Origin of the sequence: Clostridium sp. 1001271B_151109_B4 (assembly GCF_015670405.1) — a bacterium.
GTDB lineage: Bacteria > Bacillota > Clostridia > Clostridiales > Clostridiaceae > Clostridium.
The window spans coordinates 267,748-319,294 of the sequence record NZ_JADPBQ010000001.1 but is presented as its reverse complement, the minus strand read 5'-3'; the positions used below and the strand labels follow the sequence as shown (position 1 = coordinate 319,294).

At 27.3% G+C, this 51,547-nt stretch carries 53 protein-coding genes, 3 pseudogenes and 1 riboswitch; of the genes and pseudogenes, 50 read left to right on the top strand and 6 right to left on the bottom strand.

Features of this window, described 5'->3' with window-relative positions:
- On the top strand, positions 1-548 hold a 548-nt coding region (locus I4V63_RS01535; RefSeq protein WP_243280419.1), incomplete at its 5' end, for an FAD-dependent oxidoreductase.
- A 599-nt stretch (positions 549-1,147) separates the two neighbouring features.
- A pseudogene (locus I4V63_RS01530) lies at positions 1,148-1,348 on the top strand (formate/nitrite transporter family protein); the annotation flags it as partial.
- A 66-nt stretch (positions 1,349-1,414) separates the two neighbouring features.
- Here the strand turns inward: I4V63_RS01530 and I4V63_RS01525 are convergent.
- Positions 1,415-2,611, bottom strand: a complete 1,197-nt coding sequence (locus I4V63_RS01525) for an MFS transporter (protein WP_195999530.1) — start codon at positions 2,609-2,611, stop codon at positions 1,415-1,417.
- A 106-nt stretch (positions 2,612-2,717) separates the two neighbouring features.
- On the opposite strand from I4V63_RS01525, the gene I4V63_RS01520 reads away from it, so the two are divergent.
- The 15 genes from I4V63_RS01520 (at position 2,718) to I4V63_RS01450 (ending at position 13,315) form a co-directional block, all read left to right on the top strand.
- Positions 2,718-3,605: an AraC family transcriptional regulator gene (locus I4V63_RS01520; protein WP_195999529.1), complete on the top strand. Its 888-nt coding sequence runs from the start codon at positions 2,718-2,720 to the stop codon at positions 3,603-3,605.
- Positions 3,606-3,750: 145 nt separating this feature from the next.
- Complete coding sequence (locus I4V63_RS01515) at positions 3,751-4,185, top strand: nucleotidyltransferase domain-containing protein (protein WP_195999528.1); 435 nt, start codon at positions 3,751-3,753, stop codon at positions 4,183-4,185.
- Positions 4,178-4,603, top strand: coding sequence for a HepT-like ribonuclease domain-containing protein (locus I4V63_RS15895; RefSeq protein WP_195999527.1), 426 nt, complete (start codon positions 4,178-4,180; stop codon positions 4,601-4,603). The genes I4V63_RS01515 and I4V63_RS15895 overlap by 8 nt, the downstream gene beginning before the upstream one ends.
- 293 nt (positions 4,604-4,896) lie before the next feature.
- Positions 4,897-5,085 (top strand): hypothetical protein, encoded by a 189-nt coding sequence (locus I4V63_RS01505; protein ID WP_195999526.1) that lies wholly within the window; start codon positions 4,897-4,899, stop codon positions 5,083-5,085.
- A 242-nt stretch (positions 5,086-5,327) separates the two neighbouring features.
- Positions 5,328-5,543 (top strand): hypothetical protein, encoded by a 216-nt coding sequence (locus tag I4V63_RS01500; RefSeq protein ID WP_195999525.1) that lies wholly within the window; start codon positions 5,328-5,330, stop codon positions 5,541-5,543.
- A gap of 102 nt (positions 5,544-5,645) precedes the next feature.
- Entirely contained in the window at positions 5,646-6,407 is a 762-nt protein-coding gene (locus tag I4V63_RS01495; RefSeq protein ID WP_195999524.1) for a carboxymuconolactone decarboxylase family protein, read from the top strand.
- Between the two features lie 20 nt (positions 6,408-6,427).
- Positions 6,428-6,835 carry a cupin domain-containing protein gene (locus I4V63_RS01490; RefSeq protein ID WP_195999523.1) on the top strand — a complete coding sequence of 136 codons (408 nt, stop codon included), beginning with the start codon at positions 6,428-6,430 and terminating at the stop codon, positions 6,833-6,835.
- A 301-nt stretch (positions 6,836-7,136) separates the two neighbouring features.
- Positions 7,137-7,313 carry a hypothetical protein gene (locus tag I4V63_RS01485; RefSeq protein ID WP_195999522.1) on the top strand — a complete coding sequence of 59 codons (177 nt, stop codon included), beginning with the start codon at positions 7,137-7,139 and terminating at the stop codon, positions 7,311-7,313.
- 335 nt (positions 7,314-7,648) lie between these two features.
- Entirely contained in the window at positions 7,649-9,112 is a 1,464-nt protein-coding gene (locus tag I4V63_RS01480; RefSeq protein ID WP_195999521.1) for a protein adenylyltransferase SelO, read from the top strand.
- 174 nt (positions 9,113-9,286) lie between these two features.
- Entirely contained in the window at positions 9,287-9,793 is a 507-nt protein-coding gene (locus I4V63_RS01475; protein WP_195999520.1) for a CarD family transcriptional regulator, read from the top strand.
- 149 nt (positions 9,794-9,942) lie between these two features.
- Positions 9,943-10,098, top strand: coding sequence for a zinc-ribbon domain-containing protein (locus I4V63_RS01470; RefSeq protein WP_042398208.1), 156 nt, complete (start codon positions 9,943-9,945; stop codon positions 10,096-10,098).
- A gap of 246 nt (positions 10,099-10,344) precedes the next feature.
- Positions 10,345-10,512 (top strand): hypothetical protein, encoded by a 168-nt coding sequence (locus I4V63_RS01465; protein WP_195999519.1) that lies wholly within the window; start codon positions 10,345-10,347, stop codon positions 10,510-10,512.
- A gap of 167 nt (positions 10,513-10,679) precedes the next feature.
- The gene (gene queC / locus I4V63_RS01460; RefSeq protein ID WP_195999518.1) at positions 10,680-11,336 is read left to right on the top strand and encodes a 7-cyano-7-deazaguanine synthase QueC; all 657 of its coding nucleotides are present in this window, start codon (positions 10,680-10,682) and stop codon (positions 11,334-11,336) included.
- 91 nt (positions 11,337-11,427) lie between these two features.
- Positions 11,428-11,853, top strand: a complete 426-nt coding sequence (locus I4V63_RS01455; protein WP_195999517.1) for a MarR family transcriptional regulator — start codon at positions 11,428-11,430, stop codon at positions 11,851-11,853.
- Between the two features lie 76 nt (positions 11,854-11,929).
- Positions 11,930-13,315, top strand: a complete 1,386-nt coding sequence (locus I4V63_RS01450) for an MATE family efflux transporter (RefSeq protein WP_195999516.1) — start codon at positions 11,930-11,932, stop codon at positions 13,313-13,315.
- Positions 13,316-13,389: 74 nt separating this feature from the next.
- Here I4V63_RS01450 and I4V63_RS01445 read toward each other — a convergent pair whose 3' ends face one another.
- Positions 13,390-14,040 (bottom strand): hypothetical protein, encoded by a 651-nt coding sequence (locus I4V63_RS01445; RefSeq protein ID WP_207746478.1) that lies wholly within the window; start codon positions 14,038-14,040, stop codon positions 13,390-13,392.
- A 570-nt stretch (positions 14,041-14,610) separates the two neighbouring features.
- Here I4V63_RS01445 and I4V63_RS01440 point away from each other — a divergent pair.
- The 14 genes and pseudogenes from I4V63_RS01440 to I4V63_RS15525 all read left to right on the top strand — a co-directional run bounded on the left by I4V63_RS01440 (position 14,611) and on the right by I4V63_RS15525 (position 26,730).
- Entirely contained in the window at positions 14,611-15,507 is an 897-nt protein-coding gene (locus I4V63_RS01440) for a copper oxidase (RefSeq protein WP_195999515.1), read from the top strand.
- 512 nt (positions 15,508-16,019) lie between these two features.
- Positions 16,020-16,817, top strand: a complete 798-nt coding sequence (gene larE, locus I4V63_RS01435) for an ATP-dependent sacrificial sulfur transferase LarE (protein WP_195999514.1) — start codon at positions 16,020-16,022, stop codon at positions 16,815-16,817.
- 205 nt (positions 16,818-17,022) lie between these two features.
- On the top strand, positions 17,023-18,216 hold the full coding sequence (locus tag I4V63_RS01430) for an MFS transporter (protein WP_195999513.1): 1,194 nt from the start codon (positions 17,023-17,025) through the stop codon (positions 18,214-18,216).
- Between the two features lie 199 nt (positions 18,217-18,415).
- Positions 18,416-19,639, top strand: coding sequence for an MFS transporter (locus I4V63_RS01425; protein WP_195999512.1), 1,224 nt, complete (start codon positions 18,416-18,418; stop codon positions 19,637-19,639).
- Positions 19,640-19,807: 168 nt separating this feature from the next.
- Positions 19,808-20,386, top strand: coding sequence for an ABC transporter permease (locus I4V63_RS15540; RefSeq protein WP_243280418.1), 579 nt, complete (start codon positions 19,808-19,810; stop codon positions 20,384-20,386).
- A gap of 2 nt (positions 20,387-20,388) precedes the next feature.
- Positions 20,389-21,285, top strand: a complete 897-nt coding sequence (locus I4V63_RS15535; protein WP_347707706.1) for a glycine betaine ABC transporter substrate-binding protein — start codon at positions 20,389-20,391, stop codon at positions 21,283-21,285.
- 22 nt (positions 21,286-21,307) lie between these two features.
- Positions 21,308-22,051: an ABC transporter ATP-binding protein gene (locus tag I4V63_RS01415; protein ID WP_195999511.1), complete on the top strand. Its 744-nt coding sequence runs from the start codon at positions 21,308-21,310 to the stop codon at positions 22,049-22,051.
- A gap of 127 nt (positions 22,052-22,178) precedes the next feature.
- Positions 22,179-22,493 (top strand): hypothetical protein, encoded by a 315-nt coding sequence (locus I4V63_RS01410; protein ID WP_195999510.1) that lies wholly within the window; start codon positions 22,179-22,181, stop codon positions 22,491-22,493.
- A 102-nt stretch (positions 22,494-22,595) separates the two neighbouring features.
- A pseudogene (locus I4V63_RS01405) lies at positions 22,596-22,877 on the top strand (M15 family metallopeptidase); the annotation flags it as partial.
- A 168-nt stretch (positions 22,878-23,045) separates the two neighbouring features.
- Positions 23,046-23,156, top strand: coding sequence for a helix-turn-helix domain-containing protein (locus I4V63_RS15890; RefSeq protein WP_347707708.1), 111 nt, complete (start codon positions 23,046-23,048; stop codon positions 23,154-23,156).
- Positions 23,157-23,376: 220 nt separating this feature from the next.
- Positions 23,377-24,048, top strand: coding sequence for a response regulator transcription factor (locus I4V63_RS01395; RefSeq protein ID WP_195999509.1), 672 nt, complete (start codon positions 23,377-23,379; stop codon positions 24,046-24,048).
- Positions 24,045-24,335, top strand: a complete 291-nt coding sequence (locus I4V63_RS15885; protein WP_347707705.1) for a hypothetical protein — start codon at positions 24,045-24,047, stop codon at positions 24,333-24,335. The genes I4V63_RS01395 and I4V63_RS15885 overlap by 4 nt, the downstream gene beginning before the upstream one ends.
- Before the next feature lie 9 nt (positions 24,336-24,344).
- Positions 24,345-25,142: a HAMP domain-containing sensor histidine kinase gene (locus I4V63_RS01390; RefSeq protein ID WP_347707704.1), complete on the top strand. Its 798-nt coding sequence runs from the start codon at positions 24,345-24,347 to the stop codon at positions 25,140-25,142.
- Between the two features lies 1 nt (position 25,143).
- Complete coding sequence (locus I4V63_RS15525) at positions 25,144-26,730, top strand: zinc-binding dehydrogenase (RefSeq protein WP_243280417.1); 1,587 nt, start codon at positions 25,144-25,146, stop codon at positions 26,728-26,730.
- Between the two features lie 262 nt (positions 26,731-26,992).
- Here the strand turns inward: I4V63_RS15525 and I4V63_RS01380 are convergent, their stop codons facing one another.
- Positions 26,993-27,946 (bottom strand): calcium/sodium antiporter, encoded by a 954-nt coding sequence (locus I4V63_RS01380; RefSeq protein ID WP_195999508.1) that lies wholly within the window; start codon positions 27,944-27,946, stop codon positions 26,993-26,995.
- Positions 27,947-28,079: 133 nt separating this feature from the next.
- On the opposite strand from I4V63_RS01380, the gene I4V63_RS01375 reads away from it, so the two are divergent.
- The 10 genes from I4V63_RS01375 (at position 28,080) to I4V63_RS01330 (ending at position 39,951) form a co-directional block, all read left to right on the top strand.
- On the top strand, positions 28,080-28,235 hold the full coding sequence (locus I4V63_RS01375) for a hypothetical protein (protein WP_195999507.1): 156 nt from the start codon (positions 28,080-28,082) through the stop codon (positions 28,233-28,235).
- 199 nt (positions 28,236-28,434) lie between these two features.
- Positions 28,435-31,224, top strand: coding sequence for a sugar-binding domain-containing protein (locus I4V63_RS01370; protein WP_195999506.1), 2,790 nt, complete (start codon positions 28,435-28,437; stop codon positions 31,222-31,224).
- 333 nt (positions 31,225-31,557) lie between these two features.
- Positions 31,558-32,181: a hypothetical protein gene (locus I4V63_RS01365; RefSeq protein ID WP_195999505.1), complete on the top strand. Its 624-nt coding sequence runs from the start codon at positions 31,558-31,560 to the stop codon at positions 32,179-32,181.
- A 270-nt stretch (positions 32,182-32,451) separates the two neighbouring features.
- Positions 32,452-33,129: a response regulator transcription factor gene (locus tag I4V63_RS01360; RefSeq protein WP_195999504.1), complete on the top strand. Its 678-nt coding sequence runs from the start codon at positions 32,452-32,454 to the stop codon at positions 33,127-33,129.
- Positions 33,122-34,168, top strand: coding sequence for a HAMP domain-containing sensor histidine kinase (locus I4V63_RS01355; protein ID WP_195999503.1), 1,047 nt, complete (start codon positions 33,122-33,124; stop codon positions 34,166-34,168). The genes I4V63_RS01360 and I4V63_RS01355 overlap by 8 nt, the downstream gene beginning before the upstream one ends.
- Positions 34,169-34,338: 170 nt before the next feature.
- Positions 34,339-36,144, top strand: coding sequence for an ABC transporter ATP-binding protein (locus I4V63_RS01350; protein WP_195999502.1), 1,806 nt, complete (start codon positions 34,339-34,341; stop codon positions 36,142-36,144).
- Positions 36,144-37,904 (top strand): ABC transporter ATP-binding protein, encoded by a 1,761-nt coding sequence (locus I4V63_RS01345; protein ID WP_195999501.1) that lies wholly within the window; start codon positions 36,144-36,146, stop codon positions 37,902-37,904. The genes I4V63_RS01350 and I4V63_RS01345 overlap by 1 nt, the downstream gene beginning before the upstream one ends.
- A gap of 386 nt (positions 37,905-38,290) precedes the next feature.
- Entirely contained in the window at positions 38,291-38,800 is a 510-nt protein-coding gene (locus I4V63_RS01340) for a GNAT family N-acetyltransferase (protein ID WP_195999500.1), read from the top strand.
- A gap of 30 nt (positions 38,801-38,830) precedes the next feature.
- Positions 38,831-39,241, top strand: a complete 411-nt coding sequence (locus tag I4V63_RS01335; protein WP_195999499.1) for a peptide deformylase — start codon at positions 38,831-38,833, stop codon at positions 39,239-39,241.
- Between the two features lie 32 nt (positions 39,242-39,273).
- Positions 39,274-39,951: a hypothetical protein gene (locus tag I4V63_RS01330; RefSeq protein ID WP_195999498.1), complete on the top strand. Its 678-nt coding sequence runs from the start codon at positions 39,274-39,276 to the stop codon at positions 39,949-39,951.
- A 92-nt stretch (positions 39,952-40,043) separates the two neighbouring features.
- On the opposite strand, the gene I4V63_RS01325 is transcribed toward I4V63_RS01330, so the two are convergent.
- Positions 40,044-41,480 carry a carbon starvation protein A gene (locus tag I4V63_RS01325; protein ID WP_195999497.1) on the bottom strand — a complete coding sequence of 479 codons (1,437 nt, stop codon included), beginning with the start codon at positions 41,478-41,480 and terminating at the stop codon, positions 40,044-40,046.
- Between the two features lie 357 nt (positions 41,481-41,837).
- On the opposite strand from I4V63_RS01325, the pseudogene I4V63_RS01320 reads away from it, so the two are divergent.
- The 4 genes and pseudogenes from I4V63_RS01320 (at position 41,838) to I4V63_RS01305 (ending at position 44,547) form a co-directional block, all read left to right on the top strand.
- A pseudogene (locus tag I4V63_RS01320) lies at positions 41,838-42,041 on the top strand (heavy metal transporter).
- Between the two features lie 286 nt (positions 42,042-42,327).
- Positions 42,328-43,197, top strand: a complete 870-nt coding sequence (locus I4V63_RS01315; RefSeq protein ID WP_195999496.1) for an N-acetylmuramoyl-L-alanine amidase — start codon at positions 42,328-42,330, stop codon at positions 43,195-43,197.
- Between the two features lie 124 nt (positions 43,198-43,321).
- A complete protein-coding gene (locus I4V63_RS01310) occupies positions 43,322-43,885 on the top strand; it encodes a GNAT family N-acetyltransferase (RefSeq protein ID WP_195999495.1) in 564 nt (187 codons plus the stop codon).
- A 95-nt stretch (positions 43,886-43,980) separates the two neighbouring features.
- Entirely contained in the window at positions 43,981-44,547 is a 567-nt protein-coding gene (locus tag I4V63_RS01305) for a 50S ribosomal protein L25 (RefSeq protein ID WP_195999494.1), read from the top strand.
- A gap of 56 nt (positions 44,548-44,603) precedes the next feature.
- On the opposite strand, the gene I4V63_RS01300 is transcribed toward I4V63_RS01305, so the two are convergent.
- The gene (locus I4V63_RS01300; RefSeq protein WP_195999493.1) at positions 44,604-44,867 is read right to left on the bottom strand and encodes a DUF4190 domain-containing protein; all 264 of its coding nucleotides are present in this window, start codon (positions 44,865-44,867) and stop codon (positions 44,604-44,606) included.
- Between the two features lie 321 nt (positions 44,868-45,188).
- Here I4V63_RS01300 and I4V63_RS01295 point away from each other — a divergent pair, with 321 nt between their 5' ends.
- Positions 45,189-45,428 carry a hypothetical protein gene (locus I4V63_RS01295; protein WP_195999492.1) on the top strand — a complete coding sequence of 80 codons (240 nt, stop codon included), beginning with the start codon at positions 45,189-45,191 and terminating at the stop codon, positions 45,426-45,428.
- Positions 45,429-45,620: 192 nt separating this feature from the next.
- A complete protein-coding gene (locus I4V63_RS01290) occupies positions 45,621-46,091 on the top strand; it encodes a hypothetical protein (protein WP_195999491.1) in 471 nt (156 codons plus the stop codon).
- A gap of 66 nt (positions 46,092-46,157) precedes the next feature.
- Here the strand turns inward: I4V63_RS01290 and I4V63_RS01285 are convergent, their stop codons facing one another.
- On the bottom strand, positions 46,158-47,495 hold the full coding sequence (locus tag I4V63_RS01285; protein WP_195999490.1) for an MATE family efflux transporter: 1,338 nt from the start codon (positions 47,493-47,495) through the stop codon (positions 46,158-46,160).
- A 488-nt stretch (positions 47,496-47,983) separates the two neighbouring features.
- Between I4V63_RS01285 and I4V63_RS01280 the strand changes: the two genes are divergently transcribed.
- From I4V63_RS01280 to I4V63_RS01270, 3 genes are all read left to right on the top strand, one after another.
- On the top strand, positions 47,984-48,448 hold the full coding sequence (locus I4V63_RS01280) for a UPF0158 family protein (RefSeq protein ID WP_243280416.1): 465 nt from the start codon (positions 47,984-47,986) through the stop codon (positions 48,446-48,448).
- A gap of 282 nt (positions 48,449-48,730) precedes the next feature.
- A complete protein-coding gene (locus I4V63_RS01275) occupies positions 48,731-50,155 on the top strand; it encodes a PTS transporter subunit EIIC (protein ID WP_195999489.1) in 1,425 nt (474 codons plus the stop codon).
- Positions 50,156-50,507: 352 nt separating this feature from the next.
- Complete coding sequence (locus I4V63_RS01270; RefSeq protein WP_195999488.1) at positions 50,508-51,128, top strand: peptidoglycan-binding protein; 621 nt, start codon at positions 50,508-50,510, stop codon at positions 51,126-51,128.
- Between the two features lie 158 nt (positions 51,129-51,286).
- A riboswitch (FMN riboswitch) is annotated at positions 51,287-51,402 on the top strand.
- Positions 51,403-51,547 lie beyond the last annotated feature (145 nt).

The following is a 51,547-nucleotide window of genomic DNA, read 5'->3' as shown; positions in this document are numbered from 1 at the left end:
AATATGCTTTGAAGGAATTTGCTGAGAATGTTGTGTTACTTGATACTGGTCATGCTAAGCTTATGACTACTTATTACCCATTACAAAAGCTTAGAAAGATTCCAGGACTTGAACATGCTAAGTATGTTGATCCTTATGCAGGAAGTAAGGGTAATTCTATAAGGTATTTGTCTGTAGCTCCAAGGACTAATGACATGAAGGTTGTTGGTGTTGATAATCTTTTCTGTGCTGGAGAAAAGTCTGGACTTTTTGTTGGTCATACTGAAGCTATTTGTACAGGATCATTAGCAGGACACAATGCTGTTAGACTTATGATGGGAATGCCTCTTTTAATTTTACCTTCTTCTATTGCAATTGGTGATTTGATTGCTTATGAAAATGAAAAGTCTGCTACTAGGGAAGGAAGAAAGGATAGATATACTTTTGCTGGAGCTAGTTATTTTAAGAGAATGCAAGAATTAGGTTTGTATACTATTGATACTGCTGAAATTGAAGATAGGATTAAGAAATTGAATCTGGATAATATTTTTGAGCAAAAATTATTATAGATTTATAGTTAGAAAAGTTCTGTAGTTTTTTACAGGACTTTTTTTGAAGGTAAAAATTAAGGGGATGCTTTTAAATAATATACTCTTAAATGAGTATATAAAATTAATAGAAAATTAAATCATTAGGTTTTGCTGATAAAAAGATTGGTAATTAAATGGTCGTTTAAATAATCATTTAAGTAATGAAATAATAGGGGGAGGCTATTAGAGAGAAGAGATTTCTATGTGGTAAATATTTAGAAGTAGAAATATAGCCTATTTCTAAAAATAATAATATAAGGTTATTTAGCTGAAGTTTATCTTATTTTCATGATGAGTAAAAATATACGACAATGACTGTCTATTTAAAATAAGTGATGATATTATTTCGTCCGTCTTTTTTAATTCGTTTGAAGTTCGGTATATTAATCCATTCTCTAGATGCGACTAATAACTGATTATACTTAGTATCTGCAACTTTAGCTTTATAATAGAACTTTTCTCCGATACACATAGTGTTGTGCTACAACTGTTACAAACATACTGATTTTAATAAGCGATTAGACTTATTAACTGAAATATTAAATTTAGATGATTTTATGAATAAATCTATTAGAACTTTATCATTTAGATTTGAACATAGTGTTGCGAATATGACATTACTTACAATAGCACTATTAGCTCCAGGAACAGCAGCTGTAAGTGTATCAGGATATATTTGTAATATAGGAATAGTTACTTTAGGCAATATAGGTGGAGGAATTTTATTTGTAGAAATTCCTTACTACTTAATTTCAAAGAAAAGCAAAGTTTTTAATTAATTTTTAGAGGGAAAATTTAATATAAAAAGTGCTAGGTATATAAAATTATAAATACCTAGCACTTTTTTAATTTATCAAAATATTTTTTGATATACTTTTATTTAATTTAATATGCATTACTACCATAACTATTAAAATTAATAGTAAATATACTGGAAATAGCATTGCACTAATATGATTTGCAATAATACCAAATAGAGGTGGCATTAGTAAATTTCCAACATAGGCACTTGCCATTTGTACACCTATAACTGCTTGAGATTTATCTGCTCCAAAATTCGTTGGTGTAGAATGAATAATGCATGGGTATATTGGAGCACAACCAAGACCAATAGTAACTAATCCTATTAGGGCAACTTTATGACCAAATGGTAAACACATAAGTATAATACCAATTAAAATTAAAGCTTGTCCTAAATAAATCATTTGTTTATCATTGAGCTTCATTGTAATAAATCCACTAACAGCTCGTCCTACTGTAATTCCTATAAAGAATAGACTTGCATAACTTGCTGCTATTTCTAAATCAAGTCCATGTTGTAGTACTAAGTAACTACTAGCCCATAATCCAGTTGTTTGTTCTAATGCACAATAACAGAAAAACATAAGCATTACTTGTTTAGCTCCAGGAATATTAAAAATTTCTTTTAAAGTAAGTACTTTATTTTTATCTTTTTCAATTTCACTTTCTGAGGTTTGAATATTAGTAACATTAGTAGGTTTCTTCCAAAGAGGTAAACTTAACATAATTATAATAGTTAATCCAATTTGTATTAATGATATATAACGATATCCCATATTCCAAGTTTGTCCATTAAGTAATGCAAAACTCATAATATATGGGCCTATACTAGCTCCAACACCCCACATACAATGTAGCCAACTCATATGGTGACTTTTATAATGAAGAGCTACATAATTATTTAAAGAAGCATCAACACTCCCAGCACCAAGTCCATAAGGCATTGCCCATAATACCAACATCCAATAAGAGCTACTTATAGAAAATCCCCATAAAGCTACTGCTGTCATAAGAACACTAAATGCTGTAACTTTTCCTGTTCCTAACAATTTTGTAAGACGATCACTTTGTAAACTAGAAACAATTGTACCAGCTGAAATAATCATAAAAATTGCACCTGCATAAGATACAGGAACATTAAATTCTTGATAAATTGTAGGCCAAACAGAGCCTAATAATGAATCAGGCAGTCCTAAGCTAATAAAAGCTAAATATATAACTGCTAATAATAAACTAAACATATTGCTTTCCTCCTTTATATACTGGTATGATTATATCATCAAAAAAGTAAAATTTGTAAGATAATATCTTCGTTTTCATATGATAATATCTTCAAAAGGAGTAGTTATGGCATTAGCAGAATGTATATCAAAAATAGATAAAACTGGTCTTGAATTAATTGAACATGGAATTACTAGTTTTCCTATAGCGTGTTACCATGATGATTTAAAAAGAGAATGTATTGATTGGCATTGGCATGAAGAATTGGAGTTAATTGTTGTTTCGGAAGGGAGAGCTATTATTGCTGTAGATGGCGAAAAGTATATTGTAAATGAGGGGAATGGATTTTTTATTAATACAGGAATTCTGCATGGAGGGTGGATTTATGAAAGTCCTAGTTGTAGATTTCATTCCATTGTATTTCATCCTCGTTTAGTTGGTGGTAGTTATGATGGTATATTTTGGAGTAAGTACTTAAATCCAATTTTAAATAATATTTCTTTTAAAGGATTATTTTTAGATTATTCAATACACTGGCAGAAAGATATACTTTGTAGTATTGATGAAGCATGGTTTCTTTGTCTTAATGAAGAAGAAGGATACGAATTTGAAGTTCGTAATGTTTTATCAAGGATTATTTATCTTATGTCTAAACATTTAGAGTGCATAGAATCAAATACATCAACAAAGAAGCTAAGAGATAGTCAGCGTATGAAAAATATGATTCAATATATTGATGAACATTATTCAGATAATATTACAATTAATGAAATAGCTGAAAGTGTATCTTTAAGCGTAAGTGAATGTCTACGTTGTTTTCATAATACTATTGGGACTACACCTATACAATATTTAAAGTCTTTTCGTATAAAAAAGGCTGCTGAATTATTAACAAATACAGATAGGAAAATAGTTGATATTGGTATAATGTGTGGTTTTCAGGATATGAGTTATTTTGCAAAAACATTCCGTAATATCTATGGTTGTACACCGTCAAAATACAGGGGGAAATAGTATTAAGTATTTAAATAAAGGTGTATGTTCATTAAAGATTACGTTATTGTGACTTTTTATATAACAAATGTTATAATTATTTATATAAAAGTCAGTTTTAATGATAGAAGTTAATTAAAATTTGGTTAAATTAGAGGAGATTTACATGAGTTTTAATAGAAGTATATTAGGAGAGAATTCAAAAGAAGATATTTTAAGATTAGTAAAAAGTAATGAATTTAAGGAAATCTTTAAAAGAAATAATATAGAGAATGTAATTATATTTGGTAGTTTAACAAAAGATGACTTTAATGAAGAATCAGATGTTGATATAGCAATTATTGGAGAGAATAAAATATCAGACTCAGTGGATTTAAATCTAACTTTAGAGTTAGAGGATTTTCTAGGAAGAAGCATAGATCTTATAGATATAAATGATGAGGAGATAGAAAATATTATAAAAATAGAGGCTTTAAATAGTGATATGGTTATAATTAAGGATAAAAGATATGAAGAAACATATAATTATTATGATAAGTTATTTAGAGAAAATATTGAGTTTTGGAATAGATTAGATAGGGTGGTTTTAGATAGTGAATAAGGAAAAGTTAAAAAAATTAATTTATGATATAGAAAGTGAAAGTAAAGATATAGAAGATTCATTAAAACTATTAGAAAATTACTTAGAAAACGATATATTAAGAAAGGAAATTTCAAATAGTTTAAAATATAAGTACTTAAGTATGTTTATTTTATATGAGGATTTTATATCAATGCTTTTGAAAGAATATAACATATATAAAATAGGAATTACCGTTGATGTAGCGATAAAACTATTGAAAGAAAAAAATATATTTTCAGATGAAATAGCTAATTATTTAAATTCGGCAAGACTTATAAGAAATAGAATTGGTCATAGGTATAAACAACTTAAAATAGAGACTTTAGTAAACTTTTTAGAAGAAAATATTGAGGTAAGAAATAGTTTGTTTGAATTTGTAAAAAGCTTTTTAAAATAATAGAAATTTCAACGAAAATAAAGTTAGATGAATTTAAAATAATTCAAAAACCCAAGTAGAAAGATTATATTGCTCTACTTGGGTTTTATTCATATAAATTTAAGAAAATATTTCATATAAGATAAGTTTAGTGGTTTTGATGATTGTAATTTGTAGTGCCAGGATTAATTTAGTATTACAATCAAAAATTTAACTTTTTGTTTTATGAGAAAACTTTAGAAATGGTATTGACTTAGAGTTAACTTCAATACTTATACTTAAAATATAAAATGAAGTTGAAACTTTAATATATTATGACTGCAGCTGATACTAATAAAGATATGCTTAAACGTACAGTAGAAGCAATACGTGGATTTACAGAAGATTGCCTTGCAGGTGCAAAGGAAAAAGGAATAATTTACGGAACTGGAGCATGGGGAAAGGGAGAAATTAAAAATACTCCACAATTCTTAGAGGCTTATGAAATGGGGAAAAATATATAGATTAATATAGTATAAGGAAAACACTCAAGGTGATAATAATTAATTTACCTCGAGTGTTTTGTTTTAGGAAATAGTTGCTTAAATGATAGGTGTGGAAATTAGAGTTTTTTTATATAAAGCCGAAATCAATAATGCCTAATAAGCATTATTTTGCATTTATTATAGGTATTAGACATTATTAAAATTGTAAAATATTAGTATAATGATAATAATAAATACTTTAGGAGTTATTTTACTTATGAGTGGATTATCATCTTGATATAGGACTTTTAACTGAGCCAGTAGATATTTCAAAATATGATTTTGTACGTCTAAAGGAAAAAGAGGTTTGGGGAGTTTTAATGAGAAAAAATGACGTTTTAGCTAGTAAGGAATATGTTACAGCTGATTTAAAAGGAAAAATAATAAATTCAAGCCGCATTAATATACTCGCAGCAGGAGAAGTTTTTAAGTTATAAGGTAAAAATTATAAAAAATAAAATCTTATTAAATAGGTATTGACTTAGAGTTAACTCAAAGTTGTATTATAAAGTTATTCCAATAAGTGGAGGTATTTAATTATGAAAATTACAAATAAAACAAATGAATATGGTGAAAAAATGAGATTAGGTTGTATTTCTGAGTTTGTTGAAACTGATCCAGAATTTGTTGAGCTATTTGATAATTTTGCTTTTGATGAAGTAGTTAATCAAGATGATCTAGATGATAAAACAAGATTTATGGCAATTATAGCAACTCTTATAGGATGCCAAGGAATTGATATGTATAAAGATATTCTTCCAATTGCACTTGAATTTGAAGTAACACCAATTGAAGTTAAGGAGATTGTATATCAAGCAGTTGCTTATCTTGGTATGGCACGTGTATTTCCATTTTTAAAAGCTACAAATGAAATACTTAAATGTAGAGGAGTTAAATTGCCACTTGAAGGTCAATCAACTACTAATACAGAAAATAGACGTGAATCTGGAACAAAAGTACAGGTAGATATTTTTGGAGATAATATGAAGGATTTTTGGAAGTCTGGATCAGAGGAAAAACGTCATATTAATTACTGGTTAGCGGCTAACTGTTTTGGAGATTACTACACTCGTAGAGGGCTTAATTATAAGCAAAGAGAAATGATTACATTTTGTTTCTTATCAGCACAAGGTGGGTGTGAACCACAATTGACTTCGCATGCTGCTGCAAATATGAAAATTGGAAATGATAAAGAGTTTTTAATTAAAATTGTTTCACAATGTTTACCGTACATTGGTTATCCACGCTCATTAAATGCATTAAGATGTGTTGATGCAGCAGCAAGAGAATTTATTAAATAGATATGAAAGGGAGTTTTAAGATGAGTGATAATAAAAATTTAAGTGTATTTAAAATGGGAGAACCATTACCAGAGATGTTTTCTAAATATTTTATAGGAAATGCGCATTTAAATATGTTAACAACTGAAGGAGTTAGTATTGGTAATGTAACTTTTGAACCAGGTTGTCGTAATAATTGGCATATTCATCATAAGGGTGGACAGATTTTACTTGTTACTGGGGGAAGAGGATATTATCAAGCATGGGGAGAAGAAGCTAGAGAATTAAAAGCAGGGGATGTTGTTAATATTCCAGCTGAAGTTAAGCATTGGCATGGTGCAGCAGCAGACAGTTGGTTCTGTCATCTAGCTATTGAGATACCAGCAGAGGGTGCAAGTAATGAATGGCTTGAAGCTGTTAGCGATGAAGTTTATTGTAAATTAAAATAATTAAAAGTGTTAAAATAATAAATAATTTGTATTAGTGAAAAACATTCTAGTAGGTATGAAATGGCTACCTGTTAGAATGTTTTTTGTTTTAAGTTAATTATATACAGAGAAAGTTATATTTTACACTTATATAATATACTCTTAAATAAGTATAGTGAAAAATTGAAGAGAAATGGTATTAATATTGAGAATTATATAGATTAATAAACGTTAGGAAAAGTGTTTATATATTTTTGATAATTATATAAAATTTTATTTAGTTTGAGTCTAATTATTTACCACTGGTGTATCTATACTAACTATGAATTATATGGTTGATATAACAGATAAACTTGATAAAATTATAGAACTGTATTTAGTAGAGCTTAAGATTTGGAGAGGTGAGGAATATTACCAAAAAGGTCTTAAACAGTTAAGTGATTATTTAGATATTAATGAATTAGATTGTGGCTATCTTATTATTTATAACTTTAACTAAGAAGAAAGAATATAAAAGTGAAACAATAATGGTTGATAATAAAAAGATATTTTCAATTTGAGTGTAAATATAAGTAGATAATATATGGATAAAAATGAATTTCCAGTAGCTAAGTCGGTGGGATTTGGGGGACAGTAGATAGAGTTGTTTTCATAGCAATATATATACTGTCCCGTAATTTATATTAAATGTCCTTCTAATTTATTTTATATCACTTAGTAATTTTCAATTACTAAATATACATACTGTATCAACTAATGAATATTTATTAAAATAATACAAAATACTAATATTAAATAATGATAAAATAAAGAAAAATAAAAAAAGGAGATATAATGACACAGGATAACAAAAATTTAAAATTAGAAAATACATACTGTGAATTGCCAAATATATTTTATTCAAAAGAAATTCCTCAAGATATATTAAATCCTAAATTAGTAGAATTTAATGAAGAGTTAGCAGAAGATTTAGGGTTAGATTTAAAGTTTTTAAATAGTGATGAAGGAATACAATTCCTATTAGGAAATAAACTTTTAGATGGGAGTACACCTATAGCACAAGCCTATGCAGGGCATCAATTTGGACACTTTACAATGCTTGGAGATGGTAGAGCTATACTTTTAGGTGAATTTATATCAAGAAATGGACAAAGATTTGATATTCAACTTAAAGGAGCAGGAAAAACTAAATATTCAAGAGGTGGAGATGGAAAAGCAGCTTTAGGACCAATGCTTAGAGAGTATATAATAAGCGAAGGTATGTATGGTCTTAAAATTCCAACAACTCGTAGTTTAGCAGTTTTTTCTACGGGTGAAAATGTAATAAGAGAAGAAATTTTAGAAGGGGCATTATTAGTACGTATAGCAAAAAGTCATATACGAGTTGGAACATTTCAATTTGCAAGAAATTTTGGAGATGTTGAAGATCTTAAAAAACTAGCCGATTATACTTTAAATAGACACTTCAAAAAAGATAAGTATGAAGAGAATCCTTACTTACATCTTCTTAAAGAGGTTATAAATAATCAAGCAAAGCTTATTTCAAAATGGCAGCTAGTTGGATTTATTCATGGTGTTATGAATACTGATAATATGACAATAAGTGGAGAAACCATAGATTATGGTCCATGTGCATTTATGGATTCATATGATATAAATACAGTATTTAGTTCTATTGATACTAATGGAAGATATGCTTATGGAAATCAGCCTAAAATTGGTGCTTGGAATTTAACTAGATTTGCAGAAAGTTTACTACCATTACTAGATGCTGATATAGATAATGCAATTAAAATAGCTGAAGATGCATTATCAAATTATGGAAAGTTATATAATGAGTATTATTATAATGGAATGAGAGGAAAGCTTGGATTATTTAATAAAGAAGAGGAAGATGAAAATTTAATTTTATCACTTTTAACTATAATAAATACTTATAAAGCAGATTACACAAATACTTTTTTAAATCTAACATTAGGTAGTTTAGAAGAAATGAGTATTTTTAAAAGTGATGAGTTTAAAAAGTGGTATGAATCATGGCAAGCCAGATTAGCTAAACAAAATAAATCTAGAGATGAAATTAAAAAGCTTATGCAATCAAACAATCCAACAATAATACCAAGAAATTATATTGTAGAGAAAGGAATAAAGGCGGCAGTAAATAATAATGACTATAGTATTATTAATAACTTTTTAGAAGTTCTTAAGAATCCATATGATTATTCAAATATAAATAATGAGTATTCCAAAATACCTGAAGTATCATCTTGTTCTTATAAAACATATTGTGGTACGTAGCTCTTAAAGAATAAGTTAAGAAATTAATCCTGTAGATAAAAAATACAGGATTAATTTTTTATTCTATCGTAAAATGTGAATCCAATAATTGTTAGATATAAAGTTTCAAAAAAGTCACTTTAAGTCGATAAAGTATGGTATAATAAAAAGATAAACATATAAGGAGGTAATTATATGTTCAAAGTAGGGGACGAAATTGTTTACCCAGGTCAAGGTGTTGGTATTATATCATCTATCGAAGAAGGTGAATTTAAAGGTGAAAAACAAAACTTTTATGAAATCGAGATAGTAAATAGTACTATGAAGCTAAAATTACCAGCTAGCAGATTTGAAAATGCTAATATTAGATTAGTTAGTGATTCAGCAGAGATTGATAATAGTCTTAAGGATATAGCTAATTATACTGAAGAAGTTGATAATCTACAAAAGTCTGTCAAAAGAGAAAGAGAAGAAAATAATAATAAGAAAGTTAAAAGTGGAACTTTCGACGATTATTTAAGTGTAGTTTGTAATTTAACGCAAGTTAAAAACTGTGGAAATGCAAATTCAAGTGAAACTCAAACATTAAATTCAACGAGAGGCTTTGTAGTACAAGAAATATCTCAAGTTAAAGGGATGAGTATTGAAGAGGCAAATGAATTTTTAGATGGACATTTGGATGTATTTTCAAATAATAATTAAAAAACTCTTGCAATTTTAATTTAGTATGGTAAAATAATAAACATAGCCAAGAAAAATAAAGATGTTAATATATATATGTATGTAAATTTCTACTTACTTAGAAGCTTATATTATTAAATGTATTTGTCTTTGAAAAGGAGGAAATTTATATGACTGATAAGACTTTAGTATGCAGAGATTGTGGTTCTGAATTCGTATTCACTACTGGAGAACAAGAATTCTACAAAGAAAAAGGATTCACTAACGAACCAACAAGATGTGTTGCTTGTAGAAGAGCTAAGAAAGAACAACAAAATAGAAGATAATTCTATTAAGTTTAGGGAACTACTTTTTAAGTAGTTCCTTTTTGCATTACATTACTTTTAATTTGCAAACTATATTATATAAAAATAATGATCTTAAACTTAATTAATATTAATTTGAAGTAAAGAGTAAATATAAAAGAGGTAGCTAATGATTGTGGATTTACTTTAGAATATTCTGTAAGAAGTGCAATGATGGCTGTATATGGATTAATGAAATTTGATAAAGTAAGTAGAGCCTAATATGACATGCGTATTTTAAGTGATGATGATAAAACGTGCCTAGGTATGGATAAATTAGATTTAAGTAGTTTAACATTAAAAGATATATTTAAAAAGACTGAACTAATAAAATTACTGTATAAATATTTGAAAAATATTACAGGGTATATTATACTAAAAGATGAAAAAACTTAATATGGACAGTTCATTAAGACCATCCTGTCCTTAAAAAAAACTAGGCGAAGAAATATTAAATAGATTAAAAAGTTAAGGTTTATTTTATTATGCTAGTTTGTGTAATAAAATAAACCTTTTTTATTTAATAAAATAAGGCCTAAAAATATTAAATAGGAGTGATAAGTATGAATAAGAAAGCAGTAGTTGTATTTAGTGGAGGGCAAGATTCTACAACATGTTTATTTTGGGCACTTAAAGAGTGTGATGAAGTAATAGCAGTTACTTTTAATTATAATCAGAGGCATAGCTTAGAAATTGAATGTGCAAAAAATATTGCAAAGGAATTAGGGGTAGAACATCATATTTTAAATATGGATTTATTAAATCAATTAGCTCCAAATGCTCTTACTCGTAATGATATAGAAATAAAAGAAGGAGAAGGTAAAGAGTTGCCATCTACTTTTGTTGAAGGGCGTAATATGTTATTTTTAACTTTTGCTGCAGTTTTAGCAAAAGTAAAGGGTGCAAAACATATTGTAACAGGTGTATGTGAAACAGATTTTAGCGGATATCCCGATTGTAGAGATGTATTTATTAAATCACTTAATGTGACACTTAATTTAGCTATGGATTATGATTTTGTAGTTCATACTCCTTTAATGTGGATAGATAAGGCACAAACTTGGGAACTTGCAGATAGCTTTGGAAAATTAGATTATATTAGAGAAAAAACTCTTACTTGTTATAATGGAATAATAGGTGATGGATGTGGAGAGTGTCCAGCTTGTAAATTAAGAAAAAATGGTTTAGAAAGGTATTTAAAAATAAAAGGCAATAAATAATATTATAAACTTATTATTAAAATTCAATCGCATACTATTTACTTTCATAATTTTAAAGAGTATACTATGTATGTAGATTGGAGGGATATAATTGAATATAGATAATACTTGTGGGATGTTAATTAGGCAAATACACAATTCATTAGAAAAAATGTCAAATAAAGATTTAAAGGAAAAAGGATTAACTCTTGTACAAGTGTCAGCATTGCTTAGTATAAATAATACTGAAGAAAAGAAAGTAACATTTAAAGAACTAGAAAAAATACTGCATCTTGCACAATCTACTACAGTAGGGATTATTTCAAGATTAGAACAAAAAAATCTTGTAACAAGCTATATTGATGATACTGATAAAAGAATTAAATATGTTAGAATTACAGAACTAGGTGAACAATGCTGTAAAGAAGCTGAAGATTCTATGTTAAAAACTGAAACATTTCTTTTATCTAATTTAACAGAAATAGAACAAGTACTATTTAAGGATTTACTAGAAAAAGTTAATAATACTTTAAAATAAAATGCTCGTTTTTATAAAAACGAGCATATAATAAAATATAATCAATCGCATGCGATTGAAATTTGGAGGGATTATAATGGAAAACAATAACTCTTTAGAGGCATTTAATTCAATGCCGGTATCAAAAGCGGTAATTAAGAATGCTATTCCAGCTATGATAGCAATGTTAATGGTTCTTATTTATAATTTGGCAGATACTTTTTTTATTGGCCAAACGCATGATGCTTATCAAGTTGCAGCAGTTTCTCTTGCAACACCAGTATTTCTAATGTTTATGGCTGTAGGTACAGTTTTTGGCATTGGTGGTACATCGGTAATTTCTCGTGCTTTAGGAGAAGGCCGTAATGAATATGCTAAAAAAGTATGTTCTTTTTGTATGTGGTCATGTGTAATTGTTGGTATTGTAATGTCTTTAGTATTTTTAATTTTTATGGATCAAATTCTTTCTTTAATAGGTGCAAGTAGTGACACTTGGGATTTTGCAAGAAGTTATCTTATTATTGTATCTTTAAGTGGTCCTTTTGTACTTATTTCAAATTGTTATTCAAATATTTTACGTGCTGAAGGTCAAGCCAATAAGGCTATGGTGGGGCAATTAATAGGGAATTTTCTTAATATTATCCTTGATCCAATTATGATTTTAGGATTTGGATGGAATATAAAGGGTGCAGCAATAGCTACTGTTATTGGTAATTTAGCGGCAGCAGCATATTATATTATTTATTTCATTAAGGGAAAATCATCTCTTAGTATAAAAATTAGTGATTTTTCAATTAGAGATAAAATATGTAGTGGTGTTTTAATTATAGGTATTCCAGCTTCTCTTGCATCAGTCATGATGAGCATTTCACAAATTGTAATGAATGGACTTATGGCTGGATATGGTGATATGGCACTTGCTGGAATTGGAGTTGCAATGAAAGTAACTATGATTACAGGAATGATTTCAATGGGAATTGGGCAAGGAGTTCAGCCATTATTAGGTTATTGTGTTGGAGCTAATACATGGGATAGGTTTAAGAAAATAATGAAATTTTCTTTGATATTTTCTTTCATACTTGGATTAACACTTACAGGTTTATGCTATTTGTTTACAAACTCAATTGTTAGTGCATTTTTAACTGAACCTAGTGCATTTGATTATTCTGTACAATTTTCAAGAATATTGCTTACAACAAGTACATTATTTGGAGTATTCTATGTATTAACTAATGCGTTACAAGCTATGGGAGCAGCAGTTTCATCTTTAATCATTAATTTAAGTAGACAAGGACTTATATATATTCCTGCATTATTTATTTTAAGAGAAGCTTTAGGAATAACAGGTCTTGCATGGTCACAGCCTGTAGCAGATATCTTATCTATTTTGATAGCAATAGGTTTATATTTATGGGTATCTAAAAAGATGATGAAATTAGAAGCAGATAAAGAATATAAAGAGTATAAAATAAATTTAAACTAACATGTATATCATATAAATATTTTATGGGCTATAGATAAGTGTATATAATTATCTATAGCCTATACTTATATAAGTTATTCTTCTAAACTTATTAAGTTTAAATTGATTTTTCTGTTATCAAGAGGATTATTGTTTATATGTTCAATCTTATGATTTTCTTCTCTTGGCACAATAATGTCTTCAAGATGTATTCTTCCTTCAGGCGTATTAGCTACAACAGATATTTTATTATGTGATTTATGTAGCACCCAACTATATTTTTCATTGATAACAAGAGGTAAATCTTCTTCAGATATTAAAGCAATACCTTCTTTTTTACCAAACTTATCTTTTAAAATAATAGAAATAACACCATCTTTTTTCTCATATTCATTCATAGTATTTTGATTAAAAATCTCTAAGTTGCACTTTCTATTATCTAATGTATCACCATTAATATATCTAATAGGAGCTTTAGGATTTACATTTAATATAACACTTTGAAGACTTTGTTTTAATGGTTTAGATTTTTTATTCTTTTTTGTTGAACTAATATTTTGCACTATGTAATTATTATAATCTTTATTCCATTCTGCAAACCAAGTTCCCATATTTTTTATCTTTTCTAAATCTTCAAGATCAATTTGAGTTATAAGCTCAGTTCCATCTTTTTTTAATACTATAATGTAAGCAACACCTTCTTTTATTTCATAGTAGTTACCTATATTATTAATAATTTTATTCAATTTTAACACCTCACTAATTTAATTAAAGTCACATAAGTATAGCAAAGTATTGGAATAAAAGCAAAAAAATAATGAAGTTTCAAGTTTCTTACTCATTTGAAAATACTGAATGGGATAAAGATTGGTGTTATTTACGTATTCCTAATAAGGAAAACTATAAACTTGATAAAAATAAGTTAATATTAAAAGGTATTGATATTACATTCTTTAATTGCATGTATAAATAATACAAGTAATTATCTTCAATATAATATAAAGTATGATTTTTCAATCAGGTTACATTTAGCTATATTTTAAATAAAAAAGCAAAAGATAAAATACTAATGACATAAGAGCAATGCATTAGTATTTTATCTTTTTTATGAAAAAGAAGCTTTTGGAATCTTTTCCTCTATATTAGTATGTCAATATTATTAGAAAAAATACATAAAAATTAATAAGCAAATATATAAAACTTTTTAAGATTAAAAATAATAAATAGAGAATAACAATTTTTCAATTAAAGATACCTTGTGTCTTTTGAAGCTTATTTAAATATAATATAGTATTAATAATAAGTAGGAGAATATAATGGTTATTACACCTGGAATTGAAACTTTAGAATATGAATATAAGAATGGAGTAAAGGTTTTTACATTAATAGCTGAAGAAGTGGAGCTTGAACTTATAGAAGGGCTTTTTGTTAAAGCATGGGGATATAATGGATCTGTTCCTGGACCTACCATTATAGTAAATAAAGGTGATAATGTTTGTATAAGGGTAATAAATAAATTACCACAAGAAACTAGTGTGCATTGGCATGGGTTAGAAGTTCCAAATAATATGGACGGTGTTCCGGGAATTGAGCCAACGCCATTTATAGAGCCCAATGATTATTTTGACTACCATTTTAAAATACTAAATCCACCAGGAACATATATGTATCACTCACATGTTAATGTTATGGTTCAAGATAATGCAGGATTATTAGGTGGATTTATTGTAAATGACCCAAAGAACGATAAAAGAAAGAATTATAAAGATTATTTAATTTTATTGCAGGAATGGGCTGTAGATAAGTTACCGTGGGCAGATATTAATCCAGGAATATATAATTTAAATTTTAAAATGCCAGAGTTCAATTTTTTTACTATGAATGGTAAATGTTATCCTAAAACAAAACCACTAGATGTTTGTTATGGTGATATAGTGAGAGTCAGATTTGGAAATATTCAAATGCATCATCATCCGATTCATTTGCATGGACATGAATTTAAAGTAGTTGGTGCTGATGGATTTCCTATAAAAAAAGAAACTCAAATATATAAAAATACAATACTAGTATCATCAGGTGAAACATGGGATATTGAATTTATTGCAAAGAATCCAGGAATTTGGCCAATGCATTGTCATATGCCACATCATGTAACAAATAATGGAGCTCCAGGCGTTGGAGGAATGTTTACTACAGTAAATTATATTAATTAATTAAACATAAAAACAATTATAAGTAAAAAGGTATTTAATTTAATGAAATAGTTATAGTTAATATTAAAATAGTCTAGAGGTAGATATTAATATTCTATTTCTAGATTTTATTTTTATTTAATTTTTTAAGAGTTACTTTAGTATTAAGTATTTAATATCCATGATAACTATATTTTTATTTTTTAATATAAGATAAAAAACATTGACTTTAGAGTTAACTTAAATGTTAATATAAAGACATATTTAAAATATAATAAATAGTTATAATTTATATAGAATAATTACAGATAAAAAGGTAAAGAGAGATATTATAAAGATTGTTATTAAAAAGAGCTAAAATGTCACAAGCAGATACAGAAAGCCATTCAGCTGTTAAGGGTGGTATAACAGCATTAATAAAAATAAAAGTATAAAGCATTTAAAAGGTTATACTTTGAAAGGTGTATAGAGAGAAATATAGAATTAACTAAAGACTGATTTAATAATTATATATATTATGAAAGGGTGAGATTATGAGAGATAAATATAATAATTTAATTAATAACCTAAAAGAAAAGAGAAAAGTATGTATAGCATTTTCAGGTGGAGTAGACTCAACATTTTTATTGAAGGTTGCACAAAATATTTTAGGAGAAAATGTATTAGCTATTACTGTTAAATCTTCCATGTGCCCCGATAGAGAATTAAAAGAAACCGAGGAATTTTGCAAGTCACTTAAAATAAAACATATATTTTTGGATGCAAATGAATATAGTGTACCAGAATTTGTAGCAAATAGTAAGGATAGATGTTACTTTTGTAAAAAAGGTATATTTTCTAAGGTAAAGGAAATAGCAAAAGAAGAAGGTTTTGATATTGTTGCAGATGGAAGCAATTTAGATGATGATGGAGATTATAGACCAGGAATTAAAGCTTTAAAGGAATTGGAGATAACTAGTCCATTAAAAGAAGCTGGACTAACTAAAAATGAAATAAGAAAATTATCTAAGGAACTAGGCTTAGCGACATGGGACAAACCTTCTATGGCATGTCTTGCTTCAAGAATACCTTATGGTAATGCAATAACAAGAGAAAAACTAAAGAAGATTGAAATTGCTGAAGAATTTTTATTGAGTAATAATTTTAAGCAATTTAGGGTAAGGTATCATGATGATTTAGCTAAAATAGAAGTATTAAAAGAAGATATTCCAAGAATATTACAGTTATCAGAGGTAATTATAGCAAAACTCAAAGAAATAGGATTTAATTATATTACTCTTGACTTAGAAGGGTATAGAACTGGAAGTATGAATGAAGTATTAAGTAAGTAAATATTATATTAGTAGCTGTGACTTTAGCATTAAAATAAAGATTAGGTAAGGAGATTTAGATTAAATGTAAGTTTAGTGGATGTCTATTTGGACATCCATTATTATTTATATAATAAGACATATACATCGATTTAACTTAAGTAATAATAAATTATTTGCTTACATAAGTTTATTATGAAGTATTATCAATTTATTAGGAGAAACTATGAAAAATGAGTTTATATTAAATGATAAAAAATTTAGAGCATTTTGCATATATAGGCTGCTTTTTGGAATAAGTTACAGCATTATGATACCAATAATACCATTATTCTTTAAGTCAATAGGAATGGAAACTGTAACTATAGGAATAGTCATTTCATTATATGGAGTAAGTAAGACAATAATGCAAATTCCCTTTGGAATTGTCTGTGATAAAATAGGGGATAAATCAACTCTAAAGTTAGCTTTATTGTTAATGGGATTAGTTCCTATTGGCTATGTATTATCAAATACAAGCCTTCAAGCAGGAAGTTTATATGTTATTCAAGGTGCTATTCTTGGAATGGCAGCACCTGCAACTTATTCAGTACTTGCAAGAACATTGAATGTTAAAAGAAGAGGAGAGTGTACTGGCCTTGCTTCAGCAGTATTTACTTTAGGTGGGGGAATAGGTGCTGCAATTGCAAGTTTTATATTAACAAAGTTAAATAACTTTAGTATGGCATTTAATATATCATCTCTTGGAATATTTTTTACATTAATATATGTAATCATTAGAGTTAACAAAGTAAAACCTATGAAAGATAAAGATAATAAGAAAGAGAGTATAAAGGAAATTTTATATGAAATAAGAAGAAGAAAATTTGTTTATAAAATTATTATTTTATCAAGTAGTGCATTTTTAGGAGATTATATTTATTCTTGTGTTGTAGCATTAATTCATTTTTACGGACAAGATGTACTTCATGTATCAACAGCGTATACTTCTTCCATTATATCAGTTTACTTATTAGTTTTTGGATTAGGTGCACCAATAGCAGGATGGGTTAGTGATAAAATCGGAAATAAAAAGCAATTATTATATTCTTTTTTTACTATGAATTTTACATTGTTAGGTCTTATTATAACTAGAAATGTAACTATATTTACTATAATAATTATATTATACTTTTTAGGTGCAACATATTTAAATGCTTCTGTACAAAGCTGTCTTTCGGAATTTGGTTCATATCCTAAAATTAAAGGTTTTGTTTTTGGAGTTGTTGGAGCATCAGAGTCACTTGGATATGCAGTTGGACCACTGGTTTCATCTTATATTTATGAATATAATAAAAATTATTTATTTTTAGGTTTATTAATGGTATCTATTTTTATTACTGCAATTTATGTGGTTTTATTCAATAAATCAGGAATATAAAAATATGAACTAAAAGAAAATCAATATGAAATAATATTAGAGTATAAAAAAGCTACAGTGATAAATAATAAAATAAACTGACTTCTTAACTTTAGATAGGGATTTAATTTCATTTGAAGTTTAGAAATTGTTATCTATAGGTAGGTTATAATGACTAGTCAGCAGATAAAGTTTTCCTTATTAATCAAAGGGGTTTATTATGAATATAAAAAATAATATATTATTCACTAAAAAAGAGCTTTTATATTTTTGCATTCAAAGATTTGCTTTTGGATTTAGTTACAGCTTAATGATACCAATAATACCTTTGTATTTTAATTCATTAGGAATAAGCACATTAATTATAGGTGCAGTTATGTCATCTTATGGTTTTGCAAAGGCTTTAATACAAATACCATTTGGAGCTGTTACAAATAAAATTGGAGATAAATGGTTACTAATAATATCATTTATATTAATGGCTATAGTTCCTTTTTCTTATACTTTAAACAAGAGTAGTTTACTCGCAAGTATTATTTATATTGCACAAGGAGCTATACTTGGTATGTCTGCACCTGCAACGTTTGCATTACTATCTAGATCCTTAGATGAATCAAAAAGAGGCGAATGTACAGGTTATGCTTCAGCAGTATTTACATTAAGTGGTGCAATAGCTTCTATAATAGGTGGATTTATTGTTACAAAACTAAATAATTATAATTTAGTATTTTATATGTCTTCAATAGGGATTATATTAACAGTAGTTTTTATAATTATAAAAATTAAAAAATCGGATATAAATAAAACCAATAAGAAGCAAAAAGAGAGCTTTAAGGCAAGAATAAAAGAAATAATTAATACTATAAGAGAAAAAAAGCTTTTAGCTAAAATAATTCTTTTAGGGATAATTGCTTTATTAGGGGATTTTATTTATGGATGTATCGTTTCGATTTTTCCCTTTTATGGTCAAGAAGTTTTAGGCTCAAGTGCATTTTATACTTCTGTAATAATATCAATATATTTATTTGTATTTGGTATTTTTGCGCCTTTAGGTGGATGGACTAGTGATAAAATTGGTGTAAAAAAGCAATTATTAATATCATTCATATTTATGATACTTTCCTTGGCTACATTATCAATTGTAAGAAGAATAAGCATATTTACAATAGCTATTATTATATATTTTTTAGGTGCAACATTTTTAAATTCAGGATTACAAAATTCACTTTTAAAGTTTGGTGAAGATAAGAAAAGTGAAGGGATTGTATTTGGATTTGTAGGTGCGTGTGAAGCACTTGGATATGCAATTGGACCATTAATATCATCATATGTTTATAATTTAAGTAAGGTATGGCTTTTCCCAGGATTATTAATATTTACTATAGGAGTATTTGTAATTTTTATAGTATTAAAAAGGAAAGCCTTTAATATAAAAAGTTCCTAAATTTTAATTTAGGAATTTTTTTTCATATTAATAGTATTATATAATGAAGAATTTACTATGTTATTTATAAAGGAAGATTAATTTAAATAAAACTTATAGGAGGTGAAAAACATTAGTGAATTAATAAAACTCTATATAGAAAGATACGATTTCTTTTTAAAGTTAACATTGGAACATTTAAAAATTTCAGGAATTTCTATACTAATAGCAACTCTTATAGGTGGAGTTTTAGGAATATTAATAAGTGAATATAAGAAAACATCACCATTAGTCTTATCAATAACAAATTTTCTTTACACCATACCATCAATATCTTTACTTGGTTTATTAATTCCATTTTCAGGAATTGGGAATACTACAGCAATTATTGCACTTAGTATATATGCATTACTACCTATGATTGGAAATACTTATGCAGGAATAGATAATATAGACAAGTCTATTATAGAATCAGCTAGGGGAATGGGAAGTACTGAATTTCAAATATTATATAAAATAAAAATTCCATTAGCAACAACAGTAATTTTGGCTGGATTTAAAAATATGGTTGTAATGACTATAGCACTGGCTGGGATTGCATCATTTATAGGGGCAGGAGGACTTGGTGTTGCTGTATATAGGGGAATAACAACAAATAACCAAACCATGACTATAGCAGGGAGTCTGTTAATTGCATTATTAGCTTTATTATTTGATTTAATTATTGGAGGTATAGAGAAAATAATAAAAAGAAAGTGGAGGTTGTAAAGGTGAAAAAGAAGGGAAAAGTATTAATATGTATTTTGGCAATTTTATTAATTATTATTCCAGTAGGCTGTTCTAAGAAGAGTGATACTATAAAAATTGCTACAAAACCAATGACAGAGCAGTTTATATTAGGCGAAATGTTAAAGCTAATTATTGAAGAAAATACAAATTTAAATGTAGAAATTACAAAAGGAATAGGTGGAGGTACAAGTAATATTCATCCAGCTATATTAAAGGGCGATTTTGATATGTATCCTGAGTATACTGGTACTGGTTGGAGTTTTGTTTTGAAAGAAACAGAAATTCCAGATGATGAAACTTTATATAAAGAATTGAAAGAAAAATATAATAGTGAATATGATTTAACTTGGGTTAATTTGTTTGGATTTAATAATACATTTGGGTTAGTAATAAGAAAAGATTTAGCAGAAAAGTACAATATAAAAACTTATTCTGATTTAGCAAAATATTCAGAAGAGCTTACATTTGGAGCAGAATATGATTTTTATGAAAGAGATGATGGGTTTGATGCTTTATGTGAAGAATATAATATGAATTTTAAAAAATCTGTAGATTTGGATATTGGGCTTAAGTATAATGCAATAAACTCTAAAGAAATAGATGTAATGAATATATTTACTACAGATGGTCAACTTTCAAATTCAGATGTTGTTGTTTTAGAAGATGATAAGAATTTTTATGAAACTTATTATTGTGGAACTGTAGTGCGTAATGATACTTTAGAAAAATATCCTGAATTAAAAGAAGCTATTATGAAATTAGATAATATTATAAATGAAGAAGAAATGGCCAAGCTTAATTATTTAGTTGAGACAGAAGGACAAGATGAAAGTAATGTTGCAAAAGACTTCTTAATAGAAAAAGGTTTGGTAGAGTAATCTTTTATAAAAGGGAGATAATATGGGGGAAAAAATCATTATAGAAGTCAAAAATATAAGTAAAACATATGGTAATAAAGTAATACTTAAAAATATAAATTTAAAAATTAATAAAGGTGAATTTATAACTGTAATTGGTAGCTCGGGGTGTGGTAAGACTACATTTTTAAAGCTTATTAATGGTTTAATTGAACCAGATGATGGAAAAGTGTATGTAGAAGGCAATGATATCTCAAAAGTAGATAAAATATCTTTAAGGAGAAAAATAGGTTATGTTATTCAGGAAATTGGCTTATTTCCGCATATGACTGTAAGAAAAAATATATCATATGTGCCTAATTTAATAAAAAAAGAAAAAAAAGATAGCATCGAAAATAGAGTTAAAGAATTAATAAATAAAGTTGGATTAAAGGAAGAAATGTTAGATAATTATCCAAATGAACTTTCTGGTGGACAAAGGCAAAGGGTTGGTATTGCAAGGGCCTTGGCAACTAATCCTAATATTATTTTAATGGATGAGCCATTTGGAGCTATAGATGAAATAACAAGAAAATTATTGCAAGATGAAATATTAAAAATTTATAAGGAATATAATATGACAATTATATTTATTACGCATGATATTAAGGAAGCATTAAAACTTGGAACAAGGATCATGGTAATGGATAAGGGGGAGGTAATACAAATTGATACACCAGAACAATTGCTTAAAAATCCTAAGAGTATCTTTGTTAAAGAACTTTTGGGTGATAATAAAATAAGCTAATTTTAATTTGTTTATTATTGTAAGTTAATCGTTATATTTTAAAATACCTTTCATAAAATATACTATGAGAGAGTAAAGTATACTATAAGAAGGGGGAAAATATACTATGAGAGGGGGTAACATATATATGAAAAATGAAAAGAATAAAATTCCGGATTTCAGAGTAGTTTTTTTAATGTTTGTATTTTTGGGGTTACCTATAATTGTATTTCTAAATTGGCTAACAATAAATAATGAAGTTAGCATACTTATCAAAATGATAACAATTATTATATGTGTATTTTTAATAACAGTATCATATAGAGCTATTAGGTATTTTTTCTTTAAGCATTGTGGAAAAACAAAAATAAATTTGCTTGGTTATGTAGTAGTACAATGTGTATCTCTAGTTATTACATTGATTATGATGGGAATAATAGTAGCTTGTATACAGTTTTTATGAAGTGAATATATTAAATACAAATTTTATATAAAGCCAGTAAGTATAGTAAAAATTTTTATTGGCTTTATATTTTTAGATTTTAAAAATAAATATTTCATTTATTATGTAGCTAAACCAGGTACTAGTGAACATCAAAGTGGATTAGTAATGGATATTTTATCAACAGAATATACTAGTTTAGATGAGGGATTTGAAAATACTAATGCTTATAAATGGTTATCAGAAAATATGAGTAACTATGGGTTTATTCTTAGGTATCCTAAGGGAAAAGAAAGCATAACAGGATATCAATATGAGCCTTTGCATTTAAGATATGTGGGGATAGATGCTGCTAAAGATATAAGTGAAAAACGGTTAACATTAGAGGAGTATCTAGAAAAATAAGATAATTAGTAGGGGACACTATGAAATTTTGGGAGAAAAATTTTTTATATTGTACATTATTAACAATGGGGTTAATAAACTTAGTAGGGATAATTATATTTTTTACATAATAAAAATATTGCATTATCAAGAGATCAATTGTTAGAAAAGGTATAGGGATTTGATTACATAGGAGAAAGGACAATAATTGATATACATGTTCAAAGATTAAGAGAAAAACTAAAACTTAAAGAAAATATAAAAACCATGTTTAAGGTTGGATATAGGCTAGAGGATTAATGGGTTTTATTTGAGATAGTATAATAGTTTTTTTTATATTAAGTAAAGTAATTAAAATTTTAATATATATGAGTATTTTACTACTAATTATGTGTACAACATAGTTAGTAGTTTTCTATTTTGAGTGTATATGCTTGTAAATCATATTAAATTTTTACTTTAACAATTCTTAAACAAACCTATGCTATAATTACATAAGGATTTAACAAGGAGGTAACTTATGATCCATATTTTAGTTTTAGAAGATGATTTTGATTTAAATAAAATAGTATGTTCATATCTTAATAGTAACGGATTCATAGCTAAAGGATGCTTAAGTGTAGAAGAGGCTTATGATGAAATGTATACTAAAAGGTTTGAATTAATTATTTCAGATATTATGATGACAGGAATTGATGGATTCGAATTTGCTAAATCTGTAAGAGAAATAAATAAAACCATACCTATTCTTTTTATGTCAGCAAAGGATGATATTACATCAAAGAAGAGAGGATTTCATTTAGGTATTGATGATTATATGGTAAAGCCAATTGAGTTAGATGAACTTTTACTACGAGTAAAGGCACTTTTAAGAAGGGCTAATATAGAGATGGAAAGAAAAGTTACTGTTGGAGATTTACTTTTAGATGCTGATGCTATGTCGGCAATAAGTAATGGAAAAGAAATAACAACGACAACTAGAGAATTCAATATAATTTATAAATTACTTTCTTATCCTAATAAAACTTTTACAAGAACACAGCTTATGGATGAGTTTTGGGGAATTGAAACAGAAACAAGTTTGAGAGCTGTTGATGTTTATATTACTAAGCTTCGAGATAAGTTTTCTTTTTGTAATGGATTTGAAATAAAAACTGTTCGTGGAATAGGATATAAGGCGGTATTAAAATGATTCATCATGGAATAGAAAAGAAATATAAGGTTAGACAATCACATTTCCCAATGTCAATTTTCCTTATGACCTTTTTTGTATTATTAGCTATGGCTGGAATCCATTATAAAATTATTTCTTTACTTCATATTTTAAATTTAAGTAATCTTGTTAGAAAAATAATTGTTATTTTTTATTGGATGTTTGTAGCTGGAGTATATACTTTATTTACAAGATGGCAGATGAGAAAGACCTATGAAAAGCCAATGAAGCAAATGGCTGAAGCTGCTAGTGCAGTAGCTAATTGAGATTTCTCTGTGTATTTATCACCAATACATACACCAGAAAAGCTTGATTATTTAGACATAATGATAATGGATTTTAATAGGATGGTAGAGGAATTAGGGAGTATAGAAACATTAAAAACAGATTTCTTTTCTAATGTTTCACATGAGATTAAGACACCAATTGCGGTTATTCAAAATTCCGCAGAGTTACTACAAAGTACAAAATTAAATGAAATAGAAAGATTAGAATATATTTCAACGATTATGGAGGCTTCCAAGAAATTATCAACATTGATTACAAATATTTTAAAGCTTAATAAGCTAGAAAAACAAAATATTAAGCCATTAATCACAAATTTTAATCTTTGTAATCAGCTTTGTAAATGTGCATTACAGTTTGAGGCACAATGGGAAAAAAAGAATATTGATTTTGAAGCTGATATAGATGATTTTATAATAATTGAAAGTGATGAAAGTCTTTTGGAGTTAGTGTGGACAAATTTATTATCAAATGCCGTAAAGTTTACTAATCCCGGAGGAAAGATATTATTAAAACAAAGAAGAGAAGATGACGAGATAATAGTAAGTGTAAAAGATAATGGATGTGGTATGTCAAGGGAGACAATAAAACATATTTTTGATAAGTTTTATCAAGGGGATACATCACATGCTACAGAGGGAAATGGATTAGGATTAGCAATTACTCAGCGAATTATAGAATTGATGGACGGAATATTATCTGTGGAAAGTGAACTAGGCTATGGTTCAACATTTACTGTGAAGTTACCTATAAAGGGATTTAATACATATAAGGAAAGTGCTGAATAATATGAATGAAACAATTATTAATGATAATTCATACATAGGATATGAATATAAAGAGGTACTTATAAGGGATAAAGATAAAATATCGTTATATATAGATGGATATAGAAATTTTGGTTGGAATTTAGATGAAAATCGAAATAAGTTAAATGAGAAAGAAAAGAATATAATTTATCTTAAACGAGATAGAATGATTATAAATAAAGTAGAAATTACAAGATTACAAAGACATTTTGAAGATTGTTTAAAACAAATTGATGAACTTGAACGCTCAAAGAGATCTAAAGCAAGACTTATTTCAGTTGCTATTTGTATTTTAGGAACTATTTTCATAACTGCTTCTACATTTGCAATTGTAAATAATCCACCAATAATTTGGTTAAGTGTTATATTAGCAATACCAGGATTTGTGGGATGGATAACTCCATATTTTGTTTATAAGAATATACTAAAAAAGAGAAATGAAGTTATAGAGCCATTAATTAATGATAAGTATGAAGAAATATATACTATATGTGAAAAGGGGAACAGGTTACTTAGAAATGATGATAATTTAAAAAAAGTAGAAAGGAAAAAGAAAATGAAAGTAGCAATTTATAATGGAAAAAGAAATATTATAGTAAAGGATTTGCCAAAGCCGAAAGCTGGAATAAATGATATTGTTGTAAAGAATTTATACGCAAGTATTTGTGGTACTGATGTGGCTGTTTATCAACACGGACCAGGTACAGGTCATAAAATTACTGTTGGTGGAGAATTTGGTCATGAAGTTGTATCAGAAGTTATTGAAGTTGGAGAGAATGTGAAAGATATCAAAGTTGGTGATAGAGTATATCCATATCCAAGGCTTGCAAAAGGTGATCCCAAAAGAGCAGGCACAATAGGTGGATTTTCGGAATATATATTAATACCTAATGCAAAACTTAATGAACAGGTATATAAGGTTAATGAAAAAATATCAGATAAAGAAGCTAGTTTAATTGAGCCATTTACTGTTGGATGTAGAGCAGCAAGAAGGGCATTTCCTAAGAAAAAAGAAAAGGCGATAGTATTTGGAGCTGGAACAATAGGAATTGCAGCTGCAATAGCATTAAAGTATTTCGGTTGTGAGAAAGTAATGATTTGTGATCATTCAGAGTTTAGATTAAAAAAGGCAAAGAATTTAGGATTCGAAGTTTGTAATAATGGATTGGAAAATCTTCAAGAAAAAGCAATAAAGTATTTTGGGGAAGCTGCAAGTATTAAAGGAATAACTGCAGATGTGGATATATATATTGATGCTGCTGGAGCCGAAAGTATTCTTGAAACTTATCAAAGAATAGGTAAAATTGAAAGCCGTATGGTTATAGTTGCAGTGTTAGCTGGTATGAGGCCTGTAGATATTCTTGATATGACATTTTCACAGCATGCATTAATAGGAAGTGGTGGCTATATGCCAGAAGATGTAAAAGATGTAATGGATATAATGGAAAGTGGTATGTGGGATATTGAATCTATTATTACTAACGAATTTACATTAGATAATATTTCAGAAGCAATTGAAAAAGCTTCAGATGTAGATAATTCTCTTAATGTAGTTATTCGATATTAATAAAATTACTGGACTAATTTATTAATAGCAATATTAAAGAAATAAATAGTGCTGTAGAAAGTATTAAAAATATTATAGAAAACATAAATAGTCTCTAGGTCATGTAAAAATAAGTGTAGGAGATTATAAAGATTGTAAGGATGCTGATATTGTAGTAATGACAGCTTCTGCACCTGTGGCAATTACAGATAATGATCGTTTGATCTAAAAAAGAAATCTTAGCTGAAAAAAGTAGCTAAGATTTCTTTTTTATTTACAAATATTATCTAATTATTGTATAACTCATATAAACTATATAAATTCCTACTAAAATAATGCCATGTTTTTTTACTAGAGAATAATCTTTTTTCATAAATAGGTATAATACTATTGTTATACATAGCATAAAAATAATATCTATTAAGGCTAAAGTACTAATTGTTATTGGGGAAATGAAGGTAGCCAGTCCTAAAACTAGTAATATGTTAAATATATTTGATCCAATTACATTTCCAATTGCAATTTCAGTTTCACCTTTCTTTATTGCAACGATAGAAGTAACAAATTCAGGCAAGGATGTTCCAATAGCAACAATGGTTAAACCAACTAAATTTGCACTCATACCTAATAAAGTTGCAATGGAAGTAGCAGAATCAACAACCATATCTCCACCTATAACAATTCCTAAAATTCCTATTATACTTAAAATAACAGTTTTTAATATTGGAGTTTGTGTAGTAGTATCACTTTCGGCTAAGGCAATTTCATTATCAGATGAACTATCTAAATTTGTTACAGATTTGGCCATTTTAATAGTGGAATATAAAAAGTATACAAAAACAATTAATAATATTAATCCTTCAATTCTGCTTATATATTTATTAAATCCAAATAGTAAAAGCAAACCACTTACCATTAACAAAAAAGGTGTATCCTTTTTTATTGTATTTTTTTGTACAGGTAGCTTAGATATTATTGCAGAAACACCAAGAACTACAAGAATATTAAAGAAGTTTGAACCAACTACATTAGCTACGCTCATATCGTTTTGCCCAGATAATGAAGAGGTAATACTTACAGCAGCTTCAGGAGCACTTGTTCCCATTGCAACTATGGTAAGTCCTATTATCATTGATGGGATGTTAAATTTTCTTGCTATCGAAGCAGCTCCATCAACAAATAAATTAGCCCCTTTTATAAGAAAAAAGAAACCTATAATTAAAAGAATAAATGACATAGTATATCCTCCCAAAATTTGATAAAAATTATGTGCTAAATAGAAAGATATCACATGAAAGGTAAAGTTACAAACTTTTTTATGATTAAAATTAAAAAATAATATTTTTTTTTGAAATATAGATCCATATAGAATGATTGCAAATTCTGAATTTCAATATGATTTTATTCCAAATAAGAAGTTTTTAAGAATAGACCCTTATGATAATCAACGTGGTGAAGTTGATTATGAAGATACGGCATTAACAAGTGAGGATTTTGAAATAATTACAATAAATTTAAATCTTTAAATTACTTAAGGAGGGGTCAATCAAAGATTTGAATTGATCTCTTAGTTTTTTTATGCAATAAATACTATAATTTTAGTGATATTTTTCGGGTATTTATAGTAATAGGTTAATATTATAATTAATTACATATAAAATTTAATTGTATTTATTAAGTAATAATTAGACTATAAATTTTAACTATAAAAGGATGGGAACAGATATGACTAAAATAAATTTACATGGTGAATGGAATTTTCAATTAGATAAAGATAAACAAGGATTAAACATTGAATTATATAAAAAAGAATTAAATGATACAATTACTTTGCCGACAACAACTTCTGAAGCAAAGAAAGGTAAAATAAATGCTGATAGAGAAGTTGGATATCTTACTGATTTATACAAATTTGAAGGATTTGCTTGGTTTTCTAAAGTAGTAGAATTTCCAAATAAAAGTGAAAATGATTATATAGAATTAATAATGGAAAGAACAAGAATAACACATGTTTGGATAGATGATAAATATGTAGGAACATATAATAGCTTATGTACATCTCATCATTATGACATTACTTCTTATGTAAACAATAACAAACATAAGATAACTATAATGGTTGATAATATTTCATATCCAACAAAAGGTGGACATATGACTTCTCCAGATACTCAAACAAATTGGAATGGAATTACTGGGGAAATTTCTATTAAAATTACTAATAAAACTAGATTATCAGATGTTAAGTTTTATCCTAATATTGAAGAGAAAGCTGTTATAGTAAAAGGAAAAGTTTTAGGTAATAAAATAGAAAGGCTTTCATTGACAGCTTTTGATGATAATAATGTATTTGATAAAAACAGTTATAACATAAATAATAACTCATTTGAAGTAAAGTATCCAATGGGGCAAGATGTTCAGCTTTGGAGCGAATATAATCCATATACTTATAAAATGAAAATCCAAATTGAAAATGAGGAGAAAGTTATAAATGAAGATACTTATTCATTTGGTATGCTATCTTTTAAAACTAATGAAAAGAAGTTTTTAATAAATAATCAAGAAACTTTTCTTAGAGGAAAGCATGATGGATTAATTTTTCCATTAACAGGGTATGCACCAACAGATTTAGAAAGCTGGATAAAGGTTTTAAATATATCAAAGGAATATGGTATTAATCATTATAGATTCCATACATGTTGTCCACCTAAGGCAGCCTTTGAAGCAGCAGATATTGTTGGTATTTATATGGAACCAGAATTACCATTCTGGGGAACAATAACAACAAAAGAAGATGAAAATCATGATGAAGCTATGCAGCAATACTTAATTGAAGAAGGATATAGAATGTTAGATGAGTTTGGTAATCATCCATCATTTGTAATGATGTCTTTAGGTAATGAATTATGGGGAAGTAAGGAAACGCTAAATTCTATTCTTAAAGGATATAAAGAATATGATAATAGACATCTTTATGTGCAAGGATGTAATAACTTCCAATGGGCACCATGTATTTTAGAAGAGGATGATTTCTTTAGTGGAGTTCGTTTTGCTGGTGATAGATTATATAGGGGCTCTTATGCAATGTGTGATGCTCCACAAGGTCATATACAGACAGATGCACCAAACACAACTCATAATTATGATGAAATAATAAGGCCTACTTCAAAGGAAAAAGGTTCAGTAGGGGAAGTTGGAGTTAAGCAAATTCAATATGGAACAGGTGTAAAAGAAGTACTTGTATCTGAAACAGAAGAGTTTATTCCTAGCGTACCAGTCATTTCACATGAAATTGGACAATATGAAACTTTCCCTAATTTTAAGGAAATAGATAAATATACAGGAGTATTAAAGGCTAGGAACTTCGAAGTGTTTAAGGAACGTTTAGAGGAAAAAGGATTAATTGATAAAGCTGATATGTACTTTAAAGCATCAGGGAAATTAGCAGCGGAATGTTATAAGGGTGAGCTAGAAACAGCATTTAGAAGTAATGAGTTAGCAGGATTCCAATTGCTAGACTTGCAGGATTTTAGTGGACAAGGAACTGCTTTAGTAGGAATCTTAGATGCTTTCATGGATAACAAGGGAATAATATCATCAGAAGAATGGAGAGAATTCTGTTCAGATTGTGTATTGCTTGGAGAATTTTCAAAGTATGTATGGAATGCAGTAGAAAAATTTAACTGTAATATAAAACTTACTAATTATAAAAAAGAATTTAAGAGTAATACACTTTTAGCGGCAGAACTTATAAATGGAACTGATTATGTATGGAGCAAGGAAATAGAAGTAAATGAATTATCCATTGGAGTAAATAATTTATCAACTATAAGTTTTCAATTACCAAAATGTAAAGTACCACAAAAATATACATTTAAATTAACGATTGAAGAATTAAATATTTCAAATCATTATGATATATGGGTATATCCAATAGTCCCACAGATAGAGAGCCAAGATATTTTAATTACAAATAATTTATCAGAGTTAATGAATGGTATTTCAAATAATAAAAAGATTTTATATTATCCAAAAGCTGATGAGATTTTAAATTCTATAGAAGGAACTTATTGTACAGATTTTTGGTGTTATCCAATGTTTAGGTCTATTTCTGAGAGTATGGGTAAGCCTATACCAGTAGGAACAATGGGATTATTAATAAATGATAAGCATCCTGCACTAATGAATTTCCCATGTGAGTTTTATTCAACTCCACAATGGTGGGATATTGTTATTAGTTCTCGTTTATCTATTTTAGATGATGTTAAGATTGATCCAATTGTACAAATGATTGATAATTTTGAGAGAAATCATTTCTTGGGATTAGTTTATGAATTTAAAGTAAATGAAACTGAGATTTTAGTTTGTAATTCACCACTTAAGGAAATAGTGGATAGTAGTCCAGCAAAATGGCTTCAATATAGTTTAGTTAAATATATGGAAAGTAAAGATTTTAACCCACAAAAAACTATTACAATAGATACGTTTAATAGTATATTTAATAGTAAGAAATAGATATAAAAATATGATGTTGCCTCCGAGTCAGTTATTTAAATTGGATTTGGAGGCTTCTTGTTTTTATTATCTTTTTTTGTATTTTTATTACAAATGAATATTACTTCCACTAAAAAGTGTTTATTATTACTATTCTAATAAAGAAACTTCCTTTAGCTTAAAAAATAATATATTTAATGCAAAAATATTAAAAATAATAGAAAAATGTAATTGTTATCACATAAAATAGGTATATTTCATGATATAATAAAAATAAGAGATATAATCATAACTTTGTTGTTTTTATATTTAGTTTTACTAAATAATTAGATATTAAGTAGGGGAGTAAATATTATGAAGAAATTTATAAAAGAACAGGTGCTAAAAGCAGTAGATACACTTGAGACTATAATAGGGGTACTTTTAGCAATTTGCATTGGAATATCTGTTATATATCTAATTTTTGATATTACATCGGTATTCTCATTTAGAAATAATTTAGAGGCATTTAATGATTACCTTTCAATAGCATTTAACTTTGTTATTGGAATAGAATTTATAAAGATGTTATGTAAACATACTCCAGAAACTGTAATTGAAGTTTTACTTTTTGCTATTGCAAGGCAATTAATTGTTGAGCATATGACAATATTTCAAAATTTAATAGGGGTATTAGCTATAGCAGCATTGTTTGCTACAAGAAAGTACTTATTTTATAACTTTGATGAAGTAGATAAAACTATTTATAGAAGTAGTGAAAGGGTAAAAAGAATAAACTTTTTAGAACGTATAGATATACCACATGAAAATAAAGAGGATACATTAGAAGATATTGTACTAAAGGAAATAGAAGCAAGAAAACTAGAGTTAGGTACAGGAGTATGTATTTATTATCCAGGATTTGCATTAAGGGTAGCAAAAATAACAAATAATGTTGTAACAAGAGTTGAAGTTATACGTTCAATGAAAAAGAAATAAAGCTTTAATTATAAAAAAGAGAAGTTGTATAACTAAGTAAATAGAGTACAACTTCTCTTTTTATTACTTTTATCATTATACTATGAATTATGGATTGGTAAATAAATCTATTGTAGAATATTAAATATAATGATGTATTCTAATGTATTTAACAGTAATGGATATTTTGTTTATGTTAAGTTTATTATTTAGTATTATTATAAAGTAAAAAACTAGTTTAAATACATTTTGATTAGATAATGTTTTATAAATGTTAGTGGAGGTAATTTCATGATTAATATATTAGTTGTTGAAGATGATAAACACACAAGAAAACTATTAGAAACTATTTTAAAAAGAGAAGGATATTCAGTTCTAAAAGCCGAAGATGGAGTTATAGCAATGGAAGTACTTGAAAATCACCATGTTGATTTGATTATTTTAGATATAATGATGCCTAATATGGATGGTTATGAGTTTGCTAAAGAGCTTAGAGATGCAGAGTGTATGATACCAATACTTATGGCAACGGCAAAACAACTTCCAGAAGACAAGAAAAGAGGATTTATTGTTGGAACAGATGATTATATGACAAAGCCGATTGATACAGAGGAAATGCTTCTTAGAATTAAAGCTCTTCTTAGAAGATCACAAATAGCAAGTGCTAGAAAGCTTACAATTGGAAAGGTAACTTTAGATTATGATACTTTAACTGTATCACGTGAGGATGATAAACAAACCCTACCACAAAAGGAATTTTATCTATTATATAAGCTTTTATCTTATCCCGATAGAATATTTACTCGTATTCAATTAATGGATGAAATTTGGGGAATGGAAACTGAAAGTGGTGATACAACAGTAAATGTTCATATAAACAGATTAAGAAAGCGTTTCGATTCCTATCCTGAATTTGAAATAGTTTCAGTTAGAGGTCTTGGGTATAAGGCGGTAAAGAAAAGTGAATAGATTAAGCAAAAGAATAACTTTATCAATGCATTTTGGGATTATGATATTTTTAATTAATTTAATTACCACATTGATTACAGCGGCTTTAATGTATATAGCATTTTCTATAGGGCTTTTAAATGAACATAATATTGAAAGTAAAATGGTTTTACCAATAATTACATTAGCTTCATGTATGTTAATAGGTATTATAGTCTCTGTGTGTTCAAGTAAAGCTGTATTAAAAAGTATTAAAGAGTTTATTGAGGCCACAGAGAAACTATCACGTGGAGATTTTTCAGCACGTTTAAACGTAAAGCAGCCACCACAATTTAGAATATTATCTAAGAATTTTAATATAATGGCAGAAGAATTGGGTAGTATCGAAGTATTACGTACAGATTTTATAAATAATTTTTCTCATGAATTTAAAACACCAATTATATCTATTAAAGGATTTGCGGAAATTTTAAAGGATGATGATCTTTCTAAAGAAGAAAGAAATGAATATTTAGATATAATTATAGAAGAATCTAAAAGATTAACATCACTTGCTACTAACGTTTTAAATCTTTCTAAAATCGAAACTCAAGCTATATTAAAAGAAAAGCAAATGTTCAATATAGGTGAGCAAATTCGTCAAAGTATATTACTTTTAGATTCTAAGCTTCAGTCTAAAAATATTTCATTAGATATTAATATTGAAGATTGTAATATATATGCTAATAAGGAAATGCTAAATCAAGTATGGCTAAATTTGTTAGATAATGCAATTAAGTTTAATAATGAAAATGGATTAGTTAGCGTTAATATGAAGAAAAAAGAAAAGGAAATTTTAATTACTATTATAGATTCGGGAATAGGAATTTCTAAAGGGGTCGTATCTAAAGTATTTGATAAATTTTATCAAGAAGATACTTCTCATTCAACTAAAGGTAATGGACTTGGTCTTACTATAGTTAAGAAAATAATAGAATTGCATGGTGGAACAATAGAATGTGAGAGTATTGTTTCAAAGGGAACAAAATTTACAATAATATTGCCAATTGAACAAATATAAAATTAAATACAATATATTTATATAAGAACTGATAGCTACTATAAATTTAGTGGATATCAGTTTTTTTTATTTCTAATAATTAAATAAATAAAAAAGTAGCTTTAGTTTATTTTCAGTTAATATTTCTAATATATTATGTAATCAAGACAGCAAGGGAGGAGATTTAGCTTATGTTAAAAATATTTAAAAACTTTAAGGGGAAGGAATGGATACTTCTCATTATTAGTATAGCATTTGTAGCTTCACAAGTATGGCTTGATTTAAAATTACCAGATTATATGAGTGAAATTACACAGCTTGTACAAACACCAGGAAGTGAAATGAGTGAAATTTTAACTTCAGGGGGATCGATGTTACTTTGTGCATTAGGAAGCTTAGTAGCTTCGATTATTGTTGCTGCATTAGCAGCAAAAATAGCAGCTAATTTGTCTGCAAGACTTAGATTTAGAATGTTTGATAAGGTTCAATCATTTTCTATGGAAGAGATAAATAATTTTTCTACAGCAAGTTTAATTACACGTTCTACAAATGATATTAATCAAATTCAAATGTTTATAGTTATGGGATTACAAGCGTTAGTAAAAGCTCCTATACTTGCAGTATGGGCAATATTAAAGATTGTAGGTAGAAACTGGCAATTATCATTAACTGTAGCTGGTGCAGTTGTAGTTTTATTATTAATTGTTGGTACTTGTATTGCATTAGCACTTCCAAAGTTTACAAAAGTTCAAAAATTAACAGATAACTTAAATCGTGTTTCTAGAGAAAATCTTTCAGGTATTTCAGTTACTCGTGCATATAATGCGGAAAAATATCAAGAAGATAAATTTGAAGTAGCAAATAACGATCTTACAAAAGTTAACTTGTTTACAAATCGTGTTATGGCAGTTTTGATGCCAAGTATAACTTTTATAATGAGTGGAGTTAGCCTTGCTATATACTGGGTTGGAGCAATACTAATTCAAAATGCAGATATCACAGAGAAAATGGAAGTGTTTTCTGATGTAATAGTATTTTCATCATACGCAATGCAAGTGATAATGGCATTTATGATGCTTGTTATGGTATTTGTTTTAATGCCACGTGCAACTGTATCAGCAAAAAGAATTAACGAAGTATTGGATGCTAAAGTTACTATAAAGAATGGAACAAATACTCAATCACCAATTGGAGTATTAGGAGAAGTTGAATTTAAGAATGTTAGTTTTAAATATCCAGATGCAGATGATTATGTTATAAAAAATATTAGTTTTAAAGCTAATAGAGGAGAAACAATTGCATTTATAGGAGCAACAGGTTCTGGTAAAAGTACATTAATTAATCTTATTCCACGTTTCTATGATGCTACAGAAGGTGAAGTATTAGTAGATGGAGTTAATGTAAGAGAATATGATCAAAAATATCTTAGAAATAAATTAGGATATGTTTCTCAAAAGGTTACTTTATTTGAAGGAACAGTAGAATCAAATATAGCATTTGGTGAAAATGGTAAATCAGAAATTACTAAAAATGATGTTGTGTATGGAGTATATGCAGCACAAGCAGCAGAGTTTGTTGAAAATTTAGAGGGTGAATATGATGCTCATATTTCACAAGGCGGTAGTAATCTTTCTGGAGGTCAAAAGCAACGTTTATCAATAGCGAGAGCAATAGCACGTTATCCAGAGGTATTAATTTTCGATGATTCATTCTCAGCTTTGGATTATAAGACTGATAGCAAACTTCGTAAATTCTTGAAAAAAGAAAGTGTAGGAACAACAATGCTTGTCGTAGCTCAAAGAATAAGTAGTATAAAAGATGCAGATAAGATCATTGTTTTAGAAGCAGGTCAAATGGTTGGTATAGGAAATCATGATGAATTAATGAAGACATGTAATGTATATCAAGAAATAGCATATTCACAACTTTCAAAGGAGGAATTAGCTGAAGAAATGGAAGTAGCTTGTTCAGATATTTCAAAGGAGGAGGTTGTATAATGAGTAAAAATAAAAATTCAGAAAAAAACTTAAGTAAGCTTATAACCTATTGTAAAAAATACATACCAGTAATAATTATTGCTTTAACTAGTGCGGTTATAGGCGCTATATTAACTTTAATAGGACCTGATAAACTATCAGAAATGACTGATATTATTACAGAAGGAATAATGACTAATATTGATTTAGATAAAATAGCATCTATAGGATTAACGTTAGTAGCTCTTTATGTTATTAGTGCAGCTTTAACTTTTTCTCAAGGTTATATTATGGCAACTATTACACAAAAGGTTTCTAAAAGTTTAAGAAGTGATATTTCTAAGAAAATAAATAGATTACCAATGTCATATTATAACAACAATACTACTGGTGATTTGCTTTCTCGTGTTACAAATGATATAGATACTATAGGGCAAGCATTAAATCAGAGTGTTGGAACATTAATCAGTGCATTATCTTTATTATTTGGTTCTTTAATTATGATGTTAAAGACAAATGTTATAATGACGTTAACTGCAGTATTAGCTACAATGATTGGTTTTGTACTGATGATGATAATTATGAAAAGTTCTCAAAAGTATTTTAGAAACCAACAAGAATATTTAGGTAAAATTAATGGACACATTGAAGAAGTATATTCAGGTCATACTATTATAAAAGCATATAATGCAGAAGAGCAAATGGATAATAAATTTAGGGATTTAAATTCAAAGCTTAAAAATAGTGCTTTTAGAGCTCAATTCCTATCAGGATTAATGATGCCTATTATGACGTTTATAGGAAATTTAGGCTATGTTGCAGTTTGTGTAGTTGGTGCGGCTCTTGCAATGAATGGAAATATTTCCTTCGGTGTAATTGTAGCATTTATAATGTATGTTCGTTACTTTACTCAACCTTTAGCTCAAATTGCACAAGGAGTACAAAATTTACAATCAGCAGCGGCAGCAAGCCATCGTGTTTTTGAATTTTTAGAAGCAAAAGAAATGGAAGATGAAAGTCATAAGACTACTTCACTTGAAAATGCTAAAGGAAAAGTAGAATTTAAAAATGTTAAGTTTGGATATGAAGGGTCTGATAGAATTATTATTAATGATTTTTCTGCAATTGCAAAGCCAGGTCAAAAAATTGCCATAGTTGGTCCTACAGGAGCAGGTAAATCAACTCTAGTTAATTTACTAATGCGTTTTAATGAGATTAATAGTGGTGAAATTTTAATTGATGATGTTTCTACAAAAGATTTAACAAGAGAAAATATTCATGATTTATTCTGTATGGTATTACAGGATACATGGTTATTTGAAGGTACAATTAGAGAGAACCTTGTATATAACCAAGAAGGAATAAGTGATGAAGTAATAAAAGAGGCATGTAAAGCAGTTGGCTTAGACCACTTTATTGAAACATTACATGATGGATATAATACAATTTTAAATGATAAAGTTAATTTATCTGCAGGACAAAAGCAACAACTTACAATTGCAAGAGCAATGATTAAAGATGCTCCGATGTTAATCCTAGATGAAGCAACAAGTTCAGTAGATACAAGAACAGAACTTTTAATACAAAGTGCAATGGATAAACTTATGGAAGGAAGAACTTCATTTGTTATAGCTCATAGACTTTCAACTATAAAGAATGCTGATATTATTCTTGTATTAAAGGATGGAGATATTTTAGAGAGTGGAAATCATGAGGAGTTAATTGCTAAGGATGGATTCTATGCAGAATTGTACAATAGCCAATTTGAACAGGTAGCTTAATATATAAAAGCTAAAATTGAAAATAAAGTTACTAAATAAGTAAGAGCTCTTGGCTTATATGGCTAAGAGCTTTTATGATTATAGTTTAATTATGAAAGCTAATAAATGAATAAATTAGGTTTTTAAATAATAATATTGGAAAAAGTTGAAGTTTAAACTAAATTTAATTATACTAATAACAGTTAAAAGTTAAAATTTTAGTAACTTCGATAAATAGGTGTTTGAAAATATACTAATTTATTATGCAAAAGGTAATTAAGGATTTTAATATTACCTTTAAATATTTAACTTAAGAAGAAAGATAAAAGGAAAATCAATCTTATAAAAAGAGTGTATGAAACTATAAAAATACTTGCAAGAAAAATCTAGTGCTTAAGGAGAACAAAATGGAATTTAGAAAGTCAATGAAATCAGATGTTGGTAGAATAATGGAAATTATTAAACAAGCTCAGGAATATTTTAAATTACAAGGAATTAATCAATGGCAAAATAATTATCCTAACGATGAGGTAATAAAGAATGATATAGATAATGGGCAAAGCTATGTAATGTTAAAAGATAATAATATAGTAGCAACTACAGTTATTTCATTTAAAGAGGAAAAATCATATGAAAATATTATTGATGGCAAGTGGCTTACAAATAATAAATATGGAGTAATTCATAGGATAGCAGTAGATAATAATTATAAGGGAGTAGGGCTTTCTCATGAAATTATTAAATATTCAGAAGAACTTTGTTTAAATAATAATATACATAGTATTAGAGTTGATACACATGAGAAAAATATAGCAATGCAAAATTTACTAAAGAAAAACGATTTTAAATATTGTGGAATTATTTTTTTAGAAGATGGTGCAAAAAGAGTAGCTTTTGAGAAAATTATAGAAAAATAAAATATGTAAATTAGAAAGGTTGAAGTAAAAATGATAAGACCAATTGTAAAAGATGTATTATTTTTAGCTCAAAAATCAGAAGAGGCAAATAAGAATGATGCAAGTATAATTGAAGATTTAGTAGATACATTAAGAGCAAATCTTGAAGAGTGTGTTGGAATGGCTGCAAATATGATAGGAGTTAAAAAGCGTATTATAGTGGTTGCTGCTGGAGAGTTAATAATACCAATGGTAAATCCAGTTATATTAAAGAAAGAAAAAAGATATGAAGCAGAAGAATGTTGTTTATCTTTAACAGGTTTTAGAAAAACTATAAGATATGAAGAAATTGAAGTAGAATATTTAGATGCAGGTTTTAATAAACAAAAGCAAAAATTCTCTGGATTTATAGCTCAAATTATTCAACATGAAATAGATCATTGTAATGGAATTATAATATAGTAAAATTACTTTGCACACAAAAGGGGTACCTCATGAATAAAAAAAGAAATATAATAATAGCTATACTACTTGGACTATTTGTTTTAGGAAGTATAATATTTATAGTTAGTAAGCTTGAAAAGCAACCTGAAATAAAAGAAGATATAAAACAAGAGGATGCCAATGAAAAAGTAGAATCAGGTATAATAGATTTTCTAAATGCAATTGTAGGAGTTAAAGCTGAAGAACTAGAAATAATAAATAATCCTGTAGTTGGAGTTAAAGGTAAAATATTTGTGCCAGATACAGCTATAGTAAATGGTATAAATTACTTTTTAGAAAAGACAAATAATAATAAAATGAGTAACTTAGAAGTAGTTGCGGAAGGTAGTAGTATTAGTTTATATGTTAATTATGCAGTTACGGATAAAATTAATACACCTATTAAGATTGACATATCGCCTAACATAAATAAAAATAAAGATTTAGTTATTGATATTGGATCAGTAAAAATTCTTGATTTAAAGTTAGCTGATTTTATTGTAAATTTAGCATTAAAAACTTTCATTAAAGATTGGTTTGTAAATAGTGATATTATAGTAGAGTATGAAAATAATAAAGTAATAATTTCTAAAGAAAATTTTAATGGAATAGATTTAAATTCTATTTTAGTAAGTGATGAGGGAATAACTTTAGATATGATGATTGATGCAAAGATATTACAAAAGTAAAATTAAACTGCACATGAATTATAATAGGGAATGAAAAAGATTCACAAAGTAAAAGTTCTTTGTGAATCTTATTTTATATTGATAGTAAATTTTTAGTTGTTAGACGTTGCTTTAAATGCAGGAATAAATGTCCTAAATAAGAATAAGCAAAGACAAACAGCTGCAAAGATTATTCCTATAGGATATGCTATTGTTGTTGAAAGTTTAAATCCTTCTTCTGCATATAAAATATAAGTACAGCTTACAGCGGACATGAAGGTTGCCGGCAATGCAGCCATTAATGATGAAGCAGGTTTAGCAACTTTAGCATATTTAGCAAGATATACAGAGCCTGCCCAAAGTACGATCATAGCTAATGTTTGGTTAGACCATGAGAAATATCTCCAAACTACAGAGTAGTCGATAAGGGAAATTAAATATCCAATTCCAAGAAGAGGTACTGCTAACATAAGTCTCTTAGGAATTTTAGTTTGGTCAATTTTAAACCAATCAGCTATAGTAAGTCTTGCGCTTCTAAATGCTGTATCACCTGAAGTAATTGGACAAACAATAACACCAATCATTGCAAGTATGCCACCAAATTTACCTAGTAAACCAATAGACATTTCATAAACAGTAGATGAATTTCCACCACCAGCTGCAAGCAATCCGCCAGTACCTTTATAAAAAGCAACACCAGCTGAAGCCCAAATGAGAGCAATTATACCTTCAGCAACCATTGCACCATAAAAGATCTTTCTACCGTTTTTTTCGTTATTGATACAACGTGAAATTATTGGTGATTGAGTTGCATGGAAACCAGAAATAGCACCACATGCAACAGTAATAAACATTAATGGCCAAATTGGAGCACCGTTTGGATGAAGATTTTCAAAGGTAATTTCCATCATAGGATTAGTTCCACTATGAGCAATTGTTGCACCTGCAATACCAAGAGCCATAACTATTAAACATACTCCAAATATAGGATAAAGTTTACCTATGATTTTATCAATTGGTAATAGAGTAGCTAAAAAATAATAAATTAATACAACTATTGTCCAAAATGTAATATTCATAAAATTTGGAGTAAGCTTTGCTAAAAGACCAGCAGGGCCTACCATAAATACAACACCAACCATAACAAGTAAAATTACTGAAAAAATTCTCATAACATTTTTCATTACTTTTCCTAAGTAAATACCAACAATTTCAGAAATACTGGCACCATCGTTTCTAACTGATAACATACCACTTAGAAAATCATGAACACCTCCTGCTAAGATAGTACCAAAAACGATCCAAAGATATACAGATGGTCCCCATATAGCTCCAGATAAAGCACCAAATATTGGTCCAAGACCTGCTATGTTAAGTAGTTGGATTAAGAAAGATTTCCAGGTTTTCATTGGCATATAGTCAACTCCATCTGGATGGACTAAAGCAGGAGTTTTTCTATCAAATTCTGGACCAAATACCTTTTCTACAAGTCTACCATAAAGAAAATAGCCGAGAATTAAAATAGCTAGACAAATAAAAAAACTATACAAAATAAGTCCTCCTTGAATAATTATTTTAGGCATTAAAACTATTAATAAAACGTTTACAAAAGATATCTTTTAATAAATTTATATGTACTTAGTGTATTTATTAGTACTAAAATATGATAACTTATTAGCACCTAATTTATATTCATAAAATTGTTATATAAGTATAAGTATGAGTATAATATTAAAATACTATGAATTTACTGGATAAATTATTAAAGTTAGTCATTTATTAAAGATGCAATAATCAATGAAAAGAAAATAAGATTAAATCTGATATTACAATTTTTGTAAGATTAATATCATTGGAACTTTTTATAAATACTATTTATGTAATTTTAAACATAAGGAGAGATATTAATGAAAAGAGAACATTATATAGCAAATGGAATAGCAAATAAAAATATGAAAATACAAATAAAAAATTCACTTTAAAAAATAGATGGAGTCAATGATGTTTGTGTAGATATGGCAAGAGGAAGCGTTGAGCTTATATATAATAATCCAGCAACAGAACAAGAGATAAGAAGTTGTATAGAGAATACTGGTCGCGAAATAGAATAAGGTATAATCACTTAATAAAGCTAATTTTAAAATGAAATTGGCTTTATTTTTTTGCAAAAATTAAAGAATATATTTGTATTATATTAATGTAGAAGTCGAGAAAAGTGTAATTTTAATACCTATACTATTTTGTAGTACTTTAGATTAAATTTTAAATAAATAATATTTTATTTAAATAAAAAATAAAAATTTTAAAGTATTTAGGATAAGATTGATGGATTATGTAAAAAATTCAGAACAATAATAGTAAACTTTTCATAATATAAACTAAAGGAGTGTGTTAAGTATGAAAATTGCAGTTAGAGGAGGACATTGTCCAAATATTCCAGGATCAAGTGCTTTAATAGATGAATTGACAGAAGATAGATTAGTAAAAAATGCAGTAATTAAATATTTAAGACAATTAGGAGTAAATGTTCTTGATGTTACACCACCAGATTCAACTTCAACTTCATCTTCAGACTTAAGTTATGGTGTTAATAAAGCTAATAATTGGGGCGCTGACTTATTTGTATCAATACACTTTAATAATGCTTATAGATCTTATAATGGAGCGTTAGGAACTGAAGTATGTGTTTATTCTGAATATGATATAGCAAAAAGAGTCGTTAATAAAATGGCATCTTTAGGATTTAATAATAGAGGACAAAAAGTAAGAACCGGTTTGTATGAGTTAAGGCATACTAATATGAAATCAATGATAGTAGAAGTTTGTTTTGTTGAAGCAACTGAAGATGTTGCTTTATATAAAAAACTTGGGTATGATTCAATTGGTAAGACAATAGCAGAAGCTTTAGTAAATAATACTACAACAAGTACATCATCAAGTACTAGCTCTTCGCAAACAGTGAGTCAAACAAGTAGTAACTATGATAGCTGGGTGGCTAGATTACAAACAGAATGTAATAATCAAGGATTTTCTAATCAAAAGGTAGATGGTATTGCTGGAACTAATACCTTAAATGGATGTCCTATTGTTAAAATAGGTGCTAAAGGTAATATTACAAAATTAATTCAAGAAAAATTAGCAGTAAGTGCTGATGGAATTTTTGGATCTGATACTAAAGCAGCAGTTATTTCTTATCAAAAAGCTAATGGATTATCTGCTGATGGAATTGTAGGACCTAATACTTGGAAAAAATTATTAGGTTTATAGTTATTTAAGTAAAGGATTATTGGACAAACTTTAATACGGTGTTGTTCATATCCTTGCTTTTCTTATTTCTATGGGATATAATGCACTTTAGCAATTAGGATTACCAATATAAGGAGAAAGAAAAATGAATAATTTACTAAAACTAAAAAGAAAAGACGGAGTAATGGTAGATACACAACTAATAGAATTAAAATTATCAGATATAGATAAGATAATGCAACTCCAAGAAGCTATAATAAATGGCTTAGAAAATAAAGAAATTTATGCAGAAACAGAAAAAGAAGAATTTGAAGAATATCTAAATGGTAAAGGAAAAATAATAGGCTATATAACAAATGATAATGAGCTTATAGCAATGGGAGTATACGCTAATAAAGGATATGATAAAGAGAATTATGCATATGATTTAGACTTATGTGGTGAAGCTGTATTAAAAGTTGGGCAAATAGAATCAACGATAGTAAAAGATGAATATAGAGGGAATAAGCTTCAAAAATTAATGTGTGAAGAATTAGAAAAAATTGCAAGAGAAAATAATGATGAAATATTATGTGCTACAGCTTCTCCCTATAATAAATTTAGTGTGAATACCTTTATAAATTTGGAATATGAAATAAAGAGAGATAAATTAAAATATGGCGGATTAAGAAGATATGTTTTAGTTAAAAATTTAATAAGTAATATTTAAGAGTAAAACTTAAAGTAATATTAAATACCTTTTCTGAATAGTATATGATATACAGAATAAAAAATTATATATCATAAGTGAAAAGGAAGGTTAGTATGGATAATTTAGTATTCAACATAAGTGAAAGATGTGAAAATGGTAAAAAGGTACGAATGAATGGACAAATTCCATGTATTATTTATGGAAGAGATCTTAACAAGTCTTTATCTGCAAAAATCACTAAAAGAGAGTTGATTAGATTATTAGGATATCCTAAGAGTTCTGTAGTATCTCTAAATTTAAATGGAGATTGTAAGAAATGCATAGTAAAAGAAATGCAAAAAGATCCTTTTGGAAAGATAATTCATATAGATTTCCAAAGCATAAGTAAAGGTGAATTAGTAAAGCTAAAAATACCAGTAATATTCTATGGACAAGAGGCACTAGAAGCAAAAGGATTATTATTAGAATCATTTGTTAATGAGGTTGAATTACAAGGGGAAGTAGGTAAGTTCCCAGATAATATATCTATTGATGTATCTAAATTAGAAGAAGGAAACCAAATATTTGTTAGGGATTTACCTATTTCAAAGGATATGGTAATTGAAAGCAATGTTGATTTAGCAGTAGCTAAAATTAGTTATAGAAAAAATAATGTAAGTGAAGATGAAGCTGAAGAATAAAAGATAAAGGATGGCATATGCCATCCTTTATTAATGTACAATTAAAATTGAAAATGTTAAAAAATAATTGAAATAGCGTAAATAGCATAAATGATATTAATTGCTCCAAAGATTATACCTAAAATAGATAAGACTTTTCCTTTTTGTTGATTTTTAGATATTTGAGATAGACCAATTGCAGAAAAAACTACAGCTAAAATTCCTACAATACCAAAAAAGTTAAGGAAAAAAGAGATAATTCCTAAAACAAATCCTACGATTGCAAAAACATTATAAGAATTTTTAGTAGTAATTATTTGATCACCTTTATTATTATCCAAATTAAGTACCCCCAGTATTGATTAATATAGTATATGATTAATGATTAGCAATAATGATAAAAGAAATATAATTGTATAAAAAATAATTACCAATGTATTTGTAAGAAAATGAGAAAAAAATACTAAAAAAGGAATATAATTTAACATATATGTACATAATAATCTTGTTGATTGGTTTAATTTGCAATATATAGAATCATTATTAAAGATGATGATAAAAAGAAAATCACATCTAAATAGATTTGATATAGGAAGTGAAAAAATGTTTTAAATATTAATAAATAAAAATTAATCAATTTATTAAAGAAAGAGGATATAAAAATGAACAATATAAACGTAGGCGATAGTTATTATACTATTGAATCAGATCATAAAACATTACTTGAATTGAAAGTATCAAAGGTAGAACATAAAGGAAAGGAAAATTTAATATTCTTAACTAGTGATAACAATTGTGATTTTTGGAATGGGGCATATTCTGTAAGTGATTCTAATATTGGTAAATTTATCTTTACTTCAAAGGAAGATGCTATTGAAGCAGCAAAAGCATATAAAAAATAATAGAGTTTTATTAATAAAGGATAGTTTTGTAATTTAAGATAAAACTATCCTTTATTATTTAATTCTAAGTTTGTACTTTTAAATAATATACTCGTAAATGAACATAAAATAAAAAGAAAAAATATAGTACATACTATAATAAACTAATCAAATTCTTTTAAACAAACAATAAAAAATGGATGTGATTTAATAATGAACGAAGCAAATGATAATATTTTTAAAAGTTATACTTTAGACTATATAGGAAAATACCATTTTTATGAAGAAGAAGAATTTATAGAAGTGGTTAAAGATGGCGAATATATATTAAAAAATTTAAAAGAGAGCAATCGATTTGATTATAATCAAGCATCCTATACTTTCACTAAATTTGGAAATGTAAGTGAAGGAATTACTGAAAAAGATGTTAAACTAGAAGTAGAGAAAAATAATATAAACGTAAAATTAAATGGAAAAACAACACATTTAGATTTAATTTACAAAATGGAAATTAAAAAATTAGAGGATCACTATAGAGTTGCAACAAGAATAAGTGAAAGAGATGGTAATTTATCTACTTTATTATATATTAATTTAAAAGATGGAGAGGAATGTCTAAATGCATTAGAAGCTGTAAGAGATTATCAAGAAAAATTAAAGAATTATACTAATGAACAAAGTTAAGCATACATTTTAATTAAAAAAAGTATCGCTAACTTATAAAAGTTTGCGATACTTTGTAGATATTATTTAGATTATTTGATTGTTTATAGATTTATTAAATATAATAAATGCTATAAATGCTGTAATTAATTCAGTAATCCAGAAGGCATTCCACACACCATTAGCACCAAAAGAAAGGCTTAATAAAAATGATAGTGGAATAATTATTAATACATAACGCAATAAAGATATTATTAGCGAGTTTAGGCCTTTACCAAGTGCTTCTAGCGCACCTGATGCTGCTATTGAAAAAGAGGAAACTATAAATCCTATACTTATAACACGAAGAGCTATTACACCAGCTTTTATAGTTTCACTGTTATCTGTAAACATACCAAGTAGTTGATTAGGAATTACTAAACATAAAAGCATTCCTAACGTCATTATTCCAAGAATTAATATTAGAGAAATATTATATATCTTTTTAACTCTCTTATGTTCTTTAGCACCATAATTATAACTTAAAATTGGACGCATGCCTTGAATTATTCCATTAGCTGGTAGGTATATAAATGTTTGAAGTTTATAATATATACCTAATATAACTACATACATCTGTGAGAAAGAAGAAAGAATTCCATTTAATGCTGATACCAATAATGAAGGTAAAGCCATGTTTAATGAAGCTGGAATTCCTATTGAATAAACTTTCCAACAAATATAATTTCCAGGTTTTAAATATTTAAATGACATTTTAATATTAATAGTTTTAAGTAAATAAGCAATTATATAAATTAGTAATGTTACTGTTTGTCCAATACATGTAGCCCAAGCTGCACCTTCAATTCCCATAGCTGGGATTGGTCCAAGTCCAAATATCATGATAGGGTCTAATATTATATTAACTATACAACCAGCTACCAAACTAATCATTGAAATTACCATTTTCCCAACGGATTGAAATACTTTTTCAAATGTTACACTAAGCATAACTATTACTGAAAAAGATAATACAATGTTTGAATAGTGTATTCCCAAATTTATTATTGTAGTATCTGAAGTAAATAATTTTAAAAATTGTGGCATAATAATAATTCCAATAATATTAAGTATAATACCATGAACGATACTCAAAGCCATTCCTTGAGTTGCAATAGAATTAGCCTTTTCTTTTTTTTCGGCTCCTAAATAAAGAGCGATCATTGCATTAATACCAACACCAAATCCAACAGCAATTGAAATAATAAGATTTTGCACAGGATAAACTAATGATATTGCTGTCATAGCGCTTTCTCCCATTTTTGCTACAAATATACTATCGATAATATTGTAAAGAGAATTTACCATCATAGATATCATACTTGGCAATGCTAAAGAAAGTAGCAATGGCAAAATTGGTTTTTCTTTCATATAAGATTGATTCATATTTGTTAACATCTCCTTTTAAATTAGTAAGCTTAAGCCTACATATTTATCTTTTGTAGTTGTCTTAATTTTCAACAGAAAAAAAGACTATAAACTTCGTTGTTTAAAGTCAGAAACAACAAAATCTATAGTCTTTTCAAAAATTCAAGACGAACAATATTATTTTCATATTATCATAAAAAAAAATCTATGTCAATTATTTAACTTTAGCTAAGAAGCAATAGAAGATTCATAAATGTGATTGTATATTATATAATAGGATAGAAGATTAATTATGTAAGTATAAAAATTTTTATTAATACCAGCTATAGAGAATTAAAAAATATAGTTATGGAATTAAATATATAGCTATATATTTATATTTTATAACTTAATTAATATAAAAGATTTGCAATTTTAAATGAGTTATTGGCATACAAAAATAATAATATAAGGTATAATAAAAAATATATATTATGTAAATATGAATTAGAAAGATGTGATTATAAATGGATAATAAAATGAAAGCAGATTTAAATGATGTAATAGAATGTATAGAATTTGAAGGGGAATTACTTACACATTACTATAATAAGAATACTGGAGTTATAATGTACATAGAAGATAGTAGTACGGCAACATATAAAGCTGATGATATACATAAAATTGAAGAATTTGAAGAGTGGGAAAAGGAACTTATACTTTCATTACATGATTTTAAGATGAATCCTAATGATTATATTCAACTTCCATCATATAATGATATTAATGAACATGGAATGATGGTTGATTTTTGTAATACAATAGAAGATATATCGATAAAAGAAAAGATTTTAAGTAATAAAGATTCATTTAGAGGCTTAAGACAAGAAATTGAAAACCAAGATTTAATTAATGACTGGTATGAGTATAGAGAAGAAGCAGAGAGAAATATTGCAATTAAATGGTGTGAAGAAAATAATATAGAATATTAAAATTTAGTTCAATATTATAATGATAATAAAATTCAACTGGATTTTGTAGAAATAATATAACCCACAAGATATATAATTATATATCTTGTGGGTTATATTATTTAGTTTAAAAAGTCTATAAGAATAATTTATTATTTGAGCATTAAATATACAAATAATTATTATAATATACTAAAAGTATTGAGGTGATAAAAATGTAAAATAAAATTCTACTAGATCTACACTTAATGAAACTTGCATGATGTTTTATATTATTCAATTATAAGGGGGATGAATAATTATATGACAAATTTAGAGTTGGCACAAAAAATAGTTGAGCTAATAGGTGGAAAAGATAATGTATTGAAAGTTGCAAACTGCATGACAAGATTAAGGATAACGTTAAAGGATGAATCAAAAGTAAATTCAGAAGAATTAAAAAAGACAGTAGGAATATTAGGTATTGTACAAGATGGTAGTTATATACAAATTGTTTTAGGTCCTGGTAAAGCAAAAAAGGTAGCAGATATATGTATAGAGGAATTGAAGTTACCTAAGGATACTTTAGTATCAGGTGCTTGGAAGGAAAATAAGGCCACAGTAAAAGGAGCACAAAAGGAAAATAAATTTAAAAAGGCTATTAATGTAATAGCTAATATATTTATACCTTTAATCCCTGCAATTATAGCAGCAGGTATTTTTAATGGGTTAGCAAGTTTAATAACAACACTTCAAGGTCAAGGTACATTACCAGCTGAAGGTTTTTGGCAAGTAACACAGTTAATGTTTTCATTAATAGGTGGAGGCTTTCTAGGATACTTCGCAATTTACACAGGTATTAATTCTGCAAAGCAGTTTGGTGCAACTGAAGCTTTAGGAGGGATGATTGGTGCTATTTCTATAGGATCAAATATCGTAGCAATTTCTCAAACATTTGGACTATATGATGAGGCAGTTCCTTTAAATTCTATTTTAACTACAGGCAAAGGTGGTATTATTGGCGTTATAATGGGCGTATATATATTAGCCAAGATAGAAAAAGCAATTCGTAAAAGAATGCCAGATGTTTTAGAATTAATCTTAACTCCATTACTATCTTTACTTATTACCGCAATATTATTTGTATTTATTATAATGCCACTAGCAGGATTCATATCAGATGGATTGGTAGCATTGTTAAGTGTTATTATTAATTCTTCTAATCCAGTTGTTAGTGTAATTAGTGGATATATATTAGCTGCATTATTTTTACCAATGGTACTTTTAGGTTTACATCACGGATTAATTCCGATATATGCAGTTCAATTAGAAGCTATGGGTGGTGTTTCATTGTTTCCAGTACTTGCAATGGCTGGCGCTGGACAAGTTGGTGCTGCTATTGCAATATATTTAATTGCTAGAAGGGTTAAGAATGAAAGGTTGAAACAAGTAATAGTAGGGGCACTTCCAGCTGGATTTTTGGGTGTAGGGGAACCTTTGATTTATGGGGTTACTCTTCCTATGTTTAAACCATTTATTACAGCTGGACTTGGAGCAGGATTTGGAGGGGCATATGTTATGTTAACACATGTTTTAGCAAATGCCTGGGGGCCATCAGGTTTAGTAGCTATTGCAATTATGCAACCAAATTCAATGTTTAATTATTTTATAGGCTTATGTATTTCATATATAGCAGGATTTATTATAACTTATTTCACTATCAAAGATTCCGATGTTGAAAGTATATAATTTAATAATATCGTAAATATTAAGAATATTTTATGAAATTATAGGAAAAAACGATTTAGAGTTTACAATTGATGCAATAATAAGTGACAAGGTTTATAGCAAGAAAAGAACTAAACAACGAGCAATAGAAGAATTAAGACGTTGTTCAGGTAAACAGTTTGATCCGAATATAGTTGAAGTTTTTTTGTAAAGTAATAAGCATAGAGTAATAATTTATATCCCTGAGATGAATTGAAATATTAATTCATCTCAGGGATATTTATATTAATATATTATTCAAATAATAAAATTTACTAAAAAGTATAACCCAAAATGATGAATTTTCATAATATATTTAAGGGGGATTATTATTATGTTAATGATTCAAAGAAAAATAAATTTTTATAATAACTTAAGTAGAAGAACAAAGGGGAACTTTATAACTAATAATAATAGTAATTGGTGCAATTTAAAGAATAAAATTAGCAAAAAAATATATAAAAAAAACTTATTTAAATCTAATATAGAAAATTCAAATAGTATTTCATTAAATATAGAAGTGCATACAAGTAATGCAATTGAAGTTGCTAATGCTTATCTAGGAACTCCTTTCAAAATAATGTTAATTCAATTAATTCTTAACTCTTTTGATTGGAAACTAAAAATCGATGGTATTTGTGGTTGCATAACTACGAAGGCTATTGGGGAATTTCAAAGTAAATATGGGTTAAATAAAGATTATATGTTTGGATGTAAGTGCTTTAATAAGTCATATGAGTTAATTAAGCATGTTATATGTAAGTATGGAAAGTATACACCTAATCAAACAAAAGTAATACAACATATTTTAGGGATTAGAGTTGATGGAATTTTTGGTTCAAATACAAGAGCTTTAGTTATAAGCTTTCAAAAATTAAAAGGACTTAGGGCAGATGGAATAGTTGGGAGTAACACATGGTCTAAATTACTAGAAAAATTTAGTTTAGAAGCGTGAGATAAATTAATTTTTAATTTGTAATTAATGCTATAAACTATTTTAGATGTTATTTCTGTAATAGTATAGCAGATGATAGGAATTAAAAAATATAAAAATAATTTATTCTAATATATTGACAAGTGATAATTATTGTAATAATATGTAATTAAAATTTAATAAATCTTCAGGGCAGGGTGAAATTCCCTACCGGCGGTAAAGCCCGCGAGCTAGTTTAGCATGATTCGGTGAAATTCCGAGGCCGACAGTAAAGTCTGGATGGAAGAAGATAAAAGTAATGTAGTAATCTAAAATGCTATATTTATTTTGCATACTATGCTCTGAAATATTTTATATTTCAGAGCTTTTTTATATTTCTATGACATGTATATATTATTTTTAAAACTGATTATATAATTTAATAATTTTATATTATAATC

Bases quoted from the DNA above. Each gene is read 5' to 3' on its own strand.
- I4V63_RS01370 (WP_195999506.1), top strand. From the start codon at position 28,435: ATGACTAAAATAAATTTACATGGTGAATGGAATTTTCAATTAGATAAA.
- I4V63_RS01485 (WP_195999522.1), top strand. From the start codon at position 7,137: ATGAATTATATGGTTGATATAACAGATAAACTTGATAAAATTATAGAA.
- I4V63_RS01525 (WP_195999530.1), bottom strand. From the start codon at position 2,611: ATGTTTAGTTTATTATTAGCAGTTATATATTTAGCTTTTATTAGCTTA.
- I4V63_RS01290 (WP_195999491.1), top strand. From the start codon at position 45,621: ATGAACGAAGCAAATGATAATATTTTTAAAAGTTATACTTTAGACTAT.
- I4V63_RS01425 (WP_195999512.1), top strand. From the start codon at position 18,416: ATGAATATAAAAAATAATATATTATTCACTAAAAAAGAGCTTTTATAT.
- I4V63_RS01305 (WP_195999494.1), top strand. From the start codon at position 43,981: ATGGATAATTTAGTATTCAACATAAGTGAAAGATGTGAAAATGGTAAA.
- I4V63_RS01475 (WP_195999520.1), top strand. From the start codon at position 9,287: ATGTTCAAAGTAGGGGACGAAATTGTTTACCCAGGTCAAGGTGTTGGT.
- I4V63_RS01365 (WP_195999505.1), top strand. From the start codon at position 31,558: ATGAAGAAATTTATAAAAGAACAGGTGCTAAAAGCAGTAGATACACTT.
- I4V63_RS15885 (WP_347707705.1), top strand. From the start codon at position 24,045: ATGATTCATCATGGAATAGAAAAGAAATATAAGGTTAGACAATCACAT.
- I4V63_RS01295 (WP_195999492.1), top strand. From the start codon at position 45,189: ATGAACAATATAAACGTAGGCGATAGTTATTATACTATTGAATCAGAT.
- larE (WP_195999514.1), top strand. From the start codon at position 16,020: ATGAGAGATAAATATAATAATTTAATTAATAACCTAAAAGAAAAGAGA.
- I4V63_RS01515 (WP_195999528.1), top strand. From the start codon at position 3,751: ATGAGTTTTAATAGAAGTATATTAGGAGAGAATTCAAAAGAAGATATT.
- I4V63_RS01470 (WP_042398208.1), top strand. From the start codon at position 9,943: ATGACTGATAAGACTTTAGTATGCAGAGATTGTGGTTCTGAATTCGTA.
- I4V63_RS01335 (WP_195999499.1), top strand. From the start codon at position 38,831: ATGATAAGACCAATTGTAAAAGATGTATTATTTTTAGCTCAAAAATCA.
- I4V63_RS01310 (WP_195999495.1), top strand. From the start codon at position 43,322: ATGAATAATTTACTAAAACTAAAAAGAAAAGACGGAGTAATGGTAGAT.
- I4V63_RS01415 (WP_195999511.1), top strand. From the start codon at position 21,308: ATGGGGGAAAAAATCATTATAGAAGTCAAAAATATAAGTAAAACATAT.
- I4V63_RS01350 (WP_195999502.1), top strand. From the start codon at position 34,339: ATGTTAAAAATATTTAAAAACTTTAAGGGGAAGGAATGGATACTTCTC.
- I4V63_RS01315 (WP_195999496.1), top strand. From the start codon at position 42,328: ATGAAAATTGCAGTTAGAGGAGGACATTGTCCAAATATTCCAGGATCA.
- I4V63_RS01345 (WP_195999501.1), top strand. From the start codon at position 36,144: ATGAGTAAAAATAAAAATTCAGAAAAAAACTTAAGTAAGCTTATAACC.
- I4V63_RS01440 (WP_195999515.1), top strand. From the start codon at position 14,611: ATGGTTATTACACCTGGAATTGAAACTTTAGAATATGAATATAAGAAT.
- I4V63_RS01465 (WP_195999519.1), top strand. From the start codon at position 10,345: ATGCGTATTTTAAGTGATGATGATAAAACGTGCCTAGGTATGGATAAA.
- I4V63_RS01285 (WP_195999490.1), bottom strand. From the start codon at position 47,495: ATGAATCAATCTTATATGAAAGAAAAACCAATTTTGCCATTGCTACTT.
- I4V63_RS01520 (WP_195999529.1), top strand. From the start codon at position 2,718: ATGGCATTAGCAGAATGTATATCAAAAATAGATAAAACTGGTCTTGAA.
- I4V63_RS01330 (WP_195999498.1), top strand. From the start codon at position 39,274: ATGAATAAAAAAAGAAATATAATAATAGCTATACTACTTGGACTATTT.
- I4V63_RS01410 (WP_195999510.1), top strand. From the start codon at position 22,179: ATGAAAAATGAAAAGAATAAAATTCCGGATTTCAGAGTAGTTTTTTTA.
- I4V63_RS01340 (WP_195999500.1), top strand. From the start codon at position 38,291: ATGGAATTTAGAAAGTCAATGAAATCAGATGTTGGTAGAATAATGGAA.
- I4V63_RS01495 (WP_195999524.1), top strand. From the start codon at position 5,646: ATGAAAATTACAAATAAAACAAATGAATATGGTGAAAAAATGAGATTA.
- I4V63_RS01275 (WP_195999489.1), top strand. From the start codon at position 48,731: ATGACAAATTTAGAGTTGGCACAAAAAATAGTTGAGCTAATAGGTGGA.
- I4V63_RS01490 (WP_195999523.1), top strand. From the start codon at position 6,428: ATGAGTGATAATAAAAATTTAAGTGTATTTAAAATGGGAGAACCATTA.
- I4V63_RS01450 (WP_195999516.1), top strand. From the start codon at position 11,930: ATGGAAAACAATAACTCTTTAGAGGCATTTAATTCAATGCCGGTATCA.
- I4V63_RS01270 (WP_195999488.1), top strand. From the start codon at position 50,508: ATGTTAATGATTCAAAGAAAAATAAATTTTTATAATAACTTAAGTAGA.
- I4V63_RS15525 (WP_243280417.1), top strand. From the start codon at position 25,144: ATGAATGAAACAATTATTAATGATAATTCATACATAGGATATGAATAT.
- I4V63_RS01380 (WP_195999508.1), bottom strand. From the start codon at position 27,946: ATGTCATTTATTCTTTTAATTATAGGTTTCTTTTTTCTTATAAAAGGG.
- I4V63_RS01480 (WP_195999521.1), top strand. From the start codon at position 7,649: ATGACACAGGATAACAAAAATTTAAAATTAGAAAATACATACTGTGAA.
- I4V63_RS01395 (WP_195999509.1), top strand. From the start codon at position 23,377: ATGATCCATATTTTAGTTTTAGAAGATGATTTTGATTTAAATAAAATA.
- I4V63_RS01505 (WP_195999526.1), top strand. From the start codon at position 4,897: ATGACTGCAGCTGATACTAATAAAGATATGCTTAAACGTACAGTAGAA.
- I4V63_RS01375 (WP_195999507.1), top strand. From the start codon at position 28,080: ATGATTGCAAATTCTGAATTTCAATATGATTTTATTCCAAATAAGAAG.
- queC (WP_195999518.1), top strand. From the start codon at position 10,680: ATGAATAAGAAAGCAGTAGTTGTATTTAGTGGAGGGCAAGATTCTACA.
- I4V63_RS01360 (WP_195999504.1), top strand. From the start codon at position 32,452: ATGATTAATATATTAGTTGTTGAAGATGATAAACACACAAGAAAACTA.
- I4V63_RS01430 (WP_195999513.1), top strand. From the start codon at position 17,023: ATGAAAAATGAGTTTATATTAAATGATAAAAAATTTAGAGCATTTTGC.
- I4V63_RS01280 (WP_243280416.1), top strand. From the start codon at position 47,984: ATGGATAATAAAATGAAAGCAGATTTAAATGATGTAATAGAATGTATA.